Annotated in this window: 34 protein-coding genes and 1 pseudogene; 27 read left to right on the forward strand and 8 right to left on the reverse strand. The window is 64.4% G+C overall.

The window, feature by feature from the left end; translation table 11 throughout:
- Positions 1-184 precede the first annotated feature (184 nt).
- Entirely contained in the window at positions 185-1,414 is a 1,230-nt protein-coding gene (locus MF6396_RS25610) for an MFS transporter (protein WP_043860579.1), read from the reverse strand.
- A 373-nt stretch (positions 1,415-1,787) separates the two neighbouring features.
- On the opposite strand from MF6396_RS25610, the gene MF6396_RS25615 reads away from it, so the two are divergent.
- The 3 genes from MF6396_RS25615 to MF6396_RS25625 are packed head-to-tail and all read left to right on the forward strand — an operon-like array spanning position 1,788 to position 4,403.
- A complete protein-coding gene (locus MF6396_RS25615; protein WP_078481817.1) occupies positions 1,788-3,224 on the forward strand; it encodes a cytochrome ubiquinol oxidase subunit I in 1,437 nt (478 codons plus the stop codon).
- Between the two features lie 3 nt (positions 3,225-3,227).
- Entirely contained in the window at positions 3,228-4,235 is a 1,008-nt protein-coding gene (cydB, locus tag MF6396_RS25620; protein ID WP_078481818.1) for a cytochrome d ubiquinol oxidase subunit II, read from the forward strand.
- 12 nt (positions 4,236-4,247) lie between these two features.
- The gene (locus tag MF6396_RS25625; RefSeq protein WP_043860576.1) at positions 4,248-4,403 is read left to right on the forward strand and encodes a DUF2474 domain-containing protein; all 156 of its coding nucleotides are present in this window, start codon (positions 4,248-4,250) and stop codon (positions 4,401-4,403) included.
- A 135-nt stretch (positions 4,404-4,538) separates the two neighbouring features.
- Here MF6396_RS25625 and MF6396_RS25630 read toward each other — a convergent pair whose 3' ends face one another.
- Together MF6396_RS25630 and MF6396_RS25635 are read right to left on the reverse strand one after the other, a co-directional pair.
- A complete protein-coding gene (locus MF6396_RS25630; RefSeq protein WP_078481819.1) occupies positions 4,539-5,663 on the reverse strand; it encodes a methyltransferase in 1,125 nt (374 codons plus the stop codon).
- 107 nt (positions 5,664-5,770) lie between these two features.
- Positions 5,771-6,475, reverse strand: a complete 705-nt coding sequence (locus tag MF6396_RS25635) for an autoinducer binding domain-containing protein (protein ID WP_078481820.1) — start codon at positions 6,473-6,475, stop codon at positions 5,771-5,773.
- Between the two features lie 246 nt (positions 6,476-6,721).
- Between MF6396_RS25635 and MF6396_RS25640 the strand changes: the two genes are divergently transcribed.
- Positions 6,722-7,498: a ferredoxin--NADP reductase gene (locus MF6396_RS25640; protein WP_043860573.1), complete on the forward strand. Its 777-nt coding sequence runs from the start codon at positions 6,722-6,724 to the stop codon at positions 7,496-7,498.
- 48 nt (positions 7,499-7,546) lie between these two features.
- Here MF6396_RS25640 and mscL read toward each other — a convergent pair whose 3' ends face one another.
- Positions 7,547-7,960 (reverse strand): large-conductance mechanosensitive channel protein MscL, encoded by a 414-nt coding sequence (gene mscL, locus MF6396_RS25645; RefSeq protein ID WP_078481821.1) that lies wholly within the window; start codon positions 7,958-7,960, stop codon positions 7,547-7,549.
- A 175-nt stretch (positions 7,961-8,135) separates the two neighbouring features.
- Between mscL and radA the strand changes: the two genes are divergently transcribed.
- From radA to MF6396_RS25660, 3 genes are all read left to right on the forward strand, one after another.
- Entirely contained in the window at positions 8,136-9,503 is a 1,368-nt protein-coding gene (gene radA, locus MF6396_RS25650; protein WP_054916566.1) for a DNA repair protein RadA, read from the forward strand.
- 91 nt (positions 9,504-9,594) lie between these two features.
- A complete protein-coding gene (locus tag MF6396_RS25655) occupies positions 9,595-9,846 on the forward strand; it encodes a hypothetical protein (RefSeq protein ID WP_078481822.1) in 252 nt (83 codons plus the stop codon).
- Positions 9,843-10,115: a colicin immunity domain-containing protein gene (locus MF6396_RS25660; protein ID WP_058540735.1), complete on the forward strand. Its 273-nt coding sequence runs from the start codon at positions 9,843-9,845 to the stop codon at positions 10,113-10,115. The genes MF6396_RS25655 and MF6396_RS25660 overlap by 4 nt, the downstream gene beginning before the upstream one ends.
- Positions 10,116-10,774: 659 nt before the next feature.
- On the opposite strand, the gene MF6396_RS25665 is transcribed toward MF6396_RS25660, so the two are convergent.
- Both MF6396_RS25665 and MF6396_RS25670 read right to left on the reverse strand, forming a co-directional pair.
- Positions 10,775-12,295, reverse strand: coding sequence for a nucleobase:cation symporter-2 family protein (locus MF6396_RS25665; protein ID WP_054916569.1), 1,521 nt, complete (start codon positions 12,293-12,295; stop codon positions 10,775-10,777).
- A gap of 264 nt (positions 12,296-12,559) precedes the next feature.
- Positions 12,560-12,925, reverse strand: a complete 366-nt coding sequence (locus tag MF6396_RS25670) for a PilZ domain-containing protein (RefSeq protein WP_058540734.1) — start codon at positions 12,923-12,925, stop codon at positions 12,560-12,562.
- A gap of 197 nt (positions 12,926-13,122) precedes the next feature.
- Here MF6396_RS25670 and MF6396_RS25675 point away from each other — a divergent pair, with 197 nt between their 5' ends.
- From MF6396_RS25675 to yjiA, 3 genes are all read left to right on the forward strand, one after another.
- Positions 13,123-15,189 carry a carbon starvation CstA family protein gene (locus tag MF6396_RS25675; RefSeq protein ID WP_043860566.1) on the forward strand — a complete coding sequence of 689 codons (2,067 nt, stop codon included), beginning with the start codon at positions 13,123-13,125 and terminating at the stop codon, positions 15,187-15,189.
- Between the two features lie 18 nt (positions 15,190-15,207).
- Entirely contained in the window at positions 15,208-15,405 is a 198-nt protein-coding gene (locus MF6396_RS25680) for a YbdD/YjiX family protein (protein ID WP_043860565.1), read from the forward strand.
- 62 nt (positions 15,406-15,467) lie between these two features.
- A complete protein-coding gene (yjiA, locus tag MF6396_RS25685) occupies positions 15,468-16,451 on the forward strand; it encodes a GTPase (RefSeq protein ID WP_162484866.1) in 984 nt (327 codons plus the stop codon).
- 142 nt (positions 16,452-16,593) lie between these two features.
- Here the strand turns inward: yjiA and glyA are convergent, their stop codons facing one another.
- Both glyA and MF6396_RS25695 read right to left on the reverse strand, forming a co-directional pair.
- Positions 16,594-17,847 (reverse strand): serine hydroxymethyltransferase, encoded by a 1,254-nt coding sequence (gene glyA / locus MF6396_RS25690; RefSeq protein WP_043860563.1) that lies wholly within the window; start codon positions 17,845-17,847, stop codon positions 16,594-16,596.
- 208 nt (positions 17,848-18,055) lie between these two features.
- Positions 18,056-21,898: a sensor domain-containing protein gene (locus MF6396_RS25695; protein WP_078481823.1), complete on the reverse strand. Its 3,843-nt coding sequence runs from the start codon at positions 21,896-21,898 to the stop codon at positions 18,056-18,058.
- A 364-nt stretch (positions 21,899-22,262) separates the two neighbouring features.
- On the opposite strand from MF6396_RS25695, the gene tssA reads away from it, so the two are divergent.
- The 17 genes and pseudogenes from tssA to MF6396_RS25780 form a co-directional block, all read left to right on the forward strand.
- On the forward strand, positions 22,263-23,825 hold the full coding sequence (tssA, locus tag MF6396_RS25700) for a type VI secretion system protein TssA (RefSeq protein ID WP_078481824.1): 1,563 nt from the start codon (positions 22,263-22,265) through the stop codon (positions 23,823-23,825).
- Positions 23,826-23,857: 32 nt separating this feature from the next.
- A complete protein-coding gene (gene tssB, locus MF6396_RS25705) occupies positions 23,858-24,367 on the forward strand; it encodes a type VI secretion system contractile sheath small subunit (protein WP_043860560.1) in 510 nt (169 codons plus the stop codon).
- A gap of 25 nt (positions 24,368-24,392) precedes the next feature.
- Positions 24,393-25,868 carry a type VI secretion system contractile sheath large subunit gene (tssC, locus tag MF6396_RS25710; protein ID WP_043860559.1) on the forward strand — a complete coding sequence of 492 codons (1,476 nt, stop codon included), beginning with the start codon at positions 24,393-24,395 and terminating at the stop codon, positions 25,866-25,868.
- A gap of 14 nt (positions 25,869-25,882) precedes the next feature.
- Positions 25,883-26,290 carry a type VI secretion system baseplate subunit TssE gene (tssE, locus tag MF6396_RS25715; RefSeq protein WP_043860558.1) on the forward strand — a complete coding sequence of 136 codons (408 nt, stop codon included), beginning with the start codon at positions 25,883-25,885 and terminating at the stop codon, positions 26,288-26,290.
- Positions 26,291-26,355: 65 nt separating this feature from the next.
- A complete protein-coding gene (tssF, locus tag MF6396_RS25720) occupies positions 26,356-28,143 on the forward strand; it encodes a type VI secretion system baseplate subunit TssF (RefSeq protein WP_078481825.1) in 1,788 nt (595 codons plus the stop codon).
- Complete coding sequence (gene tssG / locus MF6396_RS25725; RefSeq protein WP_078481826.1) at positions 28,107-29,114, forward strand: type VI secretion system baseplate subunit TssG; 1,008 nt, start codon at positions 28,107-28,109, stop codon at positions 29,112-29,114. The genes tssF and tssG overlap by 37 nt, the downstream gene beginning before the upstream one ends.
- A 6-nt stretch (positions 29,115-29,120) precedes the next feature.
- Positions 29,121-31,709: a type VI secretion system ATPase TssH gene (tssH, locus tag MF6396_RS25730; protein ID WP_177346351.1), complete on the forward strand. Its 2,589-nt coding sequence runs from the start codon at positions 29,121-29,123 to the stop codon at positions 31,707-31,709.
- A gap of 10 nt (positions 31,710-31,719) precedes the next feature.
- Entirely contained in the window at positions 31,720-33,237 is a 1,518-nt protein-coding gene (locus MF6396_RS25735) for a sigma 54-interacting transcriptional regulator (RefSeq protein WP_078481828.1), read from the forward strand.
- 96 nt (positions 33,238-33,333) lie between these two features.
- Positions 33,334-33,474 carry a hypothetical protein gene (locus tag MF6396_RS25740; RefSeq protein WP_058540727.1) on the forward strand — a complete coding sequence of 47 codons (141 nt, stop codon included), beginning with the start codon at positions 33,334-33,336 and terminating at the stop codon, positions 33,472-33,474.
- 17 nt (positions 33,475-33,491) lie between these two features.
- Complete coding sequence (tagH, locus tag MF6396_RS25745; protein ID WP_078481829.1) at positions 33,492-34,655, forward strand: type VI secretion system-associated FHA domain protein TagH; 1,164 nt, start codon at positions 33,492-33,494, stop codon at positions 34,653-34,655.
- Positions 34,656-34,660: 5 nt separating this feature from the next.
- Entirely contained in the window at positions 34,661-35,155 is a 495-nt protein-coding gene (tssJ, locus tag MF6396_RS25750) for a type VI secretion system lipoprotein TssJ (RefSeq protein ID WP_078481830.1), read from the forward strand.
- A 2-nt stretch (positions 35,156-35,157) separates the two neighbouring features.
- The gene (tssK, locus tag MF6396_RS25755; protein WP_054916577.1) at positions 35,158-36,489 is read left to right on the forward strand and encodes a type VI secretion system baseplate subunit TssK; all 1,332 of its coding nucleotides are present in this window, start codon (positions 35,158-35,160) and stop codon (positions 36,487-36,489) included.
- Positions 36,490-36,493: 4 nt separating this feature from the next.
- Entirely contained in the window at positions 36,494-37,363 is an 870-nt protein-coding gene (icmH, locus tag MF6396_RS25760; protein ID WP_058540725.1) for a type IVB secretion system protein IcmH/DotU, read from the forward strand.
- A 14-nt stretch (positions 37,364-37,377) separates the two neighbouring features.
- Positions 37,378-40,935, forward strand: a complete 3,558-nt coding sequence (gene tssM / locus MF6396_RS25765; protein ID WP_078481831.1) for a type VI secretion system membrane subunit TssM — start codon at positions 37,378-37,380, stop codon at positions 40,933-40,935.
- On the forward strand, positions 40,936-41,664 hold the full coding sequence (locus MF6396_RS25770; RefSeq protein WP_043860549.1) for a PP2C family protein-serine/threonine phosphatase: 729 nt from the start codon (positions 40,936-40,938) through the stop codon (positions 41,662-41,664).
- A complete protein-coding gene (locus tag MF6396_RS25775) occupies positions 41,661-42,710 on the forward strand; it encodes a serine/threonine-protein kinase (RefSeq protein WP_078481832.1) in 1,050 nt (349 codons plus the stop codon). Before MF6396_RS25770 ends, MF6396_RS25775 begins: the two co-directional genes overlap by 4 nt.
- 318 nt (positions 42,711-43,028) lie before the next feature.
- Positions 43,029-43,104: pseudogene (locus tag MF6396_RS25780) on the forward strand (Hcp family type VI secretion system effector); the annotation flags it as partial.

Below are 43,104 nucleotides of genomic sequence, written 5' to 3' on the forward strand. Positions count from 1 at the left end.
CAATCACATCGCCGACCTCGCCTTCGGCGTGGCAGCTGACTACATGTATCACCTTTGATGAACGCATTGCCTGGCTCCTGATTGATTGGGGCTGCTGCGCCGCCCATCGCCGGTCAAGCCCGCCCCCACAGATTCAGTGAGGCCCTTGTGGGAGCAAGCTTGACCCGCGATTGGGTGCGCGCGGTCAGCCCTTTTTCTGGGTATGCATGTGGTCGCGCCCCGCCAGCGTCGGGAACAGCTTGATCCACACGCCCGTCACCACCAGCGTGCCCACCCCGCCCAGCACCACAGCCGGCACGGTGCCGAACCAGTGCGCCGTGACCCCGGACTCGAACTCGCCCAGCTGGTTCGAGGCGCCGATGAACAACCCGTTCACCGCGCTTACCCGACCACGCATCTCGTCCGGCGTCTCCAGTTGCACGAACGCGCTGCGGATCACCATGCTGATCATGTCCGCCGCGCCCAGCACCGCCAGCACCGCCAGCGAGAACCAGAACGAGGTCGACAGGCCGAAGGCAATGGTCGCCACGCCAAAGACCCCCACCGCCGTGAACATCACCCGCCCGACCTTGCGCTCGATGGGGAAGCGCGCCAGCCACACCGACATCAGCAGCGCCCCCACCGCCGGCGCCGAGCGCAACAGGCCCAGGCCCCACGGGCCGGTCAGCAGGATGTCCTTGGCGAACACCGGCAGCAACGCCGTGGCGCCGCCCAGCAGCACGGCGAACAGGTCCAGCGACACCGCGCCGAGCACGTCCGGGCGGCTGCGAATGAAGCGAATGCCCGCCAGCAGCGATTCCAGGCTCGCCCGGCCCCGGTTGGCCGGCTGGCGGGCGGCGCTCAGGCGCAAGGTCAGGCCGCAGGCGATCACGTACAGCACCACGGTCGGGCCATACACCCACACGCTGCCAAAGGCATACAGAAAGCCCCCCAGCGCCGGCGCGACGATGGTCGCCGACTGCATGGCCGAGGCCGACGCGGCCACTGCCCGCGGGAACAGCGCCGAGGGCACCACGTTGGGCAGCAACGCCTGGGTGGCCGGCATCTCGAAAGAGCGCGCACTGCCCAGCAGGAACGCCAGCACGAAGATCAGTTCGCGGGTCACACTGTGGGTGCTGCTGCCCACCACCAGCGCCAGGGCGATCAGCGCCTGGGCGAACTGGCACAGCGCTGCCACCCGGCGCCGGTCATAGCGGTCGGCCACATGCCCGGTGTGCAGCATGAACAGCACCCGCGGGGCGAATTCCACCAGGCCCACCAGGCCCAGGTCGAGCACGTTGCCGGTCAGCTGATAGAGGTGCCAGCCGATGGCCACGGTGAGCATCTGGAAGCCGCTGGCAGTGAAAATTCGTGCGCACCAGAATGCCAGGAAGGGGCGGTGATGGCGCAGCAGAAGCGGGGCATGGTCTGACATGTGCGATACAGAGCCTTTGCGGGGGCGGCGGGGCAGATTATCACCAGTTTGTAACAGCAGGTTGCGAAAGCCGTCATCCCCGTGCGGTAGGCGCACCGATTCGTGTGTGCGTAAAGGGGGTGAGGCAACCGGTCACGCGGCAAACCACCACACAACCATGCGGCCCGTTCAGGACTATGCTTTCAGGCAATCGTTGACCTGGATCAATTGTTGTTTTTGCAACTGTTTCAAATGCAACGATGTGGCCGGAGGGCCGAATTCCCTGCGATTGCAAGTTTTCAGAACAATTCCAACTCGCCGCACTCAATGACGTAGGGGCAGTTGGCGCCAAGGCCGTGACCCTGACGCCGGATAACCTGACAGAGGAAGCACTATGTTCGGATTAGAGGCTCTAGATCTCGCCCGAATCCAGTTTGCGTTTACGATCTCTTTCCACATCCTGTTCCCGGCCATCACCATCGGCCTGGCGAGTTACCTGGCGGTGCTCGAAGGCCTGTGGCTCAAGACCCACAACAGCGTCTACCGCGACCTGTACCACTTCTGGTCGAAGATCTTTGCCGTCAACTTCGGCATGGGCGTGGTCTCCGGCCTGGTCATGGCGTACCAGTTCGGCACCAACTGGAGCCGCTTCTCGGACTTCGCCGGCTCGATCACCGGGCCGTTGCTGACCTATGAGGTGCTCACCGCGTTCTTCCTCGAAGCGGGCTTTCTGGGGGTCATGCTGTTCGGCTGGAACAAGGTCGGGCGCGGCCTGCACTTCTTCGCCACCATCATGGTCGCCGTCGGCACGCTGATCTCCACCTTCTGGATCCTGGCGTCCAACAGCTGGATGCAGACCCCGCAAGGTTATGAAATCGTCAACGGCGTGGTGATCCCGGTCGACTGGTTCGCGGTGATCTTCAACCCGTCCTTCCCCTACCGCCTGGCGCACATGGCCACGGCAGCATTCGTGGCCACGGCCTTCTTCGTCGGCGCCTCGGCCGCCTGGCACCTGCTGCGCGGCAAGGACAACCCGGCGATTCGCAAGATGCTCTCGATGGCCATGTGGATGGCGCTGATCGTGGCGCCGGTGCAGGCGGTGATCGGCGACTTCCACGGGCTCAACACCCTCAAGCACCAGCCGGTGAAGATCGCCGCCATCGAAGGCCACTGGGAAAACGTCGGCGACGAGCCGACCCCGCTGATCCTGTTCGGCATCCCCGACATGAAGAACGAGACCACCCACTTCAAGCTGGAGATCCCGGCGCTGGGCAGCCTGATCCTGACCCACAGCCTGGACAAGCAGGTGCCGGCGATGAAGGAGTTCCCGCCTGAAGACCGGCCCAACTCCACCGTGGTGTTCTGGTCGTTCCGCATCATGGTCGGGCTGGGCATGCTGATGATCGCCGTGGGCCTGTGGAGCCTGTGGCTGCGCAAGCGCGGCACCCTGTACAGCTCGCGCCCGTTCCTCTACCTGACCCTGTGGATGGGCCCGTCCGGGCTGATCGCGATCCTGGCCGGCTGGTTCACCACCGAGGTCGGTCGCCAGCCGTGGGTGGTGTACGGGCTGATGCGTACCGCCGATGGCGTGTCCAACCACAGCTATGCGCAACTGGGCATCACCCTGGTGATGTTCGTGGTGGTGTACTTCGCGCTGTTCGGCGCGGGGCTCGGCTACATGATGCGTCTGGTGCGCAAGGGGCCGGAAACCGGCGAGGGCGACGCGCCGACCCATGGTGGGCCTGGCCAGCAACGCACCCCGGCGCGGCCGTTGTCGGCTGCCGACGACGACCATGCCGACGACCACGCCAGCCTGAGCAAGGGGAACTGACTCATGGGTATTGATCTTCCGCTTATCTGGGCCGTGATCATCATCTTCGGCATCATGATGTACGTGGTGATGGACGGCTTCGACCTGGGCATTGGCATCCTGTTTCCCTTCGTCAAGGGCGAGCGCGACCGCGATGTGATGATGAACACCGTCGCCCCGGTCTGGGACGGCAACGAGACCTGGCTGGTGCTGGGCGGGGCGGCGCTGTTCGGCGCCTTCCCGCTGGCCTATGCGGTGGTGCTCTCGGCGCTGTACCTGCCGTTGATGCTGATGCTGATGGGGCTGATCTTCCGTGGCGTGGCCTTCGAGTTCCGCTTCAAGGCCAAGGCCGACAAGCGCCACCTGTGGGACAAGGCGTTCATCGGCGGTTCGCTGGCCGCGACCTTCTTCCAGGGCGTGGCACTGGGCGCATTCATCGAAGGCTTCAAGGTGGTCGAACGCAACTACGCAGGCGGCTCGCTGGACTGGCTGACGCCGTTCAGCCTGTTCTGCGGGGTGGGGCTGATCGTGGCCTATGCCTTGCTCGGCTGCACCTGGCTGATCATGAAGACCGAAGGCTCGTTGCAGAGCAAGATGCATGACCTGGCACGCCCACTGGCCTTCGTGCTGCTGGCCGTGACCGGTGTGGTGAGTATCTGGACGCCGCTGGCGCATCCGGACATCGCCACGCGCTGGTTCAGCCTGCCCAACCTGTTCTGGTTCCTGCCGGTGCCGATCCTGGTGCTGGTCACCCTGTACGGGCTGGTGCGGGCGGTGGCACGCCATGCCCACTACACCCCGTTCCTGCTGACGTTGGTGCTGATCTTCCTGGGCTACAGCGGGCTGGGCATCAGCCTGTGGCCGAACATCATCCCGCCGTCGATCTCGATCTGGGACGCCGCAGCGCCGCCGCAGAGCCAGGGCTTCATGCTGGTGGGCACGCTGTTCATCATCCCGTTTATCCTGGGCTACACCTTCTGGAGCTACTACGTGTTCCGCGGCAAGGTGACCCACGACGACGGCTATCACTAGGAGGGCCTGGCAATGACTGGCAAAGACACCTTCGAACCGGAGAAAAAGCCGCTGATGCAGCGCCTGGGCTGGCTGCTGCTGATCTGGGCAGTGAGCGTGGCAAGCCTGGCCGTGGTGGCCTGGCTGATGCGGATGTTCATGGCGGCGGCGGGCTTGAGTACCCACTGAGCCAAGGTATTTCCCATCCCGCCCTGGGCGGGTTTACACCCTGCGCCGCGTGAGCTGCGCAGGGTTTTTTTTGCCTGTCTCGGCCGCCTGGCGCAGGAGCCGCTTGCCGGCGAAGGTGTCGGCTCCGTACCCGGCCTACTTGCGCGCCTTGAGCACCACGAACTTCGGCGTGGCTGCCACCTGCTCCACTCCCCGGAACAATCGCGCCAGCTTGCTGTGATAGCCCAGGTGCCGATTGCCCACGATGTACAGCGCCCCGCCCACCACCAGTGCCTCGCGTGCCTGCTGGAACATGCGCCAGGCGAGAAAGTCCCCCACTACCTGCTGCTGGTGAAACGGCGGGTTGCACAGCACCACGTCCAGGGACTGCGGTGCCTGCCCGGCCAGCCCGTCGTCGGCGCGCACCGTCACGGCTCGCTCGCCCAGCGCCGCCTGCCAGTTCTGCTCGGCCGACTGCACCGCCATGTACGACTCGTCCACCAGGGTGTAGTGCGCCTGCGGGTTGGCCAGCGCGCTGACGATGCCCAGCACGCCGTTGCCGCAGCCAAGGTCGGCCACCCGCGCATCGCCCAGGTCGCGGGGCAGGTGTGGCAGGAAGGCACGGGTACCGATATCCAGCCCTTCGCGGCAGAACACATTGGCGTGGTTCACCAGCTCCAGCGGTGGTTGCTCCAGCTGATAACGGGTGGGGTAGGGCGAGGCTGCCGCCGCCCTGGGCTCGGCCGTGGCGATCAGCAGGCGCGCCTTCTTGCGCGCCAGCGATGCCTGCACCGGGCCGATGTACTTCTCCAGCAGGTCGCCGGCTGCCCGTGGCAGGTGCTTGATCATCGCCCCGGCGATTACCTGCGCGCCGGGTGCCAACTGGCCCTGCAGCCGGATCAACTGCTCTTCGAGCAGCGCCAGGGTCTTGGGTACGCGCACCAGCACCCGGTCGAACGGCCCCTGCCAATGCTGGCTGGCGGTGATGAAGGGCACGCTGTCGAATGCCTGGCCATTGCGCACCAGGTTCTTCTCCAGTGCCAGCCGGGCCAGGTAGGAGTCGCCGCTGCCCAGCACCTGGGCATGGGCGCGCAGGCTGATGGCCAGTGCGCCGAAGCTGTCGTTGAGTACCAGTACCCGGCTCGTGGCAGGCAGCGCCTGCGCGGCCAGGTGTTCGAGCAGGTACTCGTCGGCCGCGTCGAAGGCCTGCAAGGGGTCGTTGGCGTATTCGGGCTGGCGAAGCAGCTCGAGCTCGGCGAAGGGGGTGATCAACAGGGGCATGGCGTAGGGCTCTGGGCTTTGGCGCGCGCGCTGGGGCTTGGCGCTGGACGGGCGCAGATTCTACAGCGTTTTTGCAGGTGGGGAGGGGGGTGTTGGCGAGCAGAACCTCAGATCAACCCGTACTGGGTGGCGATGGCGACCGCGCTGGTCTTGTTGGTGGTGTTGAGTTTGCTGGTGATGCTGCGGATATGAAAATTGACCGTGCTTCTGGACAGCGTGAGGATGCAACTGATGTCTTCGGCAGTCTTGCCGGCAGCGGTCCACTGCAGCACCTCGCGTTCCCGGGGCGAGAGTGCCTGCACACGGGCCTTGGGCGGATGCAACTTGGCAACCATCAGGGTGTGCAGCAGGTTGCACAGCCACAGGGTCTGGGCCGACTTTTCGTACAGTTCCGCCATGCTCACTTCGCCCTGCCGGCGTGATACGCACAGCACGCTTTCGTTGCCGCGCAGGTCCTGGGTGCCCTGGCTCCAACCATGGCACAGGCCATGTTCGCACGCCGTCTGTCGCAACTCGGGGGCTTGCTTGTACAACTGCGGGGACCACAGCACCGGCATGTTCGAATGATGGCAATGCACAAGCACCGGGTCGATGCGCTCGTACTCGTTCTTCTTGTAGAGCTCGTTCCATTCGGCCGGGTAGTTGTTGAACATCATGACCTGCGGGCCTTCGGCGACCGTCCTGCCGTTCAGGCGGTATGCCAGAAACTCCATGTCCAGTTGCTCGGCCAGTGACAGTGCAGTGGCAAACATCTGTTGCTGGTTTTCCTCCTGCGTCAGTTGTTGCAACTGCTCCTGCTTCCAATATGGCATTTGAGCCTCCGTGCACCTTTGCAATTTAGTCACCCTGGATCGAGTGTAGGAAAAGTCGCACGTTGTTCTAGGTTTTTTTTGCTATAGAAATGTTCCAGTGCTCTACATAAAAATAGGGTTGTACAACCCGCGTTACATGTTTTGTTACGTGGTTGAAACACATGAGCGTAATGCCATTACATCGCGGCGGTGTTTATCCCGTCAGCTTTGCGCGACACTGTGTTTACCTGAATTGTGGAGCACACCATGACTGCCAGTGCGGAGAAGTTCACCCGCCAGACCCTGCTCGATGTCCAGCCGCTGACCCCCAACCTGTTCAGCCTGCGCGTAACCCGTGATCCCGGTTTTCGATTCCGGGCCGGCCAGTTTGCTCGCCTGGGCGTGACCCGTGCCGATGGCAGCGTGGTGTGGCGGGCGTACTCGATGGTCTCGTCGCCGTTCGACGAGTACCTGGACTTTTTCTCGATCGTCGTCCCCGGCGGCGAGTTCACCAGTGAGCTGAGCCGGCTGCGCGAGGGTGACCAACTGTTGATCGACCGCCAGGCGTTCGGTTTCCTGACCCTCGATCGCTTCGCCGACGGGCGGGACCTGTGGTTGCTGGCGACCGGTACCGGCATTGCACCCTTCATGTCGATACTGCAGGACTTCGAAGCCTGGGAGCGGTTCGACACCATCAAGCTGGTCTATTCGGTGCGCGAAGCCAGGGAGCTCGCCTATCAGCAGGAGATCGCCGGCCTGGAGCAGCGCGACTACCTGGCCGAACATGCGGGCAAGCTGCAGTTCATTCCGGTGGTCACCCGCGAGCAACACCCGGGTGCGCTGAACGGGCGTATCACCACCCTGATCGAGAACGGCGAACTGGAGCGTGCGGCCGGCCTGGCGCTGACCCCCGAACATTCGCGGGTGATGCTCTGCGGCAACCCGCAGATGATCGACGACACCCGCCAGGTGCTCAAGGCGCGTGATCTTCAACTGAGCCTCAGCCGCCGGCCGGGCCAGGTGGCGGTGGAAAACTACTGGTAGACAGCACAACGGCGCCCGAAGGCGCCGTTACGGTCAGGCAGGCCCGATTCAGGGCTGCTGGTTCTGCGCCTTGAGCAGGTCGCGAATTTCGCCCAGCAGTTCGTCTTCCTTGGTGGGTACCGGCGGCAGGGTCGGGGCCACCGCTTCTTCGCGCTTGAGGCGGTTGATCACCTTCACGCCCATGAAGATCGCGAAGGCCACGATCAGAAAGTCGATCACCGTCTGGATGAACTTGCCATAGGCCAGCACCACCGCCGGCGCGTCACCCTCGGCCGCCTTGAGCACCACCGCCAGATCACTGAAGTCCACTCCACCGATCAGCAGGCCCAAGGGTGGCATCACCACATCGCCAACAAACGATGAAACGATTTTGCCGAACGCGGCGCCGATGATGATACCGACGGCCATGTCGACCACGTTGCCCTTGACCGCGAAGGCCTTGAATTCACTGATCACGCCCATGGTTTATTCCCTGTAACAGATGAGATTGGTCATCGCAGTGTAAATCAGCTATGCGCTTCATGCTCCGCGTTGCAGTAAAAGACCCCGGCTATGCCGAATAGTTTTGTCGCCCAGGCGGCGCCCCGCAGCTGGGTCGGCTCGGCTATCATGGCCCCTTTTTCCAGGAGACTGCCCCATGGCCAAGGCCAAGCGCATGTACGGCTGCACCGAGTGCGGCGCGACCTTTCCCAAGTGGGCGGGCCAGTGCGGCGAATGCGGCGCGTGGAACACCCTGGTCGAGACCATGATCGAAAGTGGCGGCGCTGCGGCGCCTGCCGGGCGCACCGGCTGGGCCGGGCAACAGGCGCAGATCAAGACCCTGGCCGAGGTCAGTGTCGAGGAGATCCCGCGTTTCAGCACCGCCAGCGCCGAGCTGGACCGCGTGCTCGGTGGCGGCCTGGTCGATGGATCGGTGGTGCTGATTGGTGGTGACCCGGGCATCGGCAAGTCCACCATCCTGCTGCAGACCCTGTGCAACATTGCCACGCGCATGCCGGCGCTGTACGTCACCGGGGAAGAATCCCAGCAGCAGGTGGCCATGCGTGCCCGTCGCCTGGGCCTGCCGCAGGATCAGTTGCGGGTGATGACCGAGACCTGCATCGAAACCATCATTGCCACCGCGCGGGTCGAAAAGCCCAAGGTGATGGTGATCGACTCCATCCAGACCATCTTCACCGAACAGTTGCAGTCGGCGCCCGGTGGCGTGTCGCAGGTACGCGAGAGTGCCGCCTTGCTGGTGCGCTATGCCAAGCAGAGCGGCACGGCGATCTTCCTGGTCGGCCACGTGACCAAGGAGGGCGCGTTGGCCGGGCCGCGGGTACTGGAACACATGGTCGACACCGTGCTGTATTTCGAGGGCGAGTCCGACGGTCGCCTGCGCCTGCTGCGCGCGGTGAAGAACCGCTTTGGTGCGGTCAACGAGCTGGGCGTGTTCGGCATGACCGACCGCGGCCTCAAGGAAGTCTCCAACCCGTCGGCGATCTTCCTCACCCGTGCCCAGGAGGAAGTGCCGGGCAGCGTGGTGATGGCCACCTGGGAAGGTACCCGGCCGATGCTGGTGGAGGTGCAGGCGCTGGTGGATGAAAGCCACATGGCCAACCCGCGCCGTGTGACCCTGGGCCTGGACCAGAACCGCCTGGCCATGTTGCTGGCGGTGCTGCATCGCCATGGCGGCATCCCCACCCACGACCAGGATGTGTTCCTAAACGTGGTGGGCGGGGTCAAGGTACTGGAGACCGCGTCGGACCTGGCCTTGATGGCGGCGGTGATGTCGAGCTTGCGCAACCGCCCGCTGCCACACGACCTGCTGGTGTTCGGCGAGGTGGGCCTGTCTGGTGAAGTGCGCCCGGTGCCGAGCGGGCAGGAGCGCCTGAAGGAGGCCGCCAAGCACGGCTTCAAGCGCGCCATCGTGCCCAAGGGCAACGCGCCCAAGGAAGCGCCGCCGGGGCTGCAGGTGATTGCGGTGACGCGCCTGGAGCAGGCGTTGGATGCGTTGTTTGAATAAAATGTAATCAATTTGCCATGATGGCTAATTGGCGCCATTGTTCTGTCTCTCTACTGTCGCGCCTTCGTTTTTTGCTTCCAGGGATGGGAAGATGGCGTTTTTGGTATCTGGCACAAAGCTGTCCTGCTTCTGGCTGTTGTTGGGCATCCTTGCTGACCCTGTATCGGCCGCGAGCTTGCCGGGTGACCAGGAACTGATTCGCGAGCGTCAGGGGCGGTTGCTTGAAGAGCAGCAGCGGCGCCTGCAGGAACTCAAGGAGCTGCCTGGCAGCACCGCCCCAACCCAGACTGCACCGGCGCCGGCCGATGCCCGCTGCTTTATTAAATATGGAGTTTTGCGATGAGTCTTACTATCTTGGAGTTTGCAAGATCGTATGTAGCAGGAAGACTGACAGCCAAAGTTTTTTCTGAGGCGTATATTGAGCTTTGGAAAATTGAGCGAGATAGGAATGTCCTTCAGCTCGATGAGCCTTCGTTGAGCGAGTGCTTGTCCAGCATTTTTTGTGCTGCGGATATGTACGAGCCAGATGAATCAAGGGAAGAGTATGAGCTTGACGATGAAATGCTTAAATCTAAGGTCGCGAGCTTGATGCAAAAAATAGTCACTGATTAGTTTGTGCAAAAGCAACCTCTCCTCTCGCAACAGATCTTGGGAAGGCTTCATTTGATGCTGCTAATGGGGGCCTAACAATGTACTTCCCGAAAGTGACGATGAATGCCGGTGAGGTCATATTTGACGACTTTACTGTTGGTACATCGAAAGGTTTTATTGGCAATGGTCCCGGTGGGGCTGCCGAGTTAGTTGGGCCGCTTAAAAAAACTCCTACAATATATCCAATCTCAAGGAGGCAAGACGGTCACTATTAAAGGCTGTTATGCATCAGAGGTAGGCGCAGCATTAGGGGCTGGAAAAGTGGGGGAGCAGTTATCTTTTAGTTTTCCCCGCTACCAAAGAAGGTCTTAAAGTTTTTTGAAGAGTCTCAAATAGATGGGTTATCAAAAAACAGTATGCAAGCATCTTGAAAGTCTTATTGTGTCTGGTTGTGGAGATTATATGTCTCTCAGTTATGATTTAAGTTAGGGGCGTATCGAATAGATTTCGATGGCGGCGTTTTGAAGTTTTTTGAAAAGGATATAATTGTAAGTCGTCAGAAATAAAACATTGAAGTGTTGTGTTCTGATATTTATAAAATTCGCTTTCCGATGGCCAACAGGCACACACAAAAAGGGCCGGTGCACGTGCACCAGCCCTTCCTCATCAACCGAGCACTATCAATGCTCAGCCACCGTCTCTCGCCTCACTATCTGCCCCCCATGCTCATCCTTCTCCAGCAACGGAATCTCCTTGCCCTCGGCATCGAACAGCTTGCCGTCTTCGAAGTAGTCGCCGTCACGCAGCCCGGAAATGTCCGAGTAGTTCAGCGTGCGCTCGGAGGCGGCCACGAACACCGACTGATGATCGGAGTTGCCGGTCTTGAAGTGGTTGAACACCAGGTTCAGCAGAATCGCCATGATCGCCGACGAGCTGATGCCGGAGTGGAAGATGGTCTCGAACCAGTTCGGGAACTGCGCGTAGAAGTTGGGCGCGGCAATCGGGATCATGCCGAAGCCCAGTGAGGCGGCCACGATGATCAGGTTCATGTTGTTGCGGTAGTCCACCTTGGACAGCGTGCGGATACCACTGGCCGCCACGGTGCCGAACAGCACGATCCCCGCGCCACCCAGTACCGAGGTCGGTACGGCGGCAATCACCCGGCCCATGATCGGCAGCAGGCCCAGCACCACCAGGATCACGCCACCGGTAGCCACCACGTAGCGGCTCTTCACCCCGGTCACGGCCACCAGGCCGACGTTCTGGGCGAATGCGCTCTGGGTGAACGAACCGAAGATCGGCGCCAGGATGCTCGAGGCCATGTCGGCACGCAGGCCATCGCCCAGGCGCTTGGAGTCGACCTTGGTGTCGATGATCTCACCTACCGCGAGGATGTCGGCCGAGGTTTCCACCAGGGTCACCATGATCACGATGCACATCGACAGGATGGCCGCGATATGGAAGGTCGGCATGCCGAAGTGGAACGGGGTAGGGAAGGCCACCAGCGGACCTTCGAGCACCTTGCTGAAATCAGCCATGCCCAGCGACCAGGCGATCAGGGTGCCGAACACCATCGCCAGCAGGATCGACAGCCGCGAGATCGCCGCGCTGCCCAGCTTGCTCAGTATCAGCACGATCAGGAAGGTCACCGCCGCCAGGCCGATGTTGGACATGCTGCCGAAGTCCGGTGCCTTGCTGTTGCCGCCCATGACCCAGCGCGCCGCGACCGGCATCAGGGTCAGGCCGATGGTGGTGATCACGATGCCGGTCACCAGTGGCGGGAAGAACTTGGTGATGCGCGAGAACACCGGGGTGATCAGAAACCCGATCAACGAGGCCGCCATCACCGCGCCCAGCACCCCCGGCAGGCCGCCGCCGCCCTCGCTGCTGAGAATCGCGCCCATGGTGGCCACGCCGGCAAACGAAACGCCCTGTACCAGCGGCAACTGGCAACCGAAGAACGGCAGGCCCAGGGTCTGCAGCAGGGTCGCCAGGCCACCGGCAAACAGCGATGCGGCAATCAGCAGGCCGATGTCGGCCGGGCCCAGGCCGGCCGCCTGGCCGAGAATCAGCGGTACCGCGACGATACCGCCGTACATGGTGAGTACGTGTTGCAGCCCGTACGCCAGGTTGGCGCCGAGCCCCAGGTTCTCGTCTTCAGGACGTGATGCCGTGGACGTGTCGGGGGAGGACGTAGTCATGGGAGCAGGTTCTCTGTTTTATTGTTGTGGCGCTACTGTAGACAACTCGTGCCATTCATTGCCAGAACAATTGTATACAATTTTTAGATTGGCACAGGAACAGTCAGGTCATTGGTTTGGGTGCAGGCGTGGATGCAGTTATCGTTCCAACACGCAGCACCAGGCCCGCCAGGGCTGGGTCCGGTGGCATGAACGGCTGTTTGAAAGCTGTCTGGGTGGACAGGAAGGCGGGGCGGGGTCAGGTCGGTAGCGGGCTAAAAGATTTCAAATGTCGATGAGTTGATGGAATTCGCGCTCCAGTTCGGTGCGATCGGCCAGGTTGAGCTCCACCAGGCGGCACAGGTGCTCCAGCGAATCGAGGTCGATGTGCTCGCAGATAAACCCCAGCTGGGTGTCGTCGACATGGCGCAGTTCCACCGTCATGGTGACAAACGCCTCTTCACCCAGGCGTATCTGCGCAGCGAACGGCCGCTCGAGGTCGGCGTCCCAGGCCTTGGGCGCCTCGATCAGCAGGCCCTTGAGCGACAGGTCGAGCAGGTTGACCGGCCAGCGTCGTTCGCCCTGGAGCAGTTCGGTCGGTGCATCGAAGGGTATGCGCTGGAAGCGCCGGCGTTCTGGGTGATCGCTCATGGTGGAGGCCCTTTGCAGTAGAACCTGGCTGGAACCTGACTGACTATAGCTCAGGGCTTGCCAGCATGATCGCGAACGCGCATAACGAGACTGTGGGCGGGGCTGCAGGCTCTAGACCAAAGCAAGTATGGCAATGCGCCAAGACTCGCCCTAGACTCGATGGGCGGTCTTTCATATCCACTAGCTGGAAGCAAACCATGAACAACAATAATAGCCTGCTACGCCATATACCATGGCTGCTGCTGGCAGTCCTGGGGGCCTGTGCGCTGGGTGTGGTTGCCCTGCGCCGTGGCGAAGCGATCAACGCCTTGTGGATTGTGGTTGCCTCGGTAGCCCTCTACCTGGTCGCCTACCGTTACTACAGTCTGTTCATCGCCACCAAGGTGATGCAGCTGGACCCGCGCCGGGCCACCCCGGCGGTGCTCAACAACGATGGTCTGGACTACGTGCCGACCAACAAGCACATCCTGTTCGGTCACCACTTCGCGGCCATCGCCGGCGCTGGCCCGCTGGTGGGCCCGGTACTGGCTGCGCAGATGGGCTATCTGCCCGGTACGCTCTGGCTGATCGCCGGCGTGGTACTGGCCGGTGCAGTGCAGGACTTCATGATCCTGTTCCTGTCCACCCGCCGCAACGGTCGCTCGCTGGGCGACATGGTGCGTGAGGAAATGGGCCGCATTCCCGGCACCATCGCCCTGTTCGGCTGCTTCCTGATCATGATCATCATCCTTGCGGTGCTGGCGCTGATCGTGGTCAAGGCCCTGGCCGAAAGCCCATGGGGCATGTTCACGGTGATGGCGACCATCCCCATCGCGATGTTCATGGGCGTGTACATGCGTTATATCCGCCCGGGCCGCATCGGCGAGATCTCGCTGATCGGTGTGGTGCTGCTGTTGCTGTCCATCTGGCTGGGGGGCCTGGTGGCCGCCGATCCGGTGTGGGGCCCGGCGTTCACCTTCACCGGCGTGCAGATCACCTGGATGCTTGTGGGCTATGGCTTCGTCGCCGCCGTGCTGCCGGTATGGCTGGTGCTGGCGCCGCGTGACTACCTCTCCACCTTCCTCAAGATCGGTACCATCATTGCCCTGGCCATCGGCATCCTGGTGCTGGCGCCCGAGCTGAAGATGCCGGCGCTGACCCAGTTCACCGACGGCACCGGCCCGGTGTGGAAGGGCACCCTGTTCCCGTTCCTGTTCATTACCATCGCCTGTGGCGCGGTATCGGGTTTCCATGCGCTGATCTCCTCGGGCACCACGCCCAAGCTGCTGGACAACGAAGTCAACGCCCGCTACATCGGCTATGGCGGCATGCTGATGGAGTCATTCGTCGCGATCATGGCCATGGTTGCCGCCTCGGTGATCGAGCCGGGCGTGTACTTCGCCATGAACAGCCCGGCCGCGGTGGTCGGTGCCGACGTGGTGTCGGTGGCGCAGACAGTCAGCAGTTGGGGCTTTGCCATCACCCCCGAGCAGCTCGAGGCGGTCGCCCGGGACATCGGCGAGCACACCGTGCTGGCCCGTGCCGGTGGTGCGCCGACCCTGGCGGTGGGTATCGCGCAGATCCTGCACCAGGTACTACCGGGTGAAAACACCATGGCGTTCTGGTACCACTTCGCGATCCTGTTCGAAGCCCTGTTCATCCTCACTGCGGTAGACGCCGGTACGCGTGCCGGGCGCTTCATGCTGCAGGACCTGCTGGGCTCGTTCGTGCCGGCGCTCAAGCGCACCGAGTCGTGGGGCGCCAACCTGCTCGCCACCGCCGGCTGTGTGGCGTTGTGGGGCTACCTGCTGTACCAGGGCGTGATCGACCCGCTGGGTGGCATCAACACCTTGTGGCCGCTGTTCGGCATCTCCAACCAGATGCTGGCCGGTATCGCGCTGATGCTCGGCACCGTGGTGCTGATCAAGATGAAGCGCCAGCAGTACATGTGGGTCACCCTGGTGCCGGCGGTATGGCTGCTGATCTGCACCACCACCGCAGGCTTCATCAAGCTGTTCGACCCGAACCCGGCGGTGGGCTTCCTGGCCCTGGCCAACAAGTACAGCGCGGCGCTGGACGCCGGTCAGGTACTGGCCCCGGCCAAGGACATCGCGCAGATGCAGCACGTGATCTTCAACGCGTACACCAACGCGACGCTGACCGCGCTGTTCCTGTTCGTGGTGTTCAGCATCCTGTTCTTCGCGCTCAAGGTCGGTATCCGCGCCTTGAACAAGAAAGAACGTACCGACAAGGAATCGCCGTTCCAGGCCTTGCCGGACGCGTAAACCAAGAGGATTGCAGACATGTTCAACGATCTCGGTCGACTGGGTAAGTACCTGGGGCAGGCAGCCCGCCTGATGGTCGGCATGCCCGACTACGACAATTACGTCGAGCATATGCAAACCCGGCACCCCGACCTGCCGCCGATGACCTACGAGGAGTTCTTCCGGGAACGCCAGGAGGCGCGTTACGGCGGCAAGGGCGGGCCCAAGTGCTGTTGAAAGACGGCACCGCCCGCGTGTGACAAACCTGTGGGAGCCCGGGCAGCCGGGCTCCCACAGTCATTTCAGTGTTCAGGAGATTTTCCGTGCAACCCATTCCCGTCACCGTGCTCAGCGGTTTTCTGGGGGCCGGCAAGACCACCTTGCTGCGTCACCTGCTCAAGGCCGAGCACGGCCTGAAAATCGCCGTGATCGAAAACGAGTTCAGCGACGCCGGCATCGACACCCAACTGCTGGGCGACGAACCGGTGCAGGTCATGACCCTGGCCAACGGCTGCGTGTGCTGCACCATCCACACCGACCTGACCAAGGCGCTGTTCCTGCTGCTGGAGCGTCTGGACAGCGGCGAAATCGCCTTCGACCGGCTGGTGATCGAGTGCACCGGCCTGGCCGACCCGGCACCGGTGGCGCAGACCTTCTTCATCGACGAAGAGCTGCGCGAGCGCTACATCCTCGACGGCATCATCACCCTGGTGGATGCCGCGCATGCCGACCTGCACCTGACCCAGACCATCGCCCAGGCCCAGGTCGGGTTTGCCGATCGCCTGCTGGTGAGCAAGACCGACCTGGTCGATGCGGCCGCGTTCGAGGCTTTGAGCCAGCGCCTGGCGCGGATCAACCGACGTGCGCCGATCCGTGTGGTGGACAACGGCAGGATCGACCTGGCCGAGATGCTGGATGTGCGCGGGTTCAACCTCAACGCCAGCCTCAACCTGCGGCCTGTTGTGGCGGCGGGCAACAGCCTGGACCGGATCTCCAGCATGGTGCTGCGTACCGATGTGCCGCTGGATATCGACCGGCTGAGCGAGTTCATGAACCAATTGCTGGAGGCGCATGGCAAGCAGCTGTTGCGCTACAAGGGCGTGTTGAACATTGCTGGCGAGGATCGGCGGCTGGTGTTTCAGGGCGTGCTGAAGCTGTATGGCTTCGACTGGGATACCGAGTGGGCCGAAGGTGAACAGCGCGAGAGTGTGATGGTGTTCATTGCCGATGACCTGCCCGAGGCGAAGATTCGCGAGGGGTTCGAGGCCTTGGGTCGCCCCTGAGGGCCCATCGCGGGTCAAGCCCGCTCCCACAGGTTTACTACCCATCTGGAGGGCTATGAAATCCTGTGGGAGCGGGCTTGACCCGCGATGCCACAAAAAAGCCCGGCTGGGAGCCGGGCTTTTTCACATCAGGTACCTGCGATCAGTTGCCGTACACCGGCAGCTTGGCGCAGATGGCCTTGACCTTCTCGCGAACGGCGTCGATCACCGCTTCGTTGTTCAGGTCGTCCAGGATGTCGCAGATCCAGCCCGCCAGTTCCTTGCACTCTGCTTCCTTGAAGCCGCGAGTGGTCACGGCCGGGGTGCCGAAGCGCAGGCCGGAAGTGACGAACGGGGAGCGTGGGTCGTTTGGCACGGAGTTCTTGTTGACGGTGATGAAGGCTTTGCCCAGGGCAGCGTCTGCGTCCTTGCCGGAGATTTCCTGCTTGATCAGCGACAGCAGGAACAGGTGGTTTTCAGTACCGCCCGACACCACGTCGAAGCCGCGCTCGATGAACACGCCGGCCATGGCCTGGGCGTTCTTCACCACTTGCTGCTGGTAGGCCTTGAACTCAGGCTGCAGCGCTTCCTTGAAGCAGATCGCCTTGGCCGCGATCACGTGCTCCAGCGGGCCGCCCTGGGCACCCGGGAATACGGCGGAGTTCAGCTTCTTCTCGATGTCGGCGTTGGCACGGGCCAGGATCAGGCCGCCACGTGGACCGCGCAGGGTCTTGTGGGTGGTGGTGGTGACCACGTCGGCGAACGGCACCGGGTTCGGGTACACGCCAGCGGCGACCAGGCCAGCCACGTGGGCCATGTCGACGAACAGGTAGGCACCGACCTTGTCGGCGATTTCGCGGAAGCGCGGGAAGTCCAGCACCTGCGAGTAGGCCGAGAAACCGGCCACGATCATTTTCGGCTTGTGCTCGACCGCCAGGCGCTCGACTTCGTCGTAGTCGATCAGGCCGTTGGCGTCGATGCCGTACTGGATGGCGTTGTACAGCTTGCCCGAGGACGACACGGCCGCGCCGTGGGTCAGGTGGCCGCCGTGGGCCAGGCTCATGCCCAGGATGGTGTCACCGGCCGACAGCAGGGCCAGGTAGACGGCAGCGTTGGCCTGGGAACCGGCGTGCGGCTGCACGTTGGCGTAGTCGGCGCCGAACAGCTGCTTGGCGCGGTCGATGGCCAGTTGCTCGACCACGTCGACGTATTCGCAGCCACCGTAGTAGCGCTTGCCCGGGTAGCCTTCGGCGTACTTGTTGGTCAGTACCGAGCCTTGAGCTTCCATCACCGCAGGGCTGGTGTAGTTTTCCGAAGCGATCAGCTCAATGTGCTCTTCCTGGCGCTGAGCTTCTTGCTCCATGGCGGCAAAGAGATCGGCGTCGTACTTGGCAATGGTCAAATCACGGCTGAACATGGCGGTCCTCAAGGATCGTGCTGAAATAGGCGGGCATTCTACCTCATCGGCTTTTGTCTGGCATATGAAAGGGCATCATGTCGCAGACAAGCGGGGCTCATTCAGGCTCGGTGTGAACTTATCGCGGGTCAAGCCCGCTCCCACAGGTCTGGTATCCGCTCTCGGGGGCCGAGAACATCCTGTGGGAGCGGGCTTGACCCGCGATGCGTCATTCGAACATGAACAACGTTTCGTTGCTGAATTGCGCCTCGAACTGGTTGGCCGGCATCGGCCGCCCGAACAGGTAGCCCTGCACCTCGTCGCAGCCGTGCTCGCGCAGAAACTCCAGTTGCTCATGGGTCTCCACACCCTCGGCGATCACCGCCAGGTTCAGGCTGTGGGCCATGGCGATGATGGCGCGGGCGATCTGCGCATCCTGCTCGCCCTCGGGCAGACCGTCGACGAAGGTGCGGTCGATCTTGAGCACGTCGATGGGGAACTGCTTGAGGTAGTTGAGCGACGAGTAGCCGGTGCCGAAGTCGTCCACCGCAATGCTCAGCCCCAGATTCTTCAGGCTGTCGAGGATCACCATCGCCTCGTTGACCTCGCGCATCAGGATGCTTTCGGTCAGTTCCAGCTCCAGGCACGCCGGCGGCAGCCCGGTATCGGCCAGGATGGTGGCGATGCGCGTGCCCAGTTGGCCATCGGAGAACTGGCGCGCCGAAATGTTCACCGACACCTTGGGCACTCGCACCTTGGCCTGGTGCCAGGCCTTGAGCTGGCGGCAGGCTTCGCTGATGACCCAGTCGCCCACGTCCACCACCAGCCCCAGTTCCTCGATCACCGGGATGAAGTCGCCCGGCGGCACCAGCCCGCGGCGCGGGTGGCGCCAGCGCAGCAGGGCCTCGGCACCGGTCAGGCGCTTGCCGTCGCCGCTGAACTGCGGCTGATAGTAGAGGATGAACTCGTTCTGCTCCAGCGCATGACGCAGGTCGCTTTCCAGCTCCAGGCGCTCCAGCGCACTGGCGTTCATGTCGGCCTGGTAGAACTGGAAGTTGTTCTTGCCGCGCTCCTTGGCGTGGTACATCGCGGTGTCGGCGTTCTTCATCAGCTGGCTCAGCTCGCTGCCGTCCTGCGGGCTGAGGGCGATGCCGATGCTGGCAGTGACGAAGAACTCGCGGTTCTCCAGCACGAACGGTCGCACCAGGCTGCCCAGGATCTGCTCGGCCACGTGGATCGCGCGGTTGAGCGCGATTTCGCGGGTGGCCTTGGGTTGCAGCAGCAAGGTGAATTCGTCGCCGCCCATGCGTGCCACGGTGTCGTCGTCGTGTACGCAGTCGAGCAGGCGTTCGGCCATGTCCTTGAGCATGCGATCGCCTGCGGCATGCCCCAGGGAGTCGTTGATCGGCTTGAAACGGTCCAGGTCCAGGAACATCAGCACCACCCAGGCCTTCTGCCGCTCGGCCTGCTGCAGCGCGGTGTGCAGGCGGTCCTGGAACAGCGTGCGGTTGGGCAGGTGGGTCAGGGCGTCGTAGTAGGCCAGGCGGTGAATGCGCTGTTCGCTGGCCTTGCGCTCGCTGATGTCGGTGAAGAAGCACACGTAGCTGGCCAGGTCACCCTCGTCGTCGAGTACCGCGGTGATGCCGACCCACGCCGGGTAGTGCTCGCCGCTGCGGCGCTTGAGCCAGACCTCGCCTTCCCAGGTGCCGCGCTGGTGCAGTTGCTTGAGCACGTAGTTGAGGTGGGCTTCCTGCTGTTCGTCGACGGTGAGCAGGCTCGGCAACTGGTCGAGCACGTCGCTCACCGCGTAGCCGCTGACCCGGCTGAAGGCTTCGTTGGCCTGCACGATGTAGCCGGCCGGGTCGGTGATCAGGATCGCCGAGGTGGAATGCTCGAACACCGTGGCGGCCATGCGCAGGTCTTTCTCGGCGCGGCGTTGCTGGCTGATGTCGCGGCCGACGCCCAGGATGCCCTCGAAATGGTTGTGCTCGTCCCACACCAGTACCACGCGCAGCTCGATCGGGATCTTGCGGCCGTCGGCGCGCAGACAGTCGAACAGGAACAGCTGGGTGGTCACCTCGGTGCGCAGGCGCTCCAGCGCGGTGGGTTCCTCGAGGGCCCGCTTGACCCGTTCGAACAGGGTGAACACGCCGGTCAGCTGCGCCGGGTTGGCAATGGTCGACTGCCAGCCGTTGGCGAAGATCCACGGCACGTCGTAGCCCAGTACCGTCTGCACCGAAGGGCTGACGTAGTTGAGCTGCAACTGCGGGTCGGTGGAGAAGATCACGTCGCTGATGCTCTCGGCGAGCATGCGGTAGCGCTGCTCGCTGTCACGCAGCGACTCGCTCGCCTCGATCTGGTCGGTGACGTCCTTGCCCACCCCGATGATGCGCAGCACCGTGCCGTCAGGGTCGCGGGTCAGGGCCTGTTCGCGAATGTCGTAGCGCCGCCAGCTCTGGTCGTGGTGAAGAAAACGCAGTTGGCAATGCAACTGCTCCACATAGCCGCTCTGGCGCTGCTGCTGGCGCATCTGGCGAAACAGCTCGGCGTCCTGCGGGTGCAGCAGCACCTCCCAGAAGTACTCGCCCATCTGCGCCAGCTCGCTGCGCGAATAGCCCAGGGTCTGGCCCAGGTGGCGGTTGCTGAAGATCATGCGCAGGCTGTGCACATCCTGCACGTACAGCTGGTCGGGCACGGTGCGCACCACGTCCGACCAGAAGCTTTCGCGCTCCAGCAGCGACAGCTCCACGCGCTTGCGGCTGGTGATATCGCTGATGCTCAGGATCACGGCCTGGTAGTCACGCCGTGCCTGGGGGAAGCGCACCATCAGCCACAGGTGCTGGTCCTGGCCCTGGGGGTCGCTGAGCCGCACTTCCAGCTCCAGCAGGCGCAGGTCCTGCACCACTGCCTCGACCAACTGCATGCCCACCCCGTCGGCGCCCGGCGAGTGGCCTTCGATCAGGCGCTGCCAGGCGCTCTCGCAACAGCCGGCGCCCAGCAGTTGCAGGGCCACCTGATTGACTTCGGTAACCTTCAGCTCGCCCAGCAGGCTGTGGCGCAGCGATACATCCCGGGCCAGGCGCTGGGCCAGCTCGGCTGTGCTGCGCAGGCGCAGGCGTTCCAGCAGTTCGGTCAGCCCCGACAGGTCGAGTACGCACAAGGCCACGCCCGTGCCTTCGAAGATGTCCTGATAGCGTCGCCGACCTTCCTGCAGGGCGCGGTGGCGGCGGCGCATGCTGATCAGCGCCAGCAGCGGGATCAGCGCGCACACCAGGCCCAGCACGCACTTGCCGATCAAGGCCGGCAGCAGTTGCTGGCGGCTGTAGGCGGCATCGAACAGGCCGCGCAGTTGCCAGTCGCTGTTGTCCAGGTACGCCAGCAGCACGCTTTGCGGCGGCTCGATGCTGGCGTCGCGCGCATCGAGCGGCGGCGCGTGGCGATCGATGACCTGGGCCGTGCGGCTGTTTTCCAGCAGCCACAGCGGTGGCGCGGCGTGGTCCAGGGGTTGGCTCAGTTGCTGGTAGTACTCCGGGGCCAGGCGCAGCAGCCAATAGCCACGGGTGTCGCTGTCGGGGTGCTGCAGCAGCAGGTAGACCAGGCTGTTGTCGTCGCTGTTGCTGAAGTAGTACGGGCGCTCCTGGCCCAGGTGCAGCAGCTCCTGGAGCGCCTTGCGGTCGGCACTGATGCCCGCGCTGTCGCGCAGCAACGCGCCCTGGGCGTCCACCCACACCAGGCTGCGCAGGGCGGGCAGGCGTGCGTGCAGGTGTTCGAGCAGCTGCGGCAGGTCGGTGACGGCCGGTGCGGCAGGGTAGGGTTGCAGCAGGGTGAGGGCTTTTTGCGCGTTCAATGCCAGGCTCAGGTTGAGCTGGCTGGCCAGTTCGGCACTTGCATCCAGGCTCTGCTGGCGGCGATCGGCCTGGGTATGGCGGAACTGCTCGAACACTTGCCAGAACAGCAGCGCGAGCAACAGCAGCACCAGGATGGCCAACGCGCCTTTGAGCGAGCCACGCAAGGGCGAACCGGACGCACTCGTGGCTTTGCGCGGGGATGAAGGCTGAGTCAGATTGGTCAAACGCTGTTCCTGCGTGAGGCTGTGGCAGGTGATCGCTACGCAGCGACAAGCGGCGCAGTGTGCGGTAGTCCTGTCGCATCCCGGTTCCAGGCGCGCACTATAAGCTGCACGCCCGAAGGGCGGCTAGCATGCCTTGAAGTGTGGCAAAGTGCCAGTCCTGTTCGTCAGCGGAATGGTTTCCTGCTTTTTGATACAAATTGCACACGCTGTGTTGATTGCAATGTGCCATTTCCCTAACTAGGATGTGCCCCCTCACTTAAGGCAGCGAACCCACGGATGGGTGTTTGACGCTGTTTTGGTAGGCCCCGTGCCGCCTGGGCTTTTTCGGTCGGCGCGGGGCCTGCAGTCCAACTACAGGCCAAGGATGTCCTACTCAAGCAAGTTGCACGCTCGTTACCACGAGGTTGCCCGGCAGGCTGTATCACCAGACTGTTTTGCGGGCGAGGACGTGCGTTTTTCCAGTGAGTACGAAGCACTGGAAGGCGAGTTGAACAAGGCTCAGTCCGTTCACGAGAGCGGCCAGATCGACTGGCTTCGCGTGCTCGAGAACAGCGAGACGCTGCTGCGCACACAGTCCAAGGACCTGCGGGTTGCCGCCTGGTTGACGTGGGCGTTGTATCAACGCGAATCCTTCCCGGGCCTGCTGGCCGGCGTGGGGCTGTTGCAGCACCTGTGCGAGCAGCACTGGGCGCAGGTGCACCCGGCCAAGCCACGCACGCGGGCCGCGGCCATCGGCTGGCTGGTGCCGCGCCTGGAGCAGGTACTGGGTGAAAATGTCGCGATCAAGGAGCAACTGGCGCTGTTCCGCCGCCTGGTCGACAGCCTGCAGGCGCTCGATGCAGCCCTGACCACGCACCTGGGCGATGAGGCGCCGCTGTTGCTGCCGTTGTGCCGACGCCTGTCGAGCATGGTGCAACGTGCTGCCGACAATCAGCCCGAACCCGGTGCCGTGGGCGCGGTCGTGGCCCAGGTCAAGCAGGCCGCCACCCAGTTGCTCACCCCCGGCGCCCCCGTCGACAGCGAAAAAGACGCGCACAAGGTGTTACGCACCCTGCAGGATGGCGCTCGACCGTTATCGAACTGGTGGCTCAAGCAGAAGGCCACCGACGTGCGCGCCTTGCGCCTCAACCGCACGCTGCTGTGGTTGCAGATCGACGCGGTGCCCGAGCGCAATGCCGAACAGGTGACCGTGCTGCGCGGGTTGCCGGTCGACCGCCTGAAGATCTACCAGGAACGCTTTGCCAACGGCCAGTACGCCGACCTGCTGATGGAGCTCGAGGCCAGCCTGGCCAAGTCGCCGTTCTGGTTCGACGGCCAGCGCATGGTCTGGGAGTGCCTGCTGGAGCTCAACGCCGAGCAGGGCATGCGCGAGGTGGAGTTCCACTTCGCGCAACTGCTGCAGCGCCTGCCCGGGGTGGTGGAGCTGCGCTTTCATGACGGCACGCCGTTTGCCGACCCGGCGACGCGGGGCTGGATCAACGCCAGCGTCATGCCGCACCTGCAGAGCACCAGCGCACCGCGCAAGGTCGAGACCGACCTCGCGGCCAGCCTGCCACCCTGGGAGCTGGCCCTGGAGGCGGTGCTGCCCGTGCTGCGCAAGGACGGCCTCAAGCCTGCCGTGCAGATACTCAAGCAGGGCATGCAGGCGGCTCAAGGCGGGCGTGTGCGCTTTTTCTGGCAGCTCAGCCAGGCGCGGCTGTGCTTTCTGGCCAAGAAGTACGAACTGGCCAAGACCCAGCTCGAAGCCCTAGATCACGAACTGCAACAGGCCGGCCTGCATCAGTGGGAGCCGGACCTGGCACTGGAAGTACTGCGTCTGCTGCACAGCTGTTGTGAGCTGCTGCCGCAGAACCACGCCGTGCGCGAACGCAAGGATGAGGTTTATCGCAGGCTGTGCCACCTCGACCTCGAAGTGGTACTCGACTAGGCCCCCGGGCCGCAAACGCAAGGAGAAAAGCCATGGCCAAAGAAGGCTCGGTAGCCCCCAAGGAACGCATCAACGTCACGTTCAAACCTGCCACGGGCGGCGCCCAGGAAGAAATCGAACTGCCCTTGAAGCTGCTCGCGATCGGTGACTACACCCAGCGTCCGGACGAACGCAAGGTAGAGGACCGCAAGCCCATCAGCATCGACAAGATGACGTTTGACGAAGTGCTCGCCAAGCAGGAGTTGAGCCTGACCCTCAGCGTGCCCAACCGCCTGCAGGACGACGAAAGCGCCAGCGATGAGCTGGGCATCAGCCTGCGGGTCAACTCCATGAAGGACTTCAACCCGGCCAGCCTGGTCGAGCAGGTGCCAGAGCTCAAGAAGCTGATGGAACTGCGCGATGCGCTGGTGGCACTCAAGGGCCCACTGGGCAACGCACCGGCTTTTCGCAAGGCCATCGAAGGCGTGCTCGCCGACGATGAGTCGCGCACCCGCGTACTCGGCGAACTGGGCCTGAGCGCCACGCCGACCACCGACGCTTGAGCCTCCCCCGTCAAGGAAGAACACCATGAGCACCAGCGCAGCACAGCAAACCAGCAGCACCGATGGCGAGTACAGCATTCTCGACAACATCATCGCGCAAACCCGCCTGACGCCCGACGATGAAGCCTATGACATTGCCAAGCGCGGCGTGTCGGCCTTCATCGAAGAGCTGCTCAAGCCGCACAACGACGGCGAACCGGTCAAGAAGGCCATGGTCGACCGCATGATCGCCGAGATCGATGCCAAGCTCAGCCGCCAGATGGACGCGATTCTCCACCACCCCGACTTCCAGTCGCTGGAGTCGGCCTGGCGTGGCCTGCAGTTGCTGGTCGACCGCACCAACTTTCGCGAAAACATCAAGATAGAAATTCTCAACGTCTCCAAGCAGGACCTGCTGGACGACTTCGAGGACTCGCCCGAAGTCATGCAGGCCGGTCTCTACAAGCACATCTATACCGCAGAGTACGGCCAGTTCGGTGGCCAGCCGGTGGGCGCGATCATCGCCAACTACTTCATGTCGCCCAGCTCCCCCGACGTCAAGCTGATGCAGTACGTCTCCAGCGTTGCGTGCATGTCCCATGCGCCGTTCATCGCCGCTGCCGGTCCGAAGTTCTTCGGCCTCGAAAGCTTCACCGGCCTGCCGGACCTCAAGGATCTCAAGGACCACTTCGAAGGCCCGCAGTTTGCCAAGTGGCAGAGCTTTCGCCAGTCCGAGGACGCGCGCTACATCGGCCTCACCGTGCCGCGCTTCCTGCTGCGCAACCCTTATGACCCGGAGGAAAACCCGGTCAAGTCGTTCGTCTACAAGGAAACCGTGGCCAACAGCCACGAGCACTACCTGTGGGGCAACACCGCCTATGCGTTCGGCACCAAGCTGACCGACAGCTTCGCCAAGTTCCGCTGGTGCCCGAACATCATCGGCCCGCAGAGCGGTGGCGCGGTGGAAGACCTGCCGCTGCACCACTTCGAAAGCATGGGCGAGATCGAGACCAAGATCCCCACCGAAGTGCTGGTGTCGGACCGCCGCGAGTACGAGCTGGCCGAGGAAGGCTTCATTTCCCTGACCATGCGCAAGGGCAGTGACAACGCCGCCTTCTTCTCCGCCAGTTCGGTGCAGAAACCCAAGTTCTTCGGCATCAGCGCCGAGGGCAAGGCCGCCGAGCTGAACTACAAGCTCGGTACCCAGCTGCCCTACATGATGATCGTCAACCGCCTGGCCCACTACCTCAAGGTACTGCAGCGCGAGCAGCTGGGCTCGTGGAAGGAGCGCACCGACCTGGAGCTGGAACTCAACAAGTGGATCCGCCAGTACGTGGCCGACCAGGAGAACCCGAGCGCCGAGGTGCGTGGGCGTCGTCCGCTGCGCGCGGCCCAGATCATCGTCAGCGATGTGGAAGGGGAGCCGGGTTGGTACCGGGTCAGCCTCAACGTGCGCCCGCACTTCAAGTACATGGGCGCCGACTTCACCCTGTCGCTGGTCGGCAAGCTGGATAAAGAGTAAGCGGGGGCGCGTACATGAGCGGATATGGCAGCCTTTTCGAGCGTCTGGGCGGCGAAGCCGACAAGCGTCGCGGCTGGAGCCGCGAGAGGGCTGCCATGGCCTCGGTGGCGGTGCACCTGGGCAAGATGCTCAGTACCCGTGCGGGCAGCGTGCAGACGCTGCCCGATTACGGGCTGGCAGACCTCAATGACATGCGCCTGAGCCTGCATGACGCGCTGAGCCAGGCGCGTCAGGCCATCGAGCAGTTCATCGAAGCCTACGAACCGCGCCTGACCAATGTGCGCGTGGTGTCGCTGCCGCGTGATCACGATCAGCTCAAGCTGGCTTTCAGCATCGAAGGCCTGCTTGAGCTGGACGGGATCAAGCGTCAGGTCAGCTTTTCCGCGCGCCTGGAGGGCGGCGGGCAGGTGCAGGTCAACTGAGACGCGCACCGCGCTGTCGTCTCGCGAACAGGACGTTCCTGAGCATGCAAAACAGGTAACCGAGCATGTCCTTCAATCATTACTACCAGAGCGAGCTCACCGCGTTGCGCCAGCTGGGGCGACGCTTTGCCGAGCGCAGCCCGGCCCTGGCGCCGTTTCTGGGGCAGGCCGGGCGCGACCCGGACGTGGAGCGGCTGCTCGAGGGCTTTGCCTTCCTCACCGGGCGCCTGCGCCAGAAGCTCGATGACGAACTGCCCGAGCTGAGCCATTCGCTGATGCAGTTGCTGTGGCCCAACTACATGCGCCCGCTGCCGGCGTTCAGCATCCTGCAGTTCGACCCGCTGGGCCAGTCCGGCCCGCCCTTGCGGGTGGCGCGCGATACACCGGTCGAGAGCCAGCCGATCGATGAGGTGCGCTGCCGTTTTCGCACCTGCTACCCCACCGATGTCATGGCCCTGGACCTCACCGCGCTCAATTACTCGGTAAAGGGTGATGGGGCGCTGCTCAGCCTGCGCCTGGAGATGAGCTGCGACGGGCATGTCGGCGAGCTGGAACTGAGCCGCCTGCGCCTGCACCTGGCAGGGGAGCGCTACATCAGCCAGATGCTCTACCTGTGCCTGCTGCGCAACGTGGAAGGCATCGAGCTGGTGCCACTGGGGGGCGATGGCAAGCCGCTGGTGCGCGCCAGTGGCGAGAACGTGACAGTGCGCCTGGCTGGCACCCGTATCAAGCCGGTCGGCTTCGCCGAGGAAGAGGCGCTGATTCCCTACCCGCTGAACACCTTTCGCGGTTACCGCTACCTGCAGGAGTACTTCGCCTTCCAGGACAAGTTCCTGTTCGTCGACCTCGACGGCCTGGAGGCACTCAAGTCCCTGGGCACGGAAACCCTCAAGCAGATGCGTGGGCTGGAGATACGTTTCGACATCCGCAGGGGCGGTATCCAGCGCATGCGCCCCACGCTGGACAACGTCAAGCTGTACTGCACCCCTATCGCCAACCTGTTCCAGCACGATGCCCTGCCGATTCGCCTGGATGGCAAGCAGGACGAATACCTGCTGCTGCCCGCCGAGTACGACCTGGAGAACTGCGGGGTGTTCTCGGTGCACAGCGTGACCGGCTGGAAGCCCGGCGGCGTGGGCTACCAGGCCTATGTGCCGTTCGAGTCGTTCGAGCACGACCCCAGTTTCGACGTGCCGCAGACCAGCCCGCACTACAGCATTCGCCAGCGCTCCTCGCTGTTGCATGACGGCCTGGACACCTACCTGAGCTTCGGAATACGCGATACCCGCACCCACGAGACGCTGTCCATCGAGCTCACCTGCACCAACCAGAACCTGCCGCGCCGGCTCAAGCTGGGTGATATCGACCAGCCGTCCGAGCAGACCCCGGAGTTCCTCACCTTCCGCAACATCACCCCGGTCACGGCCAGCTACGCACCGCCCCTGAACCGGGACTTCCTGTGGAAGCTGATCAGCAACATGTCGCTCAACTACCTGTCGCTGGCCAACGTCGATGCGCTCAAGGTGATCCTGGAAACCTACGACTTGCCGCGCTACTACGACCAACATGCCGAGAAGGTCAGCAAGCGCCTGCTCGGCGGGCTCAAGTCGATCCGTCACGAGCATGTCGACCGACTGCACCGCGGCCTGCCCCTGCGTGGGCTGCGCACCGAACTGACCATCGACCCGCAAGGCTACATCGGCGAAGGCGACCTGTTCATGTTCGCCTCGGTGCTCAACGAGTTCTTTGCCCTTTATGCCAGCCTCAACTCGTACCACGAGTTGCGGGTCAGAAGTACCCAGGGAGAGGTGTACCAATGGACACCACGTATGGGCCTGCAGCCCCTGCTTTGAGCGGGCTGAGCCACGCAATACGCGAGTACTCGCTGTTTCAGGCCGTGCTGCTGGTCATCGACCGGCTGCGCGAGTTCCATCCGCACCTGAGCGAAGAGGAGCTGTACGACCAGCTGGAGTTCCAGGCCAATCCGAGCCTGGGCTTTCCGGGCAGCGACGTCGATCGCGTCGAGTTCTTCGACGACCGCGGGCAGATGCGTGCACGCCTGCGTTTCAACCTGATCGGCCTGTGCGGCGCCAGCTCGCCGCTGCCGGCGTTCTACGTGGAGCAGGCGCTGGGCGATGGCGAGGACGGCAACACGACCCGGCAGTTTCTCGACGTGTTCCACCATCGGCTACAGCGCCTGATGCTGCCCATCTGGCGCAAGTACCGTTATCGCGCACGCTTCCAGAGCGGGGCGATGGACCCATTCTCGGCGCAGCTGTTCGCCCTGATCGGGCTGGGCGGCGAGCATATTCGCGAGGCCCGCGAACTGAACTGGAAGCGCCTGCTGCCCTACCTGGGCCTGCTGAGCCTGCGTGCCCACTCGGCGGCATTGATCGAGGCGGTGCTGCGCTACTACTTCAAGCATGCGCAGCTGGTCATCGAGCAGTGCATCGAACGTCGCGTGGTCATCCTGCAGGAGCAGTGCAATCGCCTGGGGCGCGCCAACAGCCTGCTGGGCGAGGACATGGTGCTGGGCGAGCGGGTGCGTGATCGCAACGGCAAGTTCCGCATCCACATCACCCAGCTCGACTGGCAGCGCTTTCACGAGTTCCTGCCGATCGGCTTCGGCTATCAGCCGCTGTGTGCCCTGGTGCGTTTCACCCTGCGCGACCCGCTGGACTACGACATCCGCCTGGTGCTGCGCCAGGAAGAGATTCGCGAGCTGCGTATCGGCCAGGACAACGCCTGCCGTCTGGGATGGACGAGTTGGCTCGGTCACGAACGCGCCGATGGCGTGGTGACCCTGGGAAGCAAAATTCATTAAGGACCGATGGACATGATCACCGTAGACCTGCAACAACTCATCCAGGCGCTGGACGCCGACACCCGTCGTGACCTGGAGCGCTGCGCCGAACGTTGCGTGGCTCGTGGCGGCAGCAGGATCCTGGTCGAGGACCTGCTGCTGGAATTGCTCGATCGCCCCGAAGGCCTACTTGAACGGGCCTTGCACGACGCCGACGTGGCGCCGGGCGAACTGCGCTCCACCCTGCAGGTGCAGCTTGAACACAGCGCTTCGCGCAACCCGGTGTTCGCCCCCGAACTGGTGCAGTGGCTGCAGGATGCGCTGCTGGTGGCCAACCTCGAAATGGGCAGCAGCCAGGTCGAACAGGCTGCGCTGATCCTGGCGCTGCTGCGCAACCCCGTGCGCTATGCCGGCAGCCATTACCAGCCGCTGCTGGCCCGCCTGAACATCGAGCGCCTCAAGTGCTTCGCCCTGGCGTCCCGGCCGGTTGCAGCGCAGGGTGCCGCGGGCGGCCAGGGCGAGTCGATGCTGCAGCGCTTTACCCACAACCTCACGCAGCAGGCCCGCGACGGCCGACTCGACCCGGTACTGTGCCGCGATCAAGCGCTGCGCCAGATGATCGACATCCTTGCCCGGCGGCGCAAGAACAACCCCATCGTGGTGGGCGAGGCCGGTGTGGGCAAGACCGCCATCGTCGAGGGCCTGGCGCTGCGCATTGCCGCCGCCGAAGTGCCGCCGGCACTGCGCGGGGTAGAGCTGCTGGCGCTGGACATGGGCCTGCTGCAGGCCGGCGCCAGCGTCAAGGGCGAGTTCGAGCGACGCCTCAAGGGCGTGATCGACGAGGTCAAGGCCGCGCCCCGACCGGTCATCCTGTTTATCGATGAAGCCCACACCCTGATCGGTGCGGGCGGCAACGCCGGCGGTTCGGATGCGGCCAACCTGCTCAAGCCTGCACTGGCGCGGGGCGAGCTGCGCACCATCGCCGCCACCACCTGGAGCGAGTACAAGAAGTACTTCGAGAAGGACCCGGCCCTGGCCCGGCGCTTTCAGCCGGTACAACTGCACGAGCCGACAGCGGACGAGGCGGTGACCATCCTGCGCGGCCTGGCCCAGGTGTATGAGAAGAGTCACGGTATCTACCTGCGCGATGATGCGGTGGTGGCGGCGGCGCACATGTCGGCGCGCTACCTGGCCGGGCGACAGTTGCCGGACAAGGCGGTCGATGTGCTCGACACCGCCTGTGCCCGGGTGCGCATCAGCCTGGCCGCCGCGCCGCAACGCCTGGAACGCCTGCGTGCTTCGCTGGCCGAGGGCGAGCGGCAGGTGCAGGCGCAGCAGCGCGACGCCGAAGCCGGCGTGGGCATCGACCAAGAGGCGCTGCACCTGTTGCAGGCGCAACTGCTCAGCGACCAGGCCGACCAGCAGGCCGTGCAGGCGCGCTGGGAACAGCAGCGCGCGCTGGCCGAGCAGGTGCTGGACCTGCGCCGGCAGTTGGCCGAAGCCCGCGAGCAGGGCAATGCACGGGATGACGTGGCCGTACTGCAGGCCAGCCTGGAGACCACCCGCAGCCTGCTGGAAGCGGCGCAGGCCGAAGAGCGCCTGGTCAGCTTCGAAGTGTGCCCGCGCCTGGTGGCCGAAGTGATCAGTGCCTGGACCGGCGTGCCGCTGGAGCAACTGGCCCGCGAGCACAACGCCAGGATCATGCGCTTTGCCGAAGACCTGCGTGCGCGCATCCGTGGTCAGGAGCAGGCCGTGCAGGCACTGGACCGGTCGATGCGGGCCAACGCAGCCGGCCTGGCAAAGCCCGATGCGCCGGTCGGGGTGTTCCTGCTGGTGGGGCCCAGTGGCGTGGGCAAGACCGAAACGGCCCTGGCCCTGGCCGACCTGCTGTATGGCGGCGAGCGCTTCATCACCACCATCAACATGTCCGAGTTCCAGGAGAAGCACACCGTGTCGCGGCTGATCGGCGCGCCGCCCGGTTACGTCGGCTATGGCGAGGGCGGCATGCTCACCGACGCGGTGCGCCAGAAGCCCTATTCCGTGGTGCTGCTGGATGAGGTCGAGAAGGCCGACCCGGACGTGCTGAACCTGTTCTACCAGATCTTCGACAAGGGCGTGGCCAGCGACGGCGAGGGGCGCGAAATCGACTTTCGCAACACCCTGATCCTGATGACCTCCAACCTGGCCAGCGAGCAGATCGCGAGCCTTTGCCAAGGCGCCGAACGGCCCTCTGCCGAGCAGCTGGAACAGGCCATACGCCCCGCCTTGAGCAGGCATTTCAAACCGGCCTTGCTGGCGCGCATGCGTGTGGTGCCGTACTACCCGGTGAGCGGCCCGGTGCTGCGCGAGCTGGTCGAGATCAAGCTGCAGCGCTTTGGCCAGCGGCTGCTGCGCCGGCAACTGGGTTTCACCTATGCCCCGGCGCTGGTCGAGCACCTGGCCGAGCGTTGCACCCAGGGCGACAGCGGCGCGCGGCTGATCGACCACCTGCTCGACCTGCACCTGATGCCGCAGGTGGCTGACCGGCTGCTGGCAGCGATGGCGGCCGGGGAGTCGTTGCAGCAGGTGCATGCCACGCTCGATGGCGATACGGGCGTGAGGTGCGAGTTTGCCTGAGGTGGGGGTGATGTTCACCCACGTGCCGCAGCCCTTGCGCTATGCCGAAGCCCTGTTGACGCACTTCGCCAGCCTGTCGCGTACGGGCCGGGAACCCGCGCTGCAGGAGCGCTTCGTGCAGGCGGTGGCCGAGCTCAGCGGTTGCGAGCTCAGTCAGCTGTACCTGCTCGATGCCACCCACACTTCGCTGAGCCTTGCCGCCGAATGGCTGGGCGGGGCCTTGCAGCCGCGTGCTGCCGCCAGCGTGCCGGTGGATTACAACGGCGAGCAACTGCTGCAGTTCGCGCTGTGCCAGAACCGTTCGGTAAGCCTTGCCGACCTGCCCGCCAGCCTGCTCGACACCAGTTTCCTGCCGGTGCTGCACAGCCCCTGGCAGTCGCTGCTGTGCGTACCGCTGCTCAACCCGCACCAGGCCATCGCCGGCCTGCTGCTGTGTGCCAGCCGTACCAGCGTCGACCTGGGCGGCTTTGCCCAGTCGCTGGGACAGCTGGGGGCGTTCGTGCTGGTGCAAATGGAGTTGCTGCAACGCCTGCACCAGCCCGAAGCGGCGCCGGCGCCGCTGCCCGCCACGCGCGCAGGCGCCACCGACTACGGGCTGATCGGCAACAGCGCCGCGATGCGCCAGGCCTACCAGCTGATCAGCAAGGTGCTGCACAGCCCCTACACCGTCCTGCTGCTGGGCGAGACCGGCACCGGCAAGGAGGTCGTGGCCCGGGCGATTCACGACTACGGCCCGCGCGGTACCCGGCCGTTCGTGGTGCAGAACTGTGCGGCCCTGCCGGAGAACCTGCTGGAGAGCGAACTGTTCGGGTATCGCCGGGGCGCCTTCACCGGCGCATTGCGCGACCGCCCTGGCCTGTTCGATGCCGCCCACGGCGGCACCCTGCTGCTCGACGAGATCGGCGACATGCCGCTGTCGCTGCAGGCCAAGCTGCTGCGCGTGCTGCAGGAGGGCGAGATCCGCCCGCTGGGTTCCAACGACACCCACACCATCGATGTGCGCATCATCGCCGCCACCCACCGCGACCTGGCGGTGCTGGTCAGCGAAGGGCGCTTTCGCGAAGACCTGTACTACCGCCTGGCGCAGTTCCCCATCGAGTTGCCGGCCCTGCGTCAGCGCGGCGGCGATGTGCCAGTGCTGGCCCGGCATTTCTCTGCCAAGGCCTGCGAGTTTCTGGGGCGCAAGCCCCTGCAGTGGTCGCCGGCGGCACTGGCCTACCTCGACGGGCTCGCCTGGCCGGGCAACGTGCGTGAACTCAAGGGCCTGGTGGAGCGCGCGGTGTTGCTGTGCGACGGCGAGTGCCTGCTGCCTGAGCATGTTGCTCCGGCCAGCGAAGTACCGTCGGGGGACAGCGGGCTGAACCTGCGCGACCGCCTTGAAAACGTGGAGCGCCACTGGCTGCTCGACTGCCTGCGCAAGAACGCCGGCAACCAGACCCTGGCCGCACGCGAGCTGGGCCTGCCGCGGCGCACCCTGCTGTACCGCCTGGGGCGGCTGAACATCAACCTTGGCGAGTTCGAAGGTTGAGCGGCCATGGCGAGCAATGCTGCATTTTCCCTTACAACCGTGCGCTGCCCCCGGCGGGCGGTGCCCCGTGCAATGCCCACCGATGGAGATCTGCAAATGTCTGTTCGTCACTGGCCCGCCTTGCTGCTGGCGCTGATCGTGCTCAGCGGCCTGGGCGGCTGTAGCGGCAATTACAAATTCAACGACGACACCTATCGCCCGCTGGGCGATCCGCAGGCAGCCAACCGCGGCAAGTGAGTGCAAGGAGCATCAACATGGAACTGGTTCTTGAAACGCAGGGACGCAGCAAGACCTTCACCCGTGCAGGCGGCGTGATCGGGCGCGACGAGGCGTGCGACTGGGTCATCAGCGACCCGCAGCGGCATGTCTCCAAGCGACATGCGCTGGTCACCTGTCAGGAGGGCGTGTTCTTCCTCACCGACATCAGCAGCAACGGCACCCGCGACGGACGCAGCGGTGCGCAGCTGCGCAAGGGGCAGGCGCAGCGAATCGAGCAGGACAGCGTGTACCTGCTGGGCGGTTTCGAGGTGCGCGCGCGCCTGGTCACCCGCACCGCAGCCGATGTCGAGGTCGGCCTGCCCAGCGCCGCGGGCAGCATCATCCCTGACGACGCCTTTCTTGAGCTGGACCCGTTCCATGCCCTCGACCAGCAGGACGTCGAGCCTTCGCCCCTCGACGCACTGAGTGCACTCGACACGGTTGCACCGGTGGCCCGCCAGCGCCCCGACTACGCGCGCATAGACATGGAAAGCCTGCTGGTACCCAACCTGGTGGCGCAGCCCGAACCCGACGATGAACCACAGGCGCCGCCGGCACCTGCATGTAACGAACGGTTCTGGGCAGCCTTTGGTACCGCCCTCGGGGTCGATCTGGGCGGGCTCGACCCTGGTGCCCGTGAAGCCCTGGCGATCAAGGCGGCCGGCCTGCTCAAGCAGAGCATCGGCGGCGTGCAGCAAAGCCTGCGCACCCGCAGCGAACTGAAGAACGAGTTGCGCCTGGCCCTGACCACCTCCCACCGCGCCAGCCACAACCCGTTGAAGTCGAGCGCCGATGCCGGCCAGGCGCTGGGCCTGTTGCTGCACCCGGCCGCGCCCGGCCAGCTCCCTGCGAGCCAGGCACTGACCCAGGCCTACCGCGACCTGCAGGCGCATCAGGTGGCGATGCTGACGGCCTGTCGCGCTGCGCTGCAGGGTGTGCTTGAGCACTTTTCGCCACGCCAGCTGGGCCTGCAGTTCGAGCGCGGCCGGGCACCGCTGCTGCGGACTGCCGGCAGCCAGTGGCGCGCCTACGTGCGCTACCACCAGGCCCTTGGCCAGGACGATGAATGGAGCGAGCGCCTGCTGGCGCGCGACTTCGCCCAGGCCTACGCCGAACAGGTTCGCCTGATCGGCACCCTTCACACCGACGCTCAAGGATGATCCCCATGCTGCGCTGCAAGACCTTTCTCTCCACCGGCCTGATGGCGCTGGCGCTGTTGCTGGCCGGTTGCTCCGCGCTGTCGCCGTACTCGGAACTGACCAAGCTGCAACTGACCCTCGACGCCGGCGACCAGCTCAACCCGGACCTCAATGGCCGGCCCTCGCCGATCGTTGTGCGCCTGTTCGAACTCAAGCACCCGGTGGCCTTCGAGCATGCCGACTTCTTCAGCCTGTACGAGCGGGCCAAGGAATCCCTGGCGCCAGACCTGGTGGTCAGCGAAGAGCTGGAGCTGCGCCCCGGTGAGCACGTGACGCTGCGCCTGAGCGTGGAACCTGGCAGCCGCTACGTCGGCGTGCTGGCGGCCTACCGCGACCTGGAGCAGACCCAGTGGCGCTACGTGGTCCAGATCACCCCGCAGGCACTCAACAGCGCCAGCCTGGCGCTGGACCAGGCCGGCATTCGCAACAGCAACGCCACACTGGCCCGGACGGAAAACTGATCATGCATGTGCACAAAGTCATTTGGCAGGAAGGCATGCTGCTGCGTCCGCAGCACTTCCAGCACAACGATCGCTACTACGACTACCAGATGAAAACCCGAACCCAGCTGCTGGGCAGCTACAACTGGGGTTTTCTCAGCCTGGAGATCGACCAGCAGTTCCTGAGCATGGGCAAGCTGGTGGTCAGCCAGGCCAGCGGCGTGCTGCCCGACGGCAGCCTGTTCGAACTCAGCAGCAACATCGAGCCGCTGGCCCTGGACATACCGCCCAACACCGGCAACACGCCGGTGTACCTGGCACTGCCGCTGGTGACCGGCAACCACATCGAGACCCGGCGACTGGAGCAGTCCGATGTGCTGGCGCGCTATATCGCCTACGAAACCCCGGTCAGCGACTCCAACGCCGGTGACGACATCAACAGCGACATCAGCTGTGCACGGCCGGACTTTCGCCTGCTGCTGGGCGAGCAGCAGGGCGATCAGGCCTACGTCAAGCTCAAGCTGTGCGCCGTGCTCGACACCACCCCGGACGGCGTGATCAGCCTGGACCCCGAGTTCGTGCCGACCTTCATCCACACCCACGCGTCAAGCTACCTGCTGTCGTGCCTCAAGGAGGTGATCAGCATGCTCGGCCACCGTGGCGACACCATTGCCGAGCGCATCCGTTCCAACGGCAAGGTCGGCGGCGCGGAGGTGGGCGACTTCATGATGCTGCAACTGATCAATCGTACCGAACTGCTGCTGCGTCACTACCTGGGCCTGGACCAGCTGCACCCCGAGGAGCTGTACCGCACCCTGCTGACCATGCTGGGGGACCTGGCGACCTTTGCCAGCGACACCAAGCGCCCGCGTACCGACAGCCGTTATCAGCACAGCGACCAGGGCGCGAGCTTTCGCCGGCTGATGGACGGCATACGCGAGGTGCTGTCGATGGTGCTGGAACAGCACGCCATCGAACTGGACCTGCAAACCCGCCAGTACGGCATCCTGGTGGCCGCCGTGCACGACCAGACGCTGCTCGCCTCGGCCTCGTTCGTACTGGCCGCCAGCGCCAACTGCGACAGCGAGACCCTGCGCACGCGCCTGCCCTCGCACCTCAAGGTCGGCCCGGTGGAACGTATCCGGCAACTGGTCAACCTGCACCTGCCTGGCATCAAGGTGGTGCCGTTGCCGGTGGCGCCGCGGCAGATCCCGTTCCATTCCAACAAGACCTACTTCCTGCTCGAATTCAACGCCGAAGACCAGGCCCTGCTGGAGCGCTCCGGTGGTTTTGCCTTCCACGTCTCGGGCGAGTTCGCCGAGCTCGAACTGAAATTCTGGGCCATCAGGAACTGACCGCATGCACAAGGACATCGAACACCGTCAGGACGACAAGACCGTGCTGGTGGACCGCCAGGGCCAGGCGCCCAGGCAGGTTCCGCTGACCGATGGGTTGGCCACGCCGCGCCTGGAGCAACTGGAAGACCGGATGATCTACTCGGCCCGCCTGGGCCCGGCCGAGGCCATCAACATCAGCCTCAACACCCTGGTGGCAGCCGCCTCGGACCTGCTCTCGCACGTGGTGCGGCTCAAGCACAGCGACAGCCGCGAAGATCTCGACGCCCTCAACCAGACACTCACCCATGGCATCAAGCTGTTCGAGGCCCATGCGCTGCACAACGGCGCCGAGCCCAGCCAGGTGATGACCGCGCGCTACGTGTTGTGCTCGGTGCTCGACGAGGCCGTGGTCACCACCTCCTGGGGCAACGAGAGCGAGTGGGCGCAGATGAGCCTGCTCAGCACCTTTCACAACGAGACCTTCGGTGGCGAGAAGTTCTTCCAGCTGCTCGATCGTCTGTCGAAGAACCCTGTCAAGCACCTGCCGATGCTGGAGCTCATGTACCTGTGTCTGTCGCTGGGGTTCGAGGGCAAGTACCGCGTGATGGTACGCGGCATGCTCGAACTCGAAGGGATTCGCGACGCCTTGTTCCGCCAGGTGCGGCAACTGCGCGGGGATGCCCCGCGCGAACTTTCGCCGCAGTGGGAAGGGCTCAACGACCAGCGTCGCAGCCTGGTGCGGGTGGTGCCGTGGTGGATGGTCACGCTGTTCGCGCTGATCTGCCTGGTGGTGATGTATTCGGGGTTCGCCTGGGTGTTGGGCGAGCAGCGCGAGGCCGTGCTGCAACCTTTTCAGCAGCTTGACCCGGAAACGGTCCAGGCGCAGCAGTAGAACAGGGACGTGTGATGAAAAACTTCTTCAAGAAAGTCAGCGATTTCCTGCGCAAGACGTGGGTATGGACGCTGTTGCTGGTGCTGTCGCTGGTACTGCTGGTGTGGTTCGTGGGGCCGCTGCTGGCAGTCGACGATCACCGCTTCTGGGCCTCGGCCACCTCGCGTCTGCTGACCATCAGTGCGCTGTTCCTGTGCTGGGGGCTAGGCATGGTGTTCGCCAGCTGGCGCGCCGGGGTGCAGAAAAAGGCTGTCGAAGAGAGCGAGGACGGCCAGGAACGCCTGCGCCGTGAAGCGCGCATCGACGAGGACCACAAGGAGCTGCGCAGCCGCTTCAGCGAGGCGTTGCGTACGCTCAAGGGCTCGAGCCTGTATGGCGGGCGCAGCGAGCGCTGGCGCAACGACCTGCCCTGGTATTTGCTGATCGGCCCCCAGGGCAGTGGCAAGACCAGCCTGCTGGACTTTTCCGGCCTGGAGTTTCCGCTCAACAAATTGGACCGCCAACTCACCCGCGACACCCGCGGTACGCGCCATTGCGACTGGTATTTTGCCGACCACGCGGTGTTGATCGACACCGCCGGACGCTACCTGACCCAGGAAACCGCCGAGGTCGACGCCAGTGCCTGGCGTACCCTGCTCAACCTGCTGCGTCGACGCAGCCGCAGCCGGCCGCTCAACGGCGTGCTGGTCAGCGTGCCGGTCGAGCTGCTGCGCAGTGGCGACGAGAAGGGCCTGGAAAACCTGGCGCGCCAGGTCCATGCGCGACTGCAGGAAATCCAGCAGACCCTGCATGTCCAGGTGCCGGTGTACCTGGTGCTGAGCAAGGCCGACCAGTTGCAGGGCTTCGACGATTTCTTCGACCAGCTCAGCCGTGAAGAAAGCGACCAGGTACTGGGCAGCACCTTCACCAAGGCGCAGAACGGCACCGATGTGGCCGTGCTGCGCCAGGCCTTCGAGGCGCTGCTGCGGCGCCTCAACAGCCAGGTGATCATGCGCATGCACCACGAGCGCGATACACAGCGGCGCGCGCGCATCCTCGACTTCCCGCACCAGCTGGCGCAGATCGGCGAGCAACTGTGCCTGTTCGTCGACATCGCCTTCACCGGCAATCGCTACCAGCGCGCCAGCCAGCTTCGCGGGTTCTACCTCACCAGTGCGCCGCACCTTGTCCAGCAGCTGGACCCGGACACCGCCAGCATCGGGGCCAGCCTGGGCCTGCCCAGCACGGTGCTACCCACCTTGCGCAGCGGGCGTTCGCGGTTCATCCATCACCTGCTCAGCCGGGTCATCTTCCCCGAGGCCGACCTGGCCGGCCTCGACCAGCGCGAGCGGCGACGCATCGACTGGGGGCAGCGCGCACTGTATGTCGGCGCGCTGGGCGTACTGGTGTGCTGCGGGTTGCTGTGGGCGGGCGGTTTCAGTGCCAACCACGACCGCCTCGAGCAACTGCGCGGGCTCGGTCAGGTGTGGGCCGGGCAGCGTGCAGCGCTGACCCCGCAAAGCGATGCCATGGCCGCGCTCAAGCCGCTGGACAGCAGCTATGCCGCGACCCAGGTATTCCCGCCTTCGGGTGATGCGTCACTGCATGAGCGCCTGGGCCTGTACCAGGGCGAGCAGAGCAATCCGTTGCTTCGCAGTGCCTACGAACAGGACCTGCACACCCAACTGCTGCCGCGGGTGGCCAAACAGCTCGAAGGGCAGATACGTGGCAACCTGCGCGACCGTGAGCGCCTGCTCAACAGCCTGCGTGCCTACCTGATGCTGAGCATGCCCGACCGCCGCGAAGCCGCCTGGCTGCAGGAGTGGGTAGCCGCTGACTGGTCGCGCCGCTACGCGGGCAACACGGCGGTGCAAAACGGGCTCAACGGGCATTTCGAACGCCTGCTGCAACTGCCATTCAGCTACCCGCTGGACCCGCAACTGGTGGCCCAGGCACGCAAGGTGCTGCGCAGCGAATCGCTGGTCAACGTGGTGTACCGGGTACTGCGCGAGCAGGCCAGCAGCCTGCCCGACTACCGCCTCAGCCAGCACCTGGGCCCCCAGGGCGGGCTGTTTTTCGGCACCGACTACGTGATTCCGGGGTTTTACACCCAGCAGGGCTACGAGCAGTATTTCTCGGTACAGGGCTCGACCCTGGTCAGCGAGCTGCTGCGTGACAACTGGGTTCTGGGTGAGGGCAGCGGCATCAGCGACATGGACATGCGCCGCCTGCTGGTAGGATTGGAACAGCTGTACTTTCGCGACTACGCCAACCACTGGAGCGAGGCTGTCGGCCAGGTCGGCCTGCAACCGTTCGGTGATGCCGGCGAGGGCGCCGATCAGCTCGCCGGGCTCACCTCGGCCAACTCGCCGGTACTTCAACTGCTGGTGCAGGTGCGCGACAACACCCGTTTCGAGCCCGTGCCGGGCAGCACCGATGAGCCCGCCGAGGCACCGGCCAGCGACCCGGCCAAGGGGGTCAAGCTGGGCAAGAAGGCCAAGACGGCGGTCGCCGTGGCCGGCAAGGTCCAGGGCGCCCTGGTGAGCAAGCCCGCCGTGGCGGCCAAGCCGCTGCCCGACACCGCGAAGAAGTCCCTGCAGCGGCGTTTCGAATCCCTGCATCGGCTGCTGGACGAAAACAATGGCCCCTCCGCCGACCTCACCCCGGCGCTGCAGGCGCTCAACGACCTGCAACTGCAGATGGCCGGCCTCGCGCGCGCCAGCCAGCCGGAGCAGATGGCCTTCGAGCTTGCCAAGACCCGCATGGGGGGCCAGCGCGATGCGCTCAGCGCCCTGCGCAACGCATCCGGGCGTCTGCCGCGACCGCTCAATGGCTGGTTCAACCTGCTGGCCGAAGACAGCTGGCGGCTGGTACTCAACGATGCCTACCAGTACGTCAACGAGCGCTACCAGAGCGAGCTGTACGGCTTCTACGGTGAGTCGATCCAGCAGCGCTACCCGTTCGATGCCCACAGCACCAGTGACGTGGCGATCAACGACTTTCGCGAGTTCTTCAAGGCTCAGGGCATCGCCGAGCGCTTCTTCGACACCTACCTGCGCCCATTCATCAGCGGCGACCCGGGCAGCTACCGCCTGCGCAGCATCGACGGCCAGAGCCTGCCGATCTCGCGGGTCTACCTGGACCAGATGGCCAGGACCCAGACGATTCGCCAGAGCTTCTTCGCCGAGAACCCGGCGCAGCCGCAGGTGCAGTTCAGGCTCGAGCCCTACACCCTGGACTCGGCGGTGAGCCGCGCCGAGTTCCGTTTTGGCGATCGGCAGCTGGACTATCGCCACGGCCCGGTGGTGCCCATGACCTTCAATTGGCCGACCGATGCCCAGGACGGTCGCGCAAGCCTGGTGCTCGAACGCATGGTCGAGCGCCCGATCGGCATCGAGAAGAACACCGGGCCGTGGTCGCTGTTCCGCCTGTTCGACCTGATGCAGACCGAGTACCTCAAGGGCCGCGACGTGCTGGTGCTCAAGGCCGAAGTGGGCGGGCTGCGGGCCAACTACCTGCTCAGCAGCCAGCGTGCGCCCAACCCTTTCGACGTTGGCGTGTTACGCGGCTTTCGTCTGCCGGGGTCGCTCTAGATGCAGGTTGGAGCACGCTGGCGCAGCGCGGCGCGCACGGATGCTGGCAAGGTGCGCATGCGCAACGAGGACGCGTTTCTGGAGTGCCCGGCGCAGGGCCTGTGGGCGGTGGCCGATGGCATGGGCGGCTACCGCGGTGGCGACCTGGCCAGCCAGCTGATCGTCGCCAGCCTGGCCGAGTTGCCGGCCCATGGAAGTTTTGACGAGCGCCTGGAAGGGGTGCGCGGGTGCCTGCATTGGATCAACCGGCGCCTTGGCCAGGAACTGACCGTCACGGATGCACACCACGACAGCATCATGGGCAGCACGGTGGTGGCGCTGCTGCTCGAGGGCGAGCGTGCGGCGTGCATCTGGGCCGGCGACAGCCGCTGCTACCTGTGGCGCCAGCAGCGTCTTTACCAGCTGTCACGCGACCATTCGTTGCAGCAGCAGTTGATCGACCAGCGCCAGATGAGCGCGGAGCAGGCGCGGGCGCAACCGGGCGCTCGCGCCCTGACCCGCGCCCTTGGCGCCAGCGAGCAGCTGACCCTGGAGGTGCTGGAGCTGCAGGTATACCCGGGCGATGCGTTCCTGCTGTGCAGCGACGGCCTGTACCAGGAACTGAGCAGCGATGCCCTGGGCAAGGCGTTGAGCCTGGCGTCGGCGCAGGTCGCGCTGGAGCGTCTGTTCGAAGGGGCATTGCGTGGCGCGGCGGGGGACAACCTGACCGCCGTGGTGATTCGCCAATGAGCAGACACCAGCCCGACCTCGGTGCCTTGCTGGCCACCGAATCCCGCGACGCCAACCTCACCTATTTCGCCTTCGTCAACGGCCAGTTGGCCACCCCGGCGCCCGCTGCGGCCAAGCGCAAGGGGCGCCGCACAGGGAAGAAAAAGCCGGCGCCGACACCGCCGCTGGTGCCGCTGCCGCAGGTGCTGGCCGGGCGCTATCGGCTCGAACGCCTGCTCGGTGCCGGCGGCATGGGCATGGTCTATCGCGCCCGCGATCTGCTGCGCGAGCAGTTCGGTGACCCGCAGCCCTGTGTGGCGATCAAGCTCGTGAGCGAGGCGCTGGCCGCCTCGCCGGATGCCAACGCGCTCCTGTTCAGCGAGTTTGCCCTGACCCGGCACGTGGCGCACCCGCAGGTGGTCAACCTGTACAGCTTCGAGATCGACCCGCCGAGCCAGCGCGCCTTCATCACCCTGGAGCTGCTGCGCGGGCCGGCACTGGACAAACTGCTGTGCGAGCAACCGCTGGGCCTGCACGGGCAGGCGTTGAACGCCATCGTGTTGCCGCTGCTGGAAGCCCTGGCCTGCTGCCATGCCCGGGGCGTGTTTCACGGTGACCTCAAGCCGAGCAACGTGATGCTCGGCGAAGATGGCGTGCGCCTGTTCGATTTTGGTCTTGGCCAGGCCGACGCCGGTGTGCTTTCGGGGCTGGCCCACCTCAGCCGCGAGCGCTTCAACGCCTGGACGCCCGGCTACGCAGCACCGGAACTACTTGAACACGGCACGCTGGGTGCGGCGGCGGATATGTATGCGGTGGCCTGCCTGATCTACGAGCTGGCCAGCGGCAAGCATCCCTATCGGCGCCTGCCTTCAACTCAGGCCCGCGCCGAGCAGCTCGATCGCACGCTGACGCGCCCGTCGAACCTGCCCACGCACTGCTGGCCTGCGCTGAAAAATGCGCTGGCGTTCGACCCTGCCCAGCGCACGGTCAGTGCGCGGCAACTGCAGGAGGCGATGGCGTCGAAAGGGGGCTATTGGGGGCGTGTTTTTTCGCTTTTCAAGCGCTGAAAATCTACCCTGCCGTTTTTACCAACTGCGCAACTTCTTGCGCACTCAAATGTGGATAACCCTGTGCATACATTTCCCTAGGCCTTTGGGATAAAGGCCTACAGACGAGTGCGCAACTTCTTGCACAGTACTGCGCAAGAAGTTGCGCACTTTTTCGGGTTTTCTCGCGTAAAAGTGCTCAAAAAACGTACAGTAAAAACACAAGCTACTGATTAACAACAGCTAAATTTAAGTTGGCACGGGTCTTGAACTGTCTCCTTGCAGCCACACGGCATTTTTCGCCTGTTCGGCTTCACTTTCTGCAAGGAGCAAACCCCCATGGCAACACCTGCCTACATGTCCGTCACCGGCACCAAACAAGGCCTGATCACCGCCGGTGCCTTCACCGCCGATT

Origin of the sequence: Pseudomonas sp. MF6396, from assembly GCF_002018915.1 — a bacterium.
In the GTDB taxonomy this organism is placed as follows: Bacteria; Pseudomonadota; Gammaproteobacteria; order Pseudomonadales; family Pseudomonadaceae; genus Aquipseudomonas; species Aquipseudomonas palmensis.

What these genes read in the sequence shown, in the direction of transcription:
- MF6396_RS25610 (WP_043860579.1), bottom strand. Translation starts at nt 1,414, where the DNA reads ATGTCAGACCATGCCCCGCTTCTGCTGCGCCATCACCGCCCCTTCCTG.
- MF6396_RS25615 (WP_078481817.1), top strand. Translation starts at nt 1,788, where the DNA reads ATGTTCGGATTAGAGGCTCTAGATCTCGCCCGAATCCAGTTTGCGTTT.
- cydB (WP_078481818.1), top strand. Translation starts at nt 3,228, where the DNA reads ATGGGTATTGATCTTCCGCTTATCTGGGCCGTGATCATCATCTTCGGC.
- MF6396_RS25625 (WP_043860576.1), top strand. Translation starts at nt 4,248, where the DNA reads ATGACTGGCAAAGACACCTTCGAACCGGAGAAAAAGCCGCTGATGCAG.
- MF6396_RS25630 (WP_078481819.1), bottom strand. Translation starts at nt 5,663, where the DNA reads ATGCCCCTGTTGATCACCCCCTTCGCCGAGCTCGAGCTGCTTCGCCAG.
- MF6396_RS25635 (WP_078481820.1), bottom strand. Translation starts at nt 6,475, where the DNA reads ATGCCATATTGGAAGCAGGAGCAGTTGCAACAACTGACGCAGGAGGAA.
- MF6396_RS25640 (WP_043860573.1), top strand. Translation starts at nt 6,722, where the DNA reads ATGACTGCCAGTGCGGAGAAGTTCACCCGCCAGACCCTGCTCGATGTC.
- mscL (WP_078481821.1), bottom strand. Translation starts at nt 7,960, where the DNA reads ATGGGCGTGATCAGTGAATTCAAGGCCTTCGCGGTCAAGGGCAACGTG.
- radA (WP_054916566.1), top strand. Translation starts at nt 8,136, where the DNA reads ATGGCCAAGGCCAAGCGCATGTACGGCTGCACCGAGTGCGGCGCGACC.
- MF6396_RS25655 (WP_078481822.1), top strand. Translation starts at nt 9,595, where the DNA reads ATGGCGTTTTTGGTATCTGGCACAAAGCTGTCCTGCTTCTGGCTGTTG.
- MF6396_RS25660 (WP_058540735.1), top strand. Translation starts at nt 9,843, where the DNA reads ATGAGTCTTACTATCTTGGAGTTTGCAAGATCGTATGTAGCAGGAAGA.
- MF6396_RS25665 (WP_054916569.1), bottom strand. Translation starts at nt 12,295, where the DNA reads ATGACTACGTCCTCCCCCGACACGTCCACGGCATCACGTCCTGAAGAC.
- MF6396_RS25670 (WP_058540734.1), bottom strand. Translation starts at nt 12,925, where the DNA reads ATGAGCGATCACCCAGAACGCCGGCGCTTCCAGCGCATACCCTTCGAT.
- MF6396_RS25675 (WP_043860566.1), top strand. Translation starts at nt 13,123, where the DNA reads ATGAACAACAATAATAGCCTGCTACGCCATATACCATGGCTGCTGCTG.
- MF6396_RS25680 (WP_043860565.1), top strand. Translation starts at nt 15,208, where the DNA reads ATGTTCAACGATCTCGGTCGACTGGGTAAGTACCTGGGGCAGGCAGCC.
- glyA (WP_043860563.1), bottom strand. Translation starts at nt 17,847, where the DNA reads ATGTTCAGCCGTGATTTGACCATTGCCAAGTACGACGCCGATCTCTTT.
- tssA (WP_078481824.1), top strand. Translation starts at nt 22,263, where the DNA reads ATGTCCTACTCAAGCAAGTTGCACGCTCGTTACCACGAGGTTGCCCGG.
- tssB (WP_043860560.1), top strand. Translation starts at nt 23,858, where the DNA reads ATGGCCAAAGAAGGCTCGGTAGCCCCCAAGGAACGCATCAACGTCACG.
- tssC (WP_043860559.1), top strand. Translation starts at nt 24,393, where the DNA reads ATGAGCACCAGCGCAGCACAGCAAACCAGCAGCACCGATGGCGAGTAC.
- tssE (WP_043860558.1), top strand. Translation starts at nt 25,883, where the DNA reads ATGAGCGGATATGGCAGCCTTTTCGAGCGTCTGGGCGGCGAAGCCGAC.
- tssF (WP_078481825.1), top strand. Translation starts at nt 26,356, where the DNA reads ATGTCCTTCAATCATTACTACCAGAGCGAGCTCACCGCGTTGCGCCAG.
- tssG (WP_078481826.1), top strand. Translation starts at nt 28,107, where the DNA reads ATGGACACCACGTATGGGCCTGCAGCCCCTGCTTTGAGCGGGCTGAGC.
- tssH (WP_177346351.1), top strand. Translation starts at nt 29,121, where the DNA reads ATGGACATGATCACCGTAGACCTGCAACAACTCATCCAGGCGCTGGAC.
- MF6396_RS25735 (WP_078481828.1), top strand. Translation starts at nt 31,720, where the DNA reads ATGTTCACCCACGTGCCGCAGCCCTTGCGCTATGCCGAAGCCCTGTTG.
- MF6396_RS25740 (WP_058540727.1), top strand. Translation starts at nt 33,334, where the DNA reads ATGTCTGTTCGTCACTGGCCCGCCTTGCTGCTGGCGCTGATCGTGCTC.
- tagH (WP_078481829.1), top strand. Translation starts at nt 33,492, where the DNA reads ATGGAACTGGTTCTTGAAACGCAGGGACGCAGCAAGACCTTCACCCGT.
- tssJ (WP_078481830.1), top strand. Translation starts at nt 34,661, where the DNA reads ATGCTGCGCTGCAAGACCTTTCTCTCCACCGGCCTGATGGCGCTGGCG.
- tssK (WP_054916577.1), top strand. Translation starts at nt 35,158, where the DNA reads ATGCATGTGCACAAAGTCATTTGGCAGGAAGGCATGCTGCTGCGTCCG.
- icmH (WP_058540725.1), top strand. Translation starts at nt 36,494, where the DNA reads ATGCACAAGGACATCGAACACCGTCAGGACGACAAGACCGTGCTGGTG.
- tssM (WP_078481831.1), top strand. Translation starts at nt 37,378, where the DNA reads ATGAAAAACTTCTTCAAGAAAGTCAGCGATTTCCTGCGCAAGACGTGG.
- MF6396_RS25770 (WP_043860549.1), top strand. Translation starts at nt 40,936, where the DNA reads ATGCAGGTTGGAGCACGCTGGCGCAGCGCGGCGCGCACGGATGCTGGC.
- MF6396_RS25775 (WP_078481832.1), top strand. Translation starts at nt 41,661, where the DNA reads ATGAGCAGACACCAGCCCGACCTCGGTGCCTTGCTGGCCACCGAATCC.